This window comes from Pseudomonas sp. S60, from assembly GCF_016647865.1.
In the GTDB taxonomy this organism is placed as follows: domain Bacteria; phylum Pseudomonadota; class Gammaproteobacteria; order Pseudomonadales; family Pseudomonadaceae; genus Aquipseudomonas; species Aquipseudomonas parafulva.
Window position 1 is genome coordinate 56285 of sequence record NZ_JACVVH010000016.1, and the last position, 52433, is coordinate 108717.

Genomic DNA, 52433 nt, shown 5'->3' on the forward strand with positions numbered 1-52433 from the left:
CAGCAGCTCCACACCGACCTGGCCATCACGCATGCGGTTGTCCAGCAACAGGCTGTGCTCGGGGTCAAAGCGCCCGTACAACTGCACGCGGCGGAACGCATCGTCACCCGCCGGCGCCAGTTGCGCGACCGCCAGCGGCGTCTCGGTGCGCCGTTCGGCGTAGGTTGCCAGCAGCACCCGCTTCTGCTCGGCGCGCCCCAACTGCCAGCAGCCAAGCGCGACAAGGCAAGGCAGTAGCGCCAGCACCGCCAGCGTCGGCAGCCAGCCAGGGCGAAAGCGCCTCAGCGTGGCCGTACCCGGTGGCTCGCTATACTTGTCCACATTCCTGCACCTCTCCGGAGTAGCGCCATGCTCAAGGCTGCGATTGTGCTGATGCTGCTGGCCACGGTTGCCAGCCTGTTCAGTGGCCTGGTGTTTCTGGTCAAGGACGATGAAAACTCCACACGCCTGCTCAAGGCACTGACCGTGCGGGTCACCCTCGCAGCATTGACCATCGGCTTGGTGGCCTGGGGGTTCATCAGTGGTCAGCTGGTATCACATGCCCCGTTTTAAGTGCCGGCCTTCAAACCACATACACAAAGATGAACAGCCCTACCCACACCACGTCGACGAAGTGCCAATACCAACTGGCCGCCTCGAAACCAAAGTGTTTTTCCGGGCTGAAATGCCCACGCAGAATGCGCACGAACATCACCAGCAGAATGATCGTGCCCAGGGTCACGTGGGCGCCGTGAAAACCGGTGAGCATGAAAAACGTCGCGCCATAGATGCCGGAGCCCAAGGTCAGCCCCAGTTGCGTGTACGCCTCGTGGTACTCGTAGGCCTGCAGGGCAATGAAGCTGGTGCCTAGCACCAGGGTCAGTGCCAGCCACAGTTTCAGCGCAGTGCGGCGCCCCCAGCGCAGGGCATGGTGGGCCAGGGTGATGGTGATGCTGGAACTGACCAGCAGCACCGTATTGATCAACGGCAGGTGCCACGGGTCAATGACGCGCTTGGGGGGCGGGAACAGCTTGGGGTCCGGCGTGTGCAGCAACGGCCAGGTGAATTCGAAGCTTGGCCACAACATGTGCGCCACCCCCTTGGCGCCATCGCCGCCCAGCCAGGGCCCGGCCAGGACCCGCACGTAGAACAGCGCACCGAAGAAGGCCAAAAAGAACATCACCTCCGAAAAGATGAACCAGCTCATGCCCCAGCGGAACGAACGGTCCAGCTGCGGGCTGTACAGGCCGGCCCGGCTCTCGCGCACCACCGCCCCGAACCAGCCGAACAGCATGTAGGCCAGCAGCAATGCACCGATGAAGAAGATCAACGGCCCATGGGAGCCAGCATGCCCGGCCTTGATGTCATTGAACCAGGTACCCAGCCCGAACACCGTCACCAACAGCCCGAGCGAGGCGATGATCGGCCACTTGCTCTGCGCCGGAACGTAATAGTGCTGGTGGTTTGCCATGACGGTGCTCCTTCCCTCAGCGGCCGCGCCCTGGGTCAACCGCCACGGCCTGGGCGACGGGCGGGTGACGGGCGGTGATGTCAAACAAGGTGTAGGCCAGGGTCAGGTGCTTCACACCGGCAGGCAAGTCACGGTCGACGATGAAACGCACTGGCATCTCGATGCGCTCACCGGGCTGCAGTACCTGCTGGGTAAAGCAGAAGCACTCGGTCTTGTGGAAATACGCTGCAGCCTCGGCCGGGGTGATGCTGGGGATGGCCTGGGCGCTCATCGGCCGGTCGGTGGGGTTGTGGGCAATGAAGATCATCTGGTTCACCGCACCCGGGTTCACCTGCAACTGGTCGGCGCTGGCGTAGAAGTCCCAGACCATGTCACTGGCATTGGTGGACATGAACTGCACCCGCACCGACCGGGTTGTATCAGCCAGCTGGCTACCCTCGTACTGCCCGCCGGTCTTGCCATTGATACCAAAGGCCTTGCACATCACGTCGTAGAGCGGCACCAGGGCAAAGCCAAAGGCGAACATCACCACCGTCAGCATCAGCAGGCGCAGCACCAGGCGTTTGAGCGACAGGCCGTTCATGGCGGTGGGTTACTCCACGTCAGGTGGCGTCTGGAAGGTGTGATAGGGCGCAGGCGAGGGGATCGACCATTCAAGCCCCTCGGCCCCATCCCAGGGCTTGGCAGGGGCCGGCTCGCCGCCCCGTATGCACTTGATGACAATGAACAGGAAGAACACCTGCGTGGCGCCAAACAGAAACGCGCCAATCGAAGACACCATGTTGAAGTCGGCAAACTGCAGGTTGTAATCCGGAATACGCCGCGGCATGCCCGCCAGCCCGACAAAGTGCATGGGGAAGAAGGCCATGTTCATGCCGATGAACGACAGCCAGAAGTGCAGTTTGCCGAGGGTTTCGTCGTACATGTGGCCGGTCCACTTCGGCAGCCAGTAATACGCCGAGGCGAAGATGCCGAAAATGGCGCCGGGTACCAGTACATAGTGGAAGTGCGCCACCACGAAGTAGGTGTCGTGGTACTGGAAGTCGGCGGGGGCGATGGCCAGCATCAACCCCGAAAAACCGCCGATGGTGAACAGGATGACGAAGGCAATGGCAAACAGCATGGGCGTTTCGAACGTGAGCGAGCCTTCCCACATGGTACTGACCCAGTTGAACACCTTCACCCCGGTAGGCACCGCAATCAGCATGGTGGCGTACATGAAGAACAGCTCGCCCACCACCGGTATGCCCACCACGAACATATGGTGCGCCCATACGATGAAGGACAGGAAAGCAATGGCGCCGGTGGCATACACCATGGAGGTGTAGCCAAACAGCGGCTTGCGGGAAAACGCCGGGATGATCGAACTGACCGCGCCGAAGGCCGGCAGGATCATGATGTATACCTCGGGGTGGCCAAAAAACCAGAACACGTGCTGGAACAGCACCGGGTCACCGCCACCGGCAGCGCTGAAGAAGCTGGTGCCGAAGTGGATGTCCATCAGCATCATGGTCACCACGCCAGCCAGCACCGGCATCACCGCAATCAGCAAAAATGCGGTAATCAGCCAGGTCCACACGAACAGCGGCATCTTCATCAAGGTCATGCCCGGTGCACGCAGGTTGAGGATGGTGGCGATCACGTTGATTGCCCCCATGATCGAACTGATCCCCATCAGGTGGATGGCGAAGATGAAGAAGGTGACGCTGGCCGGTGCATAGGTGGTGGACAAGGGCGCATAGAAGGTCCAGCCAAAATTGGGCCCGCCGCCAGGGGTGAACAGGGTGGAGACCAGCAACAGGAACGCCGCCGGCAGCAGCCAGAAGCTGAAATTGTTCATGCGCGGCAGGGCCATGTCCGGGGCGCCGATCATCAGCGGGATCATCCAGTTGGCCAGCCCCACGAAGGCTGGCATCACCGCACCGAACACCATGATCAACCCGTGCATCGTGGTCATCTGGTTGAAGAAGGCCGGCTCCACGATCTGCAGGCCCGGCTGAAACAGCTCGGCGCGGATCACCATGGCGAACGAGCCACCCAGCAGGAACATGGTGAAGCTGAACCACAGGTACAGGGTGCCGATGTCCTTGTGGTTGGTGGTAAGCACCCAGCGCATCAGGCCCTTGGCCGGCCCATGCGCATGGCCCTGGGCGTGGTCATCGATCACTGCACTCATGTCCTGTCTCCTGCAACCTGTTGGTCGCCAAGGCCCCGGCGGTTCATTGCGCTTGCGCCTGCTTGATGGCCAGCACATCCTGCGGCGTGACCATGTCGCCCTGGTTGTTGCCCCAGGCGTTGCGCTCGTAGGTGACCACCGCCGCAATGTCCACTTCGGAGAGCTGCTTGCCAAACGCCGCCATGGCAGTGCCCGGCTTGCCGTTGAAGACGATGTTCAGGTGGCCCTCCTTGGGCCCGGTGGCAATTTTGGAGCCCTTCAGCGCCGGGAACATCGGCGGCAGGCCCTGGCCCTCGGCCTGGTGACAGGCCACGCAGGTGGTGTGGTAGACCTTGTCGCCGCGCGCCACCAGTTCGTCCAGCGTCCACTGCTTGCTGGTCAGTTCCTTGAGCTTGGCCGCGTCGGCCTTGCGCTCACTCAGCCAGGTGTCGTAATCGGCCTGGGACTTCACCTCCACCACGACCGGCATGAAGCCGTGGTCCTTGCCGCACAGTTCGGTGCACTGGCCACGGTAGATGCCGGGCTTGTCGATGCGGGTCCAGGCCTCGTTGACGAACCCGGGTATGGCGTCGCGCTTGACGGCAAAGGCGGGCACCCACCAGGAGTGGATGACATCGGCAGCCGTCACCAGAAAGCGCACCTTGGCACCCACCGGCAACACCAGGGGCTGGTCCACTTCCAGCAGGTAATGTTCGTCCTTGGGGGCGTTGTTGTGAATCTGCTCGGCAGGGGTGGCCAGGTTGCTGAAGAACTCCACGTCCTGGCCCAGGTATTTGTAGTGCCACTTCCACTGGTAGCCGGTGACCTGGATATCGATGTCCGAGTCGCTGGCGTCGTAGATATGCAGCAGGGTGCGCGTGGCCGGGATGGCCATCGCCACCAGAATCAGGAAGGGGATGACCGTCCACAGCATCTCGACCCGGGTGTGCTCATGGAACTGCGCCGGCTGCTGGCCGGTGGAACGGCGGTGCAGCACCATGGACCAGAACATCGCGCCGAACACCACCAGGCCGATGATCACGCAGATCCAGAAGATGGTCATGTGCAGGCTGAAGACGGCGTTGGACACTTCCGTCGCCCCAGGGTGCATGTTCACGGTCCAGGCCGCATTGGCCCGCCCCAGAACCGACCACAACAGCAGACCCATCCACGCAGATGGATGTCGCATCATTGCGGGTTCCCCTACTTGTTCTTGTTTTTCCGGAGGCAGGGCCTGCGGCAAGAGGGAACGGCGGTCAAGACTGCCTGGCTTCGACGACCGAGCCCCAGCTGAAAGCAGTCGGGCCTCATCAACGAATCACGTTCTACGGGAGTATAGACAGCAGCCGATGGGCCGCAACGAAGGCCGGCCCGCCGAGGGCCGCTTAGCCCGTATCACGTGTGCTTGAAGGCCTGAAGCCCCGTGGTTGGCCCTGTATATGCTGAGCAAAACACAGATTGGATCCCTTTATAACAAATGAATCTTAAGTATTTTGAATATCCAGCTAAGTTAGTGTCTTCCGTTTGAAACGTTTTGTCCCTGGAGTTGTCATGAACATCGCTGCTGTACGCGAGCAGGTGAGCCAAGCCCATCAACATGAAGGCCAGACCGGCCAGCTGAAACAGCGCCTGGCGCTGCAACTGCCGCACCTGCACCCCTCAATCCAGCTGCCGGAGCAGGACGCCCAAGGTACGTTGGCGCGCTTTGTCGGCGCCTACATCGACCAGGTGCCGGAGCTGCTGGAGGCCGCCCACGAAGTCGCCCGCGAGGCCGGCATCGAATCGCAGATCAAACCCGTATTGAAAATTGCAGAAGCCTATTTCCTGCAGCCACCCAGCGTGATGCAGGGGCATGTGGGCCTGGATTGCCTGCTGGACGAAGCCTACCTGGCGCACCGCCTGGTGGAAGAGGTCAATGACCTGTACATCCGCCACTTCCAGCAGCCGCTGATCCCGGTCGACACCACCGTGGCCAACCTGATCGCCCACCAACTGATCGGCGAGGCCTTCGCCAACCAGCTGGACGAAGTGGTGCACCACTCGGTAGACGAGATGCTGGATGACGAAAGCTTTGCCGCAGAGTCGGTGGAAAGCTACCGCGACAAACTCAGCAGCCCGGAAACCGGCGCCGCCTGGAAGCGCTGGCCGTGCCTGTCGCGCCAACTGGGCGTGGAACTGGGCCAGCCGGCCTGAGCCATCGCCCCCCTGCTGGCTGGCCCTTGGCGGTGTTACCCGCCAAGGGCCAGCCCACAGCTAGGCCCCAACACCTGCGGTAGTGCGCAAGCGCCCCTCCACCCGCCGCTTCAGGCGCCTGTGCTCGATGCGCAGCCGCGAGCCATTGGCTGCATTGCTGCGGCTCCAGTCTTCGAGCAGTTCCAAGCATGAGTGGTCGATGTAGCTGAGGTTGCCCAGGGGCACATGCAATGTTGTGCCTGCCGGTACGCTGTCCAGCACCTTGGTCAACGCCGGCACCTTCAGGAAGGTGGCCGCGCCGCTGAGCCGCAGCTCCATATGGCCGGCCTTGGGCAGGCTCACCAGGTTGATCTTCAGCCGCGCGGCCTTGAAGGCCAGCTTCAGCAAGGTCAGGGCAAAGCCCAGCAGCACGCCGGTGAGCAGGTCGGTGAAGATGATCGCCAGCGCGGTTGCCGCGTAGGTGAACATCGGCATGCGGCCATAACGCCCCAGGCCGCGGAACGCCTTGAAGTCCACCAGCTTGACCCCGGTGAACACCAGTACCCCAGCCAGGCTGGCGACGGGGATCTGTTGCAGCACACTGCTCAGCACCACCACGAAGGCCAACAGCCAGATGCCGTGCAGAATCGCCGAGGCCCGCGTTTGGGCACCTGCCTGCACATTCGCCGAGCTGCGCACGATCACCCCAGTCATCGGCAGCGCCCCCAGCACACCACACAGCATGTTGCCGATACCTTGGGCGGACAGCTCGCGGTCGAAGTCCGAACGCTGGCCGCTGTGCATGCGGTCCACGGCCGCAGCCGAAAGCAGCGTTTCAGCGCTGGCGATAAAGGCCAGGGCGAAAGCGGCCACCAGCAGGGCAGGGTCGGCCAGCTTCATCAGGTCATCGGGGCGTATCCAGTCGATCGCTTCCGACAGGTCGGCGGGCACCTGCACACGGTTGACTGGCAGCGCCAGCCACATGCTGATGGCAGTCATCGCCGCCACCCCCAACAACGCCCCGGGGATGAACCGCAAGCGCTGTGGCCGAAACCGCTCCCAGCCCCACATGATGAGGATGGTGCCCAGGCCCAGGGGACCGGCCTGCCAACCCATGCCGGCGCTTTCCAGCGGCAGGGCAGCGGCCACCGTTGCCGGGAACTCCAGCAGGTTCTGCAGGCCCGAAGGCTGGGGCGTGGTGTCGAACATCACATGCACCTGCGACAGCACGATCAGCACGCCGATGCCCGCCAGCATGCCGTACACCACAGCAGGCGCCGTAACCCGGAACCAGCAACCCAGGCGCAGCCGCCCAGCCAGCAATTGCAATACCCCCGCCAGCAGCAGGATCGGCCCGAGCATGGCCATGCCATGCTGGCGCACCAGCTCGAACACCAGAACCGCCAAGCCTGCCGCAGGCCCGCTCACCTGCAGCGGCGAGCCGGCCAGAAACCCAACGACGATGCCGCCGATGATGCCGGTGATCAGCCCCTTGGCTGGCGGCATGCCCGAGGCGATCGCGATGCCCATGCACAGCGGCAACGCCACCAGGAAGACCACCACCGAGGCCAGCAACTCACGCGGCAGGGCCGCTTTCAGCTGTGTAATGTTCACCGTATTTCTCCTTTCTCGATCACATGGCCATTCCGCTGGCCATGGGCACGTTTGGGCCCCGACATGCGCGCAGGCGCGGGCTGCCAGCAGACAATGCCGGCACGCCAGTCAGGGAATTCAAGGCAGCCGAAGGCCGCGCCGCACGCCCGCAGGGTGCAGCCGGCTATTCAAGGCTCAGGGGTGTCAGGGTCGCTTAGTAGCGGCCTCTCGGAGTAGCGCAGGGAACGGGCTCGCCGGCCGCCAGGGGCATGAAGCTGTCGCTGGCCGCGTCATAGGCTTCGATCTTGCTGGTTTCGATGTCGTAGACCCAGCCGTGGATATACAGCTGGCCTGCGGCAAGGCGCGATGCCACTGAGGGGTGCGTGCGCAGGTGATGCAGCTGGGCGATGACGTTTTCCCGGGTCAGCACCTGCATGCTTTCGTGCTCACTGCCACACGAGCAGTTGTTCTCGACAACCGTGCGGGCCACCTCGGCATGGCGCAGCCAGGCGCCAACGGTCGGCATCTTGGTCAGCGACTGGGGGTTGAGCACGGCGCGCATGGCGCCACAGTCGGAGTGGCCACAGATGATGATGTGGTGCACTTTCAACGCCATCACGGCGTATTCGATGGCGCTGGACACACCGCCGTTCATCTGGCCATAGGGCGGCACCACGTTACCGACGTTACGGGTAACGAACAGGTCGCCGGGCGAGCTCTGGGTGATCAGCTCGGGGACGATGCGCGAGTCGGCACAGGTGATGAACATGGCGCGCGGTGTTTGCGCCGTGGCGAGCTTTTTGAACAGCTCTTGCTGCTCGGGGAAGACATCATGGTGAAAGCGCAGGAAGCCGTCGACGATGTGCTTGAGGGCAGCATCGGCGCTTTCCGCGGGGACCTGCGGTACGGCCTTGGATGGGTCCTTTACGGGCATGATTCATCCTCTTGACGGTGAGTAGGTAAACCCAGTTTACCGGTGAAAGATTCTGGCTATGCAGGGATTTAGATGACAGGCATTTGCCATAAATCACAGTCGGTGTGGACTGATTTCCTACGCTAGCGGGGAAAACTTAACTGAAACTTAATTCGGAGGCTCTAGAACGGCTGTTCCAGACGGAAAGGCGGGATGTCGATGGTAGCAAAAAAGCATCAAGTGACAAGCATCATTACTGTAATTATTTACTGCAATGAGTGAGGCTGGGGTTAGCTAACCCCCAGCGTTCATTTCGGTGAGCGGTCCCACACCAGCCACGGCCTGACCACCTCATTCAGTTGCACCCGGGGTATCGTACCGAAATACCGGCCGTCGAAAGACAACCGGCTGTAGTCGGAGAGCATCAGCACTTCGCCGTCGGCCAGGCGAAAATGCGCCGATGCAGGGCGTGGCATGCTGCGCCCGCTTGGGTCCTTGGCCAACAGCTGGCTGCGCAGTTGCAGTTGGCCGTTGACGCTGACGCCAGCGTCGGCAATCAGCACCTCGTCGCCCGCCTCAGCGACCAGGCGCTTGATCATGTGCATGTAGCCGCCGGGGCATGAACCCCCGCCGAGGTAGCCGCGCGTATGCGCCAGGTCGAACAGGGGCAATTTGGGAGGGCAGAACATCACCAGGTCACCCTTCTCCGGTGCCTTGTCGACCACCCAGTAGATACCCGGTGGAAAGCTGCTGGTGACGTTGATGCGGGCCCCGCTGTGCATGGCCAGCGCAGACAGCAGCAAGGCCAGGATGCCCAGCAGCGCAGCCACGCTCAGCGGTCGCTTCATGCCGATGGTGCCGTCTCCCGCAGGTCGATGGTGCGGTCGCTGTCACGCGGCGCTGGTACCTTGGCGCGGGCGGTGAAGATAGGGTCCTGGAAGTACAACGGCTGCTTGCCGTAGAACGCCGGGAACCCTGCGCAGTACACCACCATGTCGCCGGCCTCCTGAATGTTACCGCTGCTGTCCTTGCGAGGGCCGGGCATGCGCAGGGCTTCGTCGGTGGTCAGCAGCGGCCGCTGCACTTCCTGGATGGTGCGCGAGACCTGCCCCAGCAGCGCGCTTGAGCGGCGCCCGCTGGTGGTGACCTGTTCCTTGACGATGGTCGTCTGGCCGGTGAGCTTGGACAGGTGCTCTGCGGTTTCCACCCGGTTTGGCGGGTAGGCGTTCTGGATATGGCAGTTGGAAGTGATGCTCTCGTTCTGCCCGTAGAATTCCTGCAGCTGCGACAAATCCTGAATGATCAGGTAGCACTTGATGCCATAACCGGCCACGAACGCCAGCGACTCCTGCATGATGTCCAGCTTGCCCAGGCTCGGGAACTCGTCGAGCATCATCAGCAAGCGGTGCTTGTAATGCGCTTTGGGGCGCCCGTCCTCGAAGTCCATCTTGTCGGCCAGCAGGCGCACGATCATGTTTACCAGGATGCGCACCAGCGGGCGCAGGCGGGCCTTGTCGTTGGGCTGGGTAATGATGAACAGGCTGACGGGGTCGTCGTGATTCATCAGGTCGCGGATCTTGAATTCCGAACGGGCGACGTTGCGGGCCACGATCGGGTCGCGGAACAGCGAGAGGTACGACTTGGCAGTGGACAGCACCGAGCCTGCCTCTTCGGCCGGGCGGTCGAGCATGTCCCGGGCTGCAGAGCCTACCAGCGGGTGGTTCTCGCCATCGAGGTGGCCGTAATGGGTCATCTCCTCCCACAGTTCGGCAATGGGCCGGCTGGGGTCGGCGAGCATGGCATCGAGCATCGGCAGGCTGGCGAAACCGCCTTCGTCCTGCGCTCGGTAGCATAGGTGCAAAATGCAACCAACCAGCATGGCCTGGGAAGTCTTCTGCCAGTGGTCGTTGAGGCCCTTGCCGTCCGGGTCGACAATCAGCGTGGCCAGGTTCTGTACGTCACCCACCTCGAACTCGGTGCCCAGGCGGATTTCCTCGAGCGGGTTCCAGCCAACGCAGCCGTTGGCCGTGGCGGGCTCGAAACGCAGCACCCGGTTGCCCGCGTGTTTCTGCCGCCAGCCGGCAGTCAATGCCCACAGTTCGCCCTTGAGGTCGGTGATCACGGCGCTGTGTTTCCACGACAGCAGCGTTGGGATCACCAACCCTACGCCCTTACCGCTACGGGTGGGTGCGAAGGTGAGGATATGTTCAGGGCCGTTGTGGCGCAGGTAGTGCAGCTTGTTGCGCTTGTCCAGCCAGGCGCCCACATATACGCCTTCGTCGGCCAGCAGGCCGGCGCTTTCGATGTCCTTGCGCTCGCCCCAGCGGGCCGAGCCGTGGAGGAAGGCGTTGGCCTGGGCGCTGTTGTTGGTGATCATGCGTATCACCACCACCGTGATCAGGCCAATACCCGTCACCAGTACCCCGATGGAGCCCGCGCGCATCAACGCTTCCTGCTGCTCAACCGACCAGCGGGCGGCCCACACCAGAATCATCCAGGGCGCATACACCCCGTTAAGGTTCGGCCCCAGAGCTGCGTGATAGCCGAACTGATAGGCGAAGAACTGGGTGGCCGTGGCCAGCCCTGCGATCAGAAACGCGATGGCCAGCAACGCTTGCCAGCGGCTGGCGCCATTGCGTTTTCCGCCACGGATCTGCGGCCCGACGGCATTGTTGTGTTTCATGGATGGGCTCCGTGAACGTAAGGGTGACTGTTAAGGGCGGTTGGGCTCACGGCGTGGTTGTCCGGCCGCGGCTCAGTTCTGGGCTCAGGCTGCGACGCTGAGCTTCGGTCAGGCTGCGCTCGGCCTGGCGCTGCAGGCTCCACTGCTCGACCAGCTCAGGCTGCTCGGCGCGCAACTGACGCGCGGCCATCTCTTCGATACGTGGCGTATACAGGCCCATGCCATGGTGCAGGTCTTGCACCCGCTCCAAACGCGCCTGTAATTGCTGCAGGCGTGCCTGGCAGCGCTGGTTCGCCTGCTCCCAGGCAGCGCGGGTGGACGGCAGGGCGATCATGCCAGGGCGCAACGCCAGGCTCTGCTGCAGTTGCGCCTGCTGGCGGTCGAGCATGTTTTCCAGGCGTTGTTCCAGCGCGCCCGCCTGGTCAGCTTTCTGCTCGACCAGTTCGCCGAGGGCCTGGTCATAGCGAGCCTGCACCGAACTGCCCTGCAGCAGCGCGGCCTGCTCGGCGGCCAATGCCTGGGCCTGGGCCTCAAGGCCTTGGCCGGCATCGTCTGCCGGCGGGTTGATGGGGGTCGGCATCTTCATCAGACACTCCTCATATCAGAAACAGATAACCGGCTTTTGCCATGGGTATGCGAATCAGCCACAGCGCCACGAGGTGCAGTGGGTAGTAGGCGTAGAACAGCCAGCGCCAGCGCGGCAGGTTCGTCCGAATGCCACGCGCCAGCAGCACGATGGGCAACGCAGCCATGGCCCAGGCATTGCCATTGATATAGGTAAGCGCTGCCAGCGACAGCACCGCACCCAGTGCGGCAAAAGCATTGGGCCGCCGAACGAACCACGTTGTGCACACGCCCAGCAACACGGCGGGCCACCAGAACTCGACCAGCGCGCCCCCTACCAGAAACACCAGCAGCGCCAGGCCCCAGGCCCAGCGCTGCCCGGCCAGCGCGCGCTCGCAGGCGGCCAGGGTGAGGGTGATGACCAGCAAGGCGAACAGGATGTTCAACGGGTAGTAGCCGTACCACAACCCGCCCAAGGCAATGAACGGGGGCGTAGCGAGCAGGCCAAAGATCAACAGACGCCATGCGGTACGTCGGTGCGCGCCGGCCTGCCAGCTGTTCGGCCGGCCCAGGTTGTAACCCAGGATGATCACGAACAGCGGCATGGCGATGCGCCCCGCCTCGAACAGGTAGGGGAGCGTTTCGTTGAACAGGTACTTGTTGATGTGATCGCCGGTCATCAGCAGCAGGGCGAGCCATTTCAGGGTTTGAAGGGTGCCCTCAGCCAGCAGCGGACGAGGGGCAAGCACAGTTTCATGCACCTGCCGCCCTGCAACTGTCCTGGCCAAATCTAGCTCGGTCACCGACGCATTGCCTGGCCCAGCCCCGTGTCCAACTCCAATTTCGGCGCTGCATTACGAGCGACCTCACCGATGCCTTTCTCATTTACGATGGCTGTACTCTTGCCCACCTGGAAGTTGCGGTTGGCATCGACGTCACGACGATCATGGATGACAAACTGGTCGGTTTGCCCAACTTTCTGCAAGATGTGATGTTCGTCCATCCCAACCACCATCCCGCTGGTAGCCTTGCGACCGGTTTGCGATGCTTCGCCAACACTGGCAGACGGGTTGAGGCTGCGAGCCTTTTCCTCCATTGCCTTGAATGAATCGCCGCGCTGTTGGGCAAGAGGGTCTTGTTGCTGCCCTTGTAAGGCGCCATTGGGTACGGGTACTGGCTGCAGCTTCATACCTTCGATGTAGCTGGCATTTGGCCTCGATGCCTTGAGGTCACCGGACAGGCCAGATACCTGGCCCTGTGCGACGGCGGCCCTTTCAGCCTTCAGCTGATCTATCTGGTCCATGCCTTCGTCAACGGCCTGCTTGCGCGTATCCATGCCTACGAAGCGTGCGGTGGCAGAAAGTGCATTCTGGCCCAATGTCTTGAGGTTGGCACCCAGGTCTTCAAAACCTCTGGACACGCTGCTACGGCTAAGCCGATCGTCGTTTTCGAAGACTACACCGCGGCCGTTGGTTTCATGCTCGAAAGGCCTGCTCTGACGATCAAAGATATTGACGGTGCCTCGCTCCAGCGGGAACGGAGTATTATTAATGGTTTCGTATACACCGTCCTTGCCTTGGGTGAATGCCTTTTCACCTTTCAGCAGCCGAGAGTCGATCAGCGCTGCTTCAACCTTTTGTGGGTCTTTGATCAATTGGTTGTACTGTTCGACTCGCTTGACGTCTTCCTGCTGCATGGGTTTCAGCTCGATGCCTGCCGACTGCAGACGCTCGTACATCACAGCCAGAGGGCCAGCAGCGAGCACGTCATTCTGATACCCACCGCCCACCTGCGAATGCGCACCCGCGAACTTGATCTCCTCGATCTTTGAGTTGTCATCGTTGCGCAGGGCACTGGTCAGCTTGAAGGTGTCACGGTATTCGTTCATCGCCACCAAGTGGGTGGTAGAGTCAACGTTCTTGCCGATTTCCAGGTTTTTACCCAAGTGTGTATCGGTGTTGGACAACCCGTCAGTGGCGACGGTGTCGAAGATACCCAGCTTGTTGACATGGGCTTGGCCAGGTGGAATCAGAAAGTCCCCGGTAGGCTTCCCTTGCCCGTCCAATTTCGGCACACCGCTGTCAATGAACTTGTTGGCCAGTGCGCGAGACTGGGAGGCGCCCCGGCTGAACCCGACAATATTCACATCAACCTGCTGGTCGGGGTATTTGTTGTGAAACGCCACAATTGCATCGTAGGCTTGGTCGACACGCTCTTGCGCGCCCCGTCCGGTAGCACCCTCGATTAGTGACCGCCCGGAGGTCTGCGACTGGCTGCCAACACCGTCGAAGTAGATTTTCTCTGACTGGCCGGAACGTGCCTGGGCATCGTACTGCTGCGGGGTATGCCCCGAGTTGCGCGCCAGGTTGGTCCCTTGGGCGGTATCCAGGTCGAATAGGCGCGCAACGTTGGTCTGCGTACCCTCAGGGGTGTTCAGGTCTTTGTTGTTGCCGGTGCCGTCGAAGTACACCGTGAAACGCTTGGCATCACTCATATCATGTCCCTATGGTTCTTGCCGATAGCGGTACTGGGTGCCCAGTACCGTTTCCAACAATCTTCAGGCGCCTGGTTTGTTCAGGGTTGCAATCAAGTCGTGAACGCCATCGCCGGCACTGCTGATGTAGTTACGAAGAAACGCTTTGTCCATGTCCAGCAGCGGTGAGCCTTTAAGAGATTCAGTTGTGGCGCGCACGGCCAGTGCCCCAAAACTTTCAGCCATGTCAGCGACACTCTTGCTACGGTCTGCAGGGTTTTCATAAGGCTTTTTGTACCACGTGGCAATCTGGTACTCGACGTTCTGGGCTTCCAGTGCCTGGTTCAGATGCTGGGCCAGCGCGAACAGTGATTCACGTGCCAGCGTCGGATCAACCCCCGCTTCTTTCAGTACCGCTTCAGCCCGTTTACCCGCCGCGCCCACCAAATCTTCATGGGTGTAGCCTTGCATGGGTGGGAAGACGCCCTCAGGCAGCTTCATACCTGGGGTGTAGGGTTGATACTGGCCTTGATTGTCTTGCATGGAAATCTCCTTGGCTTGAAGTAGAGATGAGGTGGCGGGCGAGAGCGCGCAGGCGCCCAGCGCCAGCGGGATGAGCAGGCTCATCCGCACTCGCGTCCAATGATGCTTGGTAAAGCGACAGGCAACGCCAACAATGGACGTACTGACGCCATGGGTTCTAATCATTCATCCTCCCTGCCACCGCCTATGGGCGGTTCCCTGGTTAAAAACGCTGCACGGTCGGGCCCGGCTAACGTGGAACAAAGAATATCGACAAAACTGTGGCCAGGGGCCACTAATCGACCGCACCTGATTTAGCCAGGTTCAACGTTACGATCAGGCCCATGCACGCCATTTCCGGCTGCCTGACTGATCCGCCCTCGGCATGCCTCCAGTACAAGAGGGTGGCCCGAGTGCATACTGCATGGGTACGATCAGGCGCCTTGATTGTTCAAGGTGATAATCACATCACGCACGGCTTCGCCTGCAGCACCGATATAGCCCTTGTAGAATTCCCGGCCTTCGTGAAGCAGTGGCGAACCCGCCAATGACTCAGACGCTGCCTCAACGGCGGCCGATCCATACTCTTCACTCATGGCCTTGACACTTCTAGCGCGCGCTTGAGGATCGTCATAAGGTTTCTGGTACCAGCTCGATACCTGATACTCCACCCCCTCACGCTCAAATTTTTCGTTCATATGAGTCGCCAATGCGATCAGAGATTCCCGCGCCAAAGTAGAATCGACAGCATGCGTCTTCAGGTAAGCCTCGACGCGTAACTGCGCAGCGGCGATCAGATCAGCATGGGTATAACCCTGCATGGGTGGGAACACGCCATCAGGCAGCTTCATGCCTGGGGTGTACGGTTGGTATTTGCTCTGGTTTTCTTGCACGGAAATCTCCTTGGCGTGAAGCGCAGATGACGTGAGAGGCAGGAGCAAACAGGCTCCAAGGATTAATGAGCCCAGCGCATTCAGGCGTAGCGGTGGCCGGCTTTTCTGGGCACCGCTCGAAGTAACCGCCAGGACGCGAATATTCGAACGGGCGATAGAGGGGTTTACGCTAGCGGGTGTCTGGAGCTGTTTCACAGTGATTCCCTGATTAGTCGAAGGCTGTTAGGCGATTCATGGCTTCTCTTCAACGGCGTGAGAGGCTAGGCCTTTCCGCGCCAAGATCAGTTTTCGGCGCTGAACTGAGGCTTGTTTCGCCAATACCTTTGTTATGAACGATCGCAGTGCTCTTATCGACTTCCAGCTTTCGGTCAGGGCTAACGCCGCGGTGATCATGTATGACGAGTTGGTCCGTCTTGCCAACCTTTTGTAAGATATGATGCTCATCGTTAGCCACGACCAGCACGCTGACTGACATGCGCTCAGAAAGCGCGGTCTCACGGACTTTGGCAGACGGTATCAGGCGACGTTCCCTGGACTTGAAAGACCTGGTCCGTTGATGGCCTGGCGGATCTCGATCAGCGCTTAGTTTGCCGTAGGATGGCAATTTTTCATGCATAGCATATCCCTATGACAGTACGCTCTTAAACCAGAGCGATGCCCAACACAGTCCTTGTTTAAAGTTAACTCGAAGGCGTATTCAACGTTTCGATCAAGTCCTGTACCGCGTTGCCTGCGCTTTCGAGGTAGCGGCGCTTGAAGTCTCTATTCAAGTTATTCAATGGCGAGTTTATCAACGCATCGCCGGCTGCCCGAATCGTAAAGGCGTTGAACTCTTTAGCCATGGCCTTTACGCTATCCGACCGGCCTGACGGATCATCATAAGGCTTCTGATACCACGTCGATATCTGGTAATCCACTGCAGCCTTCTTGTAGGCAGCCGTCAAATGATTGAAGAGGTCAAAAATTGACTCACGTGCAAGGGTTGGATCGATATCGCTCTCCTTGAGCATTTGATCGACATTCTGACAGGCTGCCGTAGCGATCTCCTCGCTCGTGAAACCCTTCATCGGCGGGAATACCCCCTTTGGTAGCTTGGGTTTCAGGAAACTTAACAGTCGATTACCTTTTTTCTCTGGCACTGTGAACTCCTAGCTTTGCATCGCTGATGTTGCTGCTGGTAGGAACGCGCAGGTTCCAAGAACGCCAATTATGAAAAATCCCAGGCAGAGTCGTACGCGCTTTCGGAGATGACGAGTGCCACAGGCGGCAATGGTTGCACTCGCATTGATGGTTTTGCCGTTCAATTTATCTCCTTAGCCTAAAACTGGGAGGGGCAACCAGGCGTAGGCGCCGTCGAAACGACGCCTGCTCACAGCGGCATACGTCGTAGGGAGTATCGGGCTTTCCAGCTACCGGCCCGGTAAAAGCAACGATGCTCGTCCTCTTCTCGGCGCCCGTACCAGTCCAAAGTCATCACCTGCCCCCCATGACAAGCCCGCGAGGCACATAAGCTGACGTTGCAGCAGGTTGTGTTGTAACAGCCCGCGGCTCTGCAGTGGCCTTTGCTACAGTCGTTGTCTCAACCGCCGAGGCCGGCGTTTCGCTGGGGGCGCCGGAGAACACTGCGCCTTGCGCCACCTGCTGTGTGGCAAAGCGCTCATCCAGCCAGTCAGCCCACCAGGCCGCGCGGCGCATCACCTGCTGGCGATAGCGGGCGTTGATGGTGGGCGTGCGCGAGTGATAGTTGGCCACCCGCGTCCACAAGTCGCCACGGTCGTTGCGCACATGGCCGCGCAAGCGCCAGGCGGCCAGCTCGTAAGCGTAGCAACCGCCTTGCTCGACGTCCTGCGGGGTGATGCCATAACGCGAGAGCTCGCGCAGGTAGCTGGTATTGAACTGCATGGGGCCCACGTCGTAGGTGCCGTTGGTGTTGCGCACCCACTGGCCCGGCTTACCGCCTTCCTGGGCCGCGACTGCCAGCACGATGTTCACGGGCAGCTCATATTTTACGGCTGCCATGATGGAACAGACGACTGGCTCATCCAGTGGCGGTAATACCGGGGGGACGTCGATCGGCATGACGGCAGGCCCTAGATCACTTTGCCGAATTTTTTGTTGATTTTCTTGGTCGCGTCGGGGTCAGCGTCAGGGCAACTGTCGAGGAACGACTGGCGGGCATCCGCCGTGCGGTCCAACCTGATCTTGCCTTTCTTCTTTTTGACGATGTTGAAATAGTCGGCAACTGGCCCATCGCAGTTTTCGACCACGCCAGCCCCTTTCAACTTGCCGAACATGCACAGCACTGTTTCGCACGGGTCGCCTGCCTGAGCAGGCCCTGCAAGCATGAAGGCAAGCGCGGCAGCCAAAAGAGCAGTAGATGAACGTTTGGTGTTAATCATGAATGGTACTCTGGCTCAGGTAAGGTCTTGTTTACGTTCGCTGAAGCTCTTCACTTCTGCGTCAGGGTTGAACTCCCGGCTGTTGGACCGAGTGTCCAGGTTTCCGCTGGGGGCCTTACCGCCATTGGAACCGCTGTTAGCGATTGAGTGGGCGAGCCGGCCACCTGCCGTTTGGTCGATACGGGCTTGCGCCGCGCGGCCCACACCAGACGCGAGGTTGGCTGCCGTTTGCAATGCCACGCGCCCGGCGGTGCCCAGCTTGCTCGATGAAGACGAGTCAGCGCTGCCGCCATCGCGATTTGATCCTTCCTTGGAGCTAGACCCACTTGCAGTGGATGCGCCCTGATCGGAGCCCGAGGTGCCGCCCCCCGTGCCGCCGGAGTCACCGCCTCCGGAGCCTGCGCCGCTATCACCTGATGAGTCCTGCGCACCACCACCTGATGAAGCACCAGCGTCATTGTCGCCGCCAGATGAAGACTGCTCACCACCGCCCGACGAGGCACTTTGTACGCTGCCTCCACCTGAGCCAGCGGACAACCCCATGACGGAACCTAATGGACTGGAGCTAGAGCCGCCAGACGCACCGCCTTGCCCCCCACTTTGACCTCCGCCCGAGCCGCCGCCTGAACCGCCACCCAACATCCCTGCCATACGGGAGCCGATATCTGAGCCCGAAGCGACGCTTGCCTGCGCACCTTTGAATGCAGAATGGACAGCCTGCGCGCCTCCAACCATGCTTGCGCCACCGCTGGCCATTGCCGAAGCAGCCTGGCCTGCCATTGAGACGGCAGTTGTTGCTGCCCCAACCATTGCGCCGGCACTGAAGTTGCCGATGCCCATGGATGCCCCACCCGCGCCGCCAACCAGCGACGCAATCATCGGCGGGATCTTGTTAACTAGTAACAGCAGGAGAACAGAAACTACGAGCATGACAGCCAGCTCTTGCACCGACATCTTCTCACTGATTCGACTCGAGAACTCTTCGATGAAATCTTTGCCGATGGCAATCAGAAGCACCATGGCAAATAGCTGAGCGGCTACGCCCAGCACAGCCCTGTAGTAGTTCAGCGCTATATCAGATGTCCAGCGCGACCCTCCAAACCCCAGAAAGAACACACCGGCATACAGCAAAAACCAACTGGACGCCAGTAAGACCAGCAGGTTAATCCCTACAACAGCGAGGACGAGCAATACAACGATCGCCATGAGCTCCATGGTTATCTGGCGCCCCATTTGATACCAGCTGAGTTTATCCGTCGCTTTTACAGTGCGATCATAGAGCTCAAAGCCTAAATCGACGATACTCGAAGGCTGAAGATCCGTCGTTCCGAGTTTGCCCGCCGTTGATCCTAACTGACTTAACGACTTTACCATCGTGTCAGCAAGTTGCAGGCCGCCCATTGCGTTCGTTAACAGCCACCAGAAGAACCCGAACACCACGAGAAAGCGGATGAACTCTGCGAAAAATTCACCAATGTCTGCTTTTCTCATCAGCATCAAGCCGAACGTCCAGACCATGGAGATGACGGCCAGTGCTAAAAATAGGCGCTCGGCAGCCGCCTGAATCGCGGGTAACCATTTGCTGGTTGCATTATTAAAACGATGAAGCACCTCATTCATGATCCCCGAGCTTTCCAGTTCGGCACTTGCTGCCTGAGCAAGCGTCGGGACTGACAAAATGGCGAAAATTACCAAGGCATTTATAATCAAATCCCGACGCTTACCAAGCATGTAGCCCATTCCTTACTAGAAATCGTCTTTCGGACTTTTCTTAAACGTCCAATCCGTCAATTTTTTGGACTCTAGCAAACTATGACAGTTTGTTTTGAACTCGTTCTTGCTCGACTCTTTAGACAGCCCAGCCAATACTTTTTCATACATGACGGGCGAGCAGTTTTCTGCGGTAGCTTGCGGGACGGTTTCGCTGAAGCACCCTGTCAACAAGGCCGCAGAGGCCATCAATGCACCTGCTCTACAGTTTAAAAATTTCATACATCCTCCGTTAAAAATCATCTTTAGGGCTCTTTTTAAACGTCCACTCTGTCAGCCGACGATTTTGAGCTTCACCGCGAGCCCGCTCATCAAGCTCAGCCGCATGACGGTTGGCTTCTGCTGTCTGTTGCGCCAGCATGAGCATACGCAGTTGCAGCAACTGGTTAGCTTGCTGACTGGAGAGCTGATTGGCATATTGAATCGCTTTGACCTGACCATCGGCCGTGGTCGCAGCCTGCTGGAGTCTCTCAAGTTGGCGCGCATCGGACTTCAGGTTATCTTGCTGCTGTTTGATGCTCTTAAACAGCCCATCATTGGCATTTTTTTGGGAGGTGGAGGCCAACTCCTGCTGTTTTTGCAGCGCCGCCTCATCGGCTGCTGTACACCCACCACTGCCAAAACAAGGCGAGCTTCTGTAGTAATTCGTATCCTGGAACTTATCCAGGTACGACTCGAAGCTGCCCGCCTGATTGGTGTAGTAGTCAAGCATGTCTTGCGCATGCATCAACTTGTTGATCGTGGAATTGGCCTCATCCCAGATGTAGGCAGCAGGGGCGACCGTATTCTTGACCATATTTTCATACTGGTCCAACTGTGTCCGGTACTGGTTCATCTGCGTGGCGTATTCCTCGATCTGCTTTGCCGTCTGCGCAATGCTCTCGATAGAAGTCACCTGATTGAGCGCGACATTCGCGCCGTCGATGACGGGAATCCCCGCGTAAGCCTGCAGGGTGAACCCGATACCTGCCAGCAACCCCACAGCCGGTTTTAAAAGGGTAGGCTTAGTCATATTCCTCTCCTTGTGCTTTTCATCAGTAGTCAAACGCTTGATACGGTTTGGAGAACGTCAGGTCCTTGGTCACCATCACGTTGAACCTGAACCCTGGGCGAATTTCCAAGGTCGGGGCGATATTCAGGTTTTTAGCAATCATCTGTGCCGTGACCTGGCCCAACTGTTGGCCCAAAGCCTCACTCATGGCACTGCTGGCACTCTCGCGCTGGTTGCCGCCACCAAAGCTGCTATTGGTATTACGGTCCTGGCTCAAGCTGATACCCGCCACCACGCCTGACATCAGCAATGCCGACCCGAACACCCGCACATAGTGATTGTTGACCTTGTCGTTGAGGCCGGAATAGCCGATCCCGTCGGCACCTGGCATAGCGCCAATATCCATTGCCTTGCCGTCTGGGAAGACAATGCGCTGCCAAGCCACGAGTACTCGTGCCTGCCCGTAGGCCACATCGCTGGAGTAGGAGCCGACCAGCCGAGCACCTTGCGGGACGAGCAGATGTTTACCCGTAGCCGTGTCGTAAACGCTTTGGGTGACCTGGCCAATGATCTGCCCCGGCAGGTCAGAGTTGATACCGGATACGAGCATGGCGGGGATCACAAAGCCGGCACGCAACTCATACGGGCTGCGTGGCGCCTGCAGCTTGGCATCCAGTGCCCAGCGGTCTTCACCGTCAGCGCCGTTGAACTGATCGAAGCCCTTCTCGCGCGATGCTGAAGCGGCAGCACGGAAAGGCGTGTCACCAAGGCCATCGGCGCCGCCTCCACCTGTACCCATACCGCCCTGGCGCAATTCAGCCAGTCGCGCTCGGAAGGCACTGTTGGGATCACTACGCGATTGCTCGTACAGACGTTGGCGTGCAGCTGCAATATTCGCGAGCGTGTCCTCTGGCCCGAGCGGCCCGTTTGCAGGGCGGGAGGACCCGACGCTGCGCGGCGCCTGAACCTGAACGGTACTCTTGGCTTGTACCGCCTCCTGGAACTGCTGCGCTTTCATGCGCCGAATACGCTCCAGCTCCTCGGCATTCATATCAGGTTGCCCGCCACGGGGTGGCAACGGTGGCGCATCAAGGTTGTCCGGGCGCACCACCTGCAAACGCTCTGGTTCCTGTACAGGCGCGTTATTCAGCGCCGGTACAACAGGCGGCTCGGCCTTGCTTGGGATGATGCCATCAGAATCCATACCGCTGATCTGATTGGCAAACAGGCTGCTGTTACCGGTTTTCTCCTTTTTCTTGTCTTCAGGCTCATGCTGCTGGTTGGCCCGATCCGATGCCACCATGATCATGATCAGCAAAAAAATGGCAGCCGCACCGCCGATGATGTACATCGGCCAGTTGTTCACCCGGCGCACACCGCTGCTGCGGTTCAGCTTGCCGGGGGAAGCGTCTGGGGACATGGCGTCGTTCGCTTTACTCATGCCGCGTTACTCCTTGCGAACCCAAGCACCCGCGGCCAGCAGACGGTCGTTCTGCACACCGTAGGCACGGCTCAGGGTTTCTGGGCCGACACGCAGAATCACCCGGATCAACTGGGTGTCCTTGGGGGTGTCGACTACATAGTTGACCGGCAATGGCGGCACCACGCCGCGTGCCACAGGCGCAGGCTGCGCCTTGGGATCGAACTCCTGCACGGAATAACCCGACGCACGCAGCGTGCTCAACAGCGCCACGCCATAGCCGTCGTTGGTTTCCTGGGCCAGGCGCAGGCGCGTGCTGGCCGGCGGATGCACCACCGCCAGCTGGCGCACGGTGGCCTGCGCCAGTTGCTGGTTGACTGCCGGCGAGGTGCGTTCGGCGAAGTTGCCGTACGGCCCATTGGCGCAGGCAGCCAGCCACAGGGTGGCGAACAGTGCTAGGCAAGCGCGCATGCTCATTTCCCCCGCTTGATGGTGATGCGGTCCTGGGACTTGCCGACACCGGCAATCAGGATGGCCTTGTCGAACACGGTGTCGACGATGTAGCGGTCACCCTGAACGCGGTAGTTGACCATCACCGTCTCGTCATCGCGGAACCAGCCGCCGTCCTTGCGCACCACCATCAACGACGGTGCTTCGGTCTGGGCAACGGTCTGCGGCATCTGGATGATGGTCTTGCTGCCGTCGTTATAAACCCGTACCGGCTTCCAGGACGTATCGCCCTCAACGGTGTAGTCGAAGCTTAGGTTGCCCAGGTACTCGCCAGTCTCGGGAATGGTGGAGCGCTTGCGTTCGGTGGTTTCGCGCTGCTTGATCAGGTTCCACTTGGCCAGTGCTTCCTCCGGGTAGGTGAAGGCCACTTGCGGCATGTACTGGGTACGGTGCGAGCGCAGCTTGAAGTGGTAGGTGCGGCGGTTGGTGGTCACCACCAGCGACGTTTCCAGGCCCACATCCATGGGCTTGATGATCAGGTGCTGCACTTCGCTCGGGCCGGCGCCAGTGATGGCAGGCTCGACGGTCCAGCGTGCGGTGTCGCCCAGGTTGATCGAGTTGACCTGTTCGCCGGCCTGCAGGGCGATGTCACACACCTGCAGTACTGCGCAGACGACGCTCGGCTGCTGTGCACCGAAGATAAAGCGCGCGGTACCGTCACCACCGTCCACCGGTTTGATGCCAGTGGCACTGGCCTGCTGCCAGCGCTGGGAAATGGCCAGGGCGGCCTTTTCCTGCGGGGTCAGGGTAGGGTTGGCGTCGGAGAAATACAGGTCAGCCTGACTGGTGCCGGGCGCGGCCTGAACGAACGCAGGCAGTGCGGCGGCGAGCAAAGCGCAAAGATAACGGTTCATGGTCGGTCCTTCAAAGTTGCTTGGACCAGGAGAAGTCGCGCACATAGGTCCCGATCGGGTTCATCCGTAGTTGCTCTTCGCTGGTTTGAGTGGTGGGTTCGGCGATGTAAGTGGTCACCAGGGCACGCCAGTTGGCCTTGCTCTTGACCAGGCCTTGGCGGTCACGGGTAATTTCTTCCCAGTCCACCTGCCAGGTCTCGGGCGTCTGCTGCATGACCGAGCGGATATCGACACTGACGGTTTCGTCCGCGGCGCGCACGAACGGGCTCGATTCCTTGGTGCCGTTCAGCCATTCGTTCATTTTTTGCGTGGCCGGGTCGTTCTGCCCGAGCAAGGCATAGATGCGGAAGATCGACTTGCGCAACAGGGCTACGTCGGGGGTAACGGTACGGGCATCGGCGATGAAGCCGGCCACCTGGGATTTCACCACACGCTGGTCGACCGCCTGCGCTACTTGCGCCGGCGCTACCGCCAGCGGCTGGCCCAACTTGTCCACTTCGACCACGTAGGGCACGAACTTGGACTGGCTGCCGATGTGGATCAGCCCACCGACGCAAGCCAGCGCAATCATCATCGACAGGATGGCGACCACCTGCCACATCAGGCGCGAGGTCACTACGCTGCCAACGTGATCGTTCCAGGTGCGTCGGGCGGTCAGGTACGGGTTATCAAGCGCCGCGCCTTTCGGCGACGGGGAGCTCATGCCAGGTTCTGCAGATTCGGCGGGGCGTTTTTGCACCATCGCCTTCAAGCGTTCAGCGAGGCTCATGCGGCCACTCCATAATCATTCAGTCTGAGGCCACGGGCGGCCAGCCATTCGTTCACCCAGCCATTGCCGTACTTGGCTTCCAGGCGCTTGATCGCAGCCACAGACTCTTTGTCGGATGCGCCGACAAAGGCCAGGGCCAGTGGGCCAAGGGCAAGGTCGTAGAGACGACGGCCGTTTTCCGATACGTAGTAGTACTGGCGCTTGGGCACGGCGGTGGCGAGGATCTCGATCTGGCGCGCGTTCAGCCCCATGCGCCGGTACAACAACGAGGTGTCTTCGTCACGGGCATACACGTTGGGCAGGAAGATCTTGGTGGCCGTCGACTCGACGATGACATCGAGGATGCCCGAGTTGGCGGCGTCCGAGAGGCTTTGGGTAGCCATCAGCACCAGGCAGTTGGCTTTACGCAGAACCTTGAGCCACTCGCGAATCTTCTCGCGGAAGGCCGGGTGGCCGAGCATCAGCCAGGCTTCGTCAAGAATGATTACCGCCGGCTGGCCCTTGAGGGCGCACTCGATGCGGCGGAACAGGTACAGCAGTACCGGCAGGGCGTACTTGTCGCCCAGGTTCATCAGCTCTTCGATCTCGAACACAGTGAAATCGGACAGGGCCAGGCCATCCTCATCCGCATCAAGCAGGTGACCCATGGTGCCGTCGACCGTGTACTGGCGCAGGGTTTCCCGCACGCTTTCGTCCTGTACCACCAGGCAGAATTCAGACAACGTGCGCGAACCGTCACGGTACATGCTCATTACTGCGTGGCCGATTTCGTTACGCTGCGCAGCGGTGGTTTCCAGGCCGTTGAGCGCCAGGATGGTGTCCATCCATTCCATGGCCCAGGCGCGGTCGCCCTTGGTCTCGAGGAACTGCAGCGGGCAGAAGGCCAGGCGCTCATCGTCTGCTGCCACGGTGAAGTGGCGACCGGACTCGCCGTTGCTCTCGGCACGAATACCGGCCGCCAGCGGGTACATGGACATACCCTTGTCGAAGGCGAAGATCGACATGCCCTTGTAACGACGCAACTGGGCGGCGATCAGCGCCAAGTGCGTGGACTTGCCCGCACCGGTCGGGCCGAACATGAAGGTGTGGCCCAGGTCACGCACGTGCAGGTTCAGGCGGAATGGTGTGGCCCCGCTGGTTACGCAGTGCATCAGCGCCGGTGACAATGGCGGGTAGAGCGGGCACGGCGCTTCGGCACTGCCTGTCCAAATGCTGCTGGTGGGCAGCATGTCAGCCAGGTTGAGCGTATTGATCAACGGCCGACGGACGTTTTCCACACCGTGACCGGGAAGGCTGCCGAAGAAGGCATCCAAGGTGTTGATAGTTTCGATGCGGGCGGCGAAGCCCAAGCGTTCGATGGCTTTTTCGACGCTGCGTGCAGCCTCTTCAAGCTGCTGACGGTCTTCGTCCATCAGCACTACCACGCTGGTGTAGTAACCCTGCGCGACCAAGCCACTATTGACCTCGGCAATCGCGTCAGCGGCATCCTGCACCATCGAGAGTGCATCCTGGTCGATGTTGCCATTGTTGGTGTTGAATACCTGGTCGAAGAAGCCGCGGACCTTCTGTTTCCATTTTTTGCGGTACTTTTCCAGGTGCTGCACTGCTTCGTGCGTATCCATGAAGATGAAGCGGCTGTTCCAGCGGTACTCGCACGGCAGTTCGGCCAACGCGGCCAGCACACCGGGCGCCGACTCCAGTGGGAACCCCTCGATTGCCACCACTTGAATAAAGTTGCGGCCGATTTTTGGCACCACACCGCCCCACAGTTCCTTGCCGCCAAGAATGGCATCCAGGTACATGGGGTTGCTGGGCAATTGCACCGGCTGGCTGATGCCCGTGATACAAAACTGCACCCAGCTCAGCAAGTCATCATGGGTGATCTGAGCACCCTCTTCGGTCACCAGCGCGTTGGCTTTCAGGCGGGTGAGCTTCAGCACCGAAGACAGGCTGCCTTCTACGCCCATGCAATCGCGCTTGAACTGCTCGATGAGGTTGCGCGTACGCGCCTTGTGGTCAGGCGGTGGCGTATCGTCGTCGAACATCAACTCGACGAATTTCTGCTGCGCCAACATCGGCGGGAAGAACGTCAAGGTCAGAACGAAATAACCTTCGTAGAGCGAGCCCAGGGACTCAAAGAAGCCACGGCGCTCTTCGTCCATCGCCTCGGTAAGCCGATCAGGGAAATGCGAAAAGCCTCGGCTGGAATAGTTGACCGCCGGGCGCCGCACTGCATCGACATGAATCATCCAGCCGCTGCCCAGCCCGGCCAGGGCCTGGTTGATGCGAAGCGATACCAGCTCGCGCTGGGCTTCGGTGCTGCTGGCGTTATCGTCGCCGCGGTACAGCCAGGACGCCATGAAGGCGCCGTTCTTGCCCACCATCACGCCGTCGTCGACCAGCGCCGCATGGTTCAGCAGGTCCGACAGGCCGGCATCTTTCGAGCGGTGCTTCTTCAGCTTGAGCTCGGCATCGACCTGCAGTAGACGCTGGACCAGCAGCAGGACCAGCAAGGCACCGAGGGCTGCGATGGCATACGCAATACCTTCGATCATTTGTATTGATTTCCCTGACTTGGAGGATTGTCCCTATACGGAGTGCTACGCGCCGGGTAGTACGACTTGTAGCGTCGATGACGCAGGTACACCGGGCGCATCTTCGGGTCGGCCTTGGCCATCACCCGCAGAATGAACAGCCCGGTAAACCACAGCACCAGCCCGACTATCGTGGCGCGCAGTTCCTGGGCGCTGAAGATCAGGGCGAAAGCCAGCAGGCCGGAGAACATCACCAGCTCGCGGTCACCGCCCATGAACAGGTTGTCGCGGTTGCCCGCACGACGGATGGGGATGGTGCGCAGCGCCATGATTCAGACCTGCCCTTGGGCCAGGCTGGAATCGATCACTGGCAGCCACTGGGCCAGCTCGGCACTGGTGCCGAAGAAGCTACTCATGATGTTGTTGGCGCCCACGATCAGTGCCATTACCAGCACCAGGAAGATCAGGGTGCGGAAGAAGCCGTTCAGGTCGCCACCAAAGATCAACACGCCGCCAGCGACAACGATGCCAATGATCGACAGCGCGAAGGCAACCGGCCCCGTTACCGACTTACGCAGCGATTCCAACCAGCTCTCATAGGGCAGCGTGCCGCTGCCTGCGGTGGATGCAAAAGCGTTTTCCGGGGTAACCATCACGTACAGCATCAGCAGGCAGAGGGCCAGATAGCCAAACGTTTGGGCGTTGAAACGGGGCAGCGAGATAGCTTGCATGAGCAGTGGTTTCCTTAAAGGTTACGTGTGATGTAACGGCCATCCTCATACCCGGAAACCTCGAGGATCTCCTGGATGCGGCGGCCTTCTGGGGTTCTGGCGATGGAAATGACGACGTGAACCGCTTCGCCAATCAGCGGCTCGATGTCGGCCGGGGCCGACTTGTTGCGGGAAACCAGGGATTTCAGACGGGTCAGCCCTTCGCTGGCGCTGTTGGCGTGCAAGGTCGCGGCGCCACCCGGGTGGCCGGTGTTCCAGGCATCGATCAGGTCGAGTGCCTCTTCACCGCGCACCTCGCCCACCAGGATGCGATCAGGGCGCATACGCAGCGAGGTCTTGAGCAGGTGGGTCATGCTGACGTCGACAGTGGTGTGGTACTGCACGAAATTCTTCGCCGCACACTGGATCTCGCCGGTGTCCTCGATGATGAACACGCGCTCGCTGGGGAACTCAATGACCATCTCGTTGATGACTGCGTTGACCAGGGTGGTCTTGCCGGTACCGGTACCACCGATCACCAGGATGTTGCGGTGCTCACGGATGGCGCGCTTGATGGAGTCGCACTGAGCGGGCGTCATGATCGCGGATTCGACGTACTGGTCCAGCGTATAGATAGCCACTGCCTTTTTGCGGATCGCAAACGTGGCGGCGCGGACGACGGGCGGAAGCTGGCCAGCGAAGCGCGAGCCATCCAACGGCCATTCACCTTCGAGCAAAGGCTTGGTGCGGGTGACTTCCTTGCCATGGAAGCCAGCCACGGTCTTGATGATGGACTCGGCCTGTGCCGGGCGCAGGTCACCGATGTGCTTCATCGGCTGGCCCAGCTTCTCAAGCCAGAGTTTGCCGTCGCCATTGCACATCAGTTCGACGGTCTGTGGATCGTTGAGGGCATCGATTATGAGCGGGCCGGCATCGCGCTCCAGCTTTTTCTTGGCGCGATCTTTCAGGCTGGCAGTTTCTGCAATTTCCACACTTATCGTCCATGAATTAACTATTACCTCCCCGGTTGGGCAGGCAATTAGAGCTCGCTGTTCGAGCAGGTCTTCAGACCGTCGATGAATCAAAGACCCTCGGCACTCGAAACAAGTCGCCTGCGCTGGGGATATTTGTTCGAGATATGAGAGGGGCTTCACAAAGGCGCGCAGGTTACCCGAGCAACAATTGCTAACGAAATGGTTAATCTCCTACAGCCATGTAAGCATTTTCCTACAAAACTGGCACGGTCGTGCCCTGACGCGAAAGCACCAGCATCGCTGAAACACGCGCCGCATATGGGATCCACGCCTGAGCGGGAAAAAAAAGACAGCTAATTGCCACCATCTTGTCTATTCAACAAATCAACAAAAATTAGAACCACTTCACAATTAAGCGTGGTTATTTCTTGCTGTTTGCATGACAAAAATGTTGCGAAGCGCTACCTCCTGGCGGCATTTCTGGGGAAACTTCGCGTGGTGACATCCATATGCCACTGCTTAGTGGCACTTAGATATCACTGCGCACTTTCGCGGCACATTGTGGTCTTTAAAAAGTTCAAAATAATATCAGCTGCTCTCCAGGCGGGCTGAAAAGTGAACAGTCAAGCACCTGCGCGTCCCGCCCCTCGAAGTTCAGCCTGCGCACGGTCTTGGCGAAGCGCTGCGCCAGCATTTCGGCAAAAATCCCCTCACCTCGCATCCGCGTGCCAAAGCGGCTGTCATACAGTTCACCCCCTCGGCTTTGCCGAATCAGGCTTAGTACATGGCTGGCACGCTGCGGGTAGTGGTCCTGCAACCACTGCTCGAACAACGGTGCCACCTCCAGTGGCAGGCGCAGCATCATGTAGGCAGCACTTTGCGCACCGGCCTGCCTGGCGGCCTCCAGCAGGTGCTCCAGTTCGCTGTCGTTGATCATCGGGATGATTGGCGAACACAGCACCCCCACGGGGATACCTGCCTCGCGCAGCACCCGTATCGCCCGCAACCGTGCATTCGGGGAGGCGGCCCTTGGCTCGAGTACCCGCTTGAGGTCGGCGTCCAGCGTGGTGAGGCTGATCATCACCCGTACCAACCGCAGGCTGGCCATTTCTGCCAGCAGGTCCAGGTCTCGCAGAATCAAAGCACCCTTGGTGACGATGGTGACCGGGTGGCGAAAGCGCAGCAGCACCTCCAGCAGCCGCCGGGTGAGCATCTGCTCCCGTTCGATGGGCTGGTAAGGGTCAGTGTTGGACCCCAGGTTGATGGGTGCGCAGACATACCCCGGCTTGCTCAACTGCTGCGCCAGCACCTCGGCGGCGTTGGTCTTGGCAATCAGCTTGGTTTCGAAGTCCAGCCCGGGGGAGAGGTCCCAATAGGCATGCGAGGGCCGGGCGTAGCAGTAGATACAGCCGTGCTCGCAGCCCCGGTAGGGGTTGATGGAGCGATCGAAAGGCAGGTCGGGGGAGGTATTGCGGCTGATCACCGTTTTGGCGATTTCTACCCGTACCTCCGTGCCTTGGGTTGGCGGCACTTCCTGGTGCCAGCCATCATCCTCCATCACCGACTGGTGGGAAGCGAAGCGGTTATGCGGGTTGCACGCGGTGCCCCGACCCTTTTGCGCTGATGGAGGAATCATGACAATAATCCTTACTGTATTTATATACAGTAATCGGATAAGTCGGCGGTGACCATCCCCTCTCGTCACTCCACGCCATGCCACCGAAGATACGGCTGCACACTTGGCTTGCGCCCCAGAAACACCTGCAATCCCTCATGCAAGGGGCGTGAGGCGCCGGGGGCGATCACTGCCTGGTGAAGTGCCTGACCGGTGGTGCGATCAAGCAGGCCCACCTGCTCGAAGCGGGCGAAGATGTCCATCGCACAGGCGTCAGCCCAGAGGTAGGCGTAGTAACCCGCATCATAGCCAGTGACCAGGTAATCGAAAGCGTGAGCCGGGTGTTCAAACGCGGCAAGTGGCCAGTAGCTACATTGCTCGCGGGCGAGCTCAAGCCGCTGGCGCACGGTTGTGCCGTCATTCGGGTTGGCATGCAGATCCAGGTCGAACAATGCCAGGCTCAGGTCGCGTGCTGTTTCGCCGACGGCTTCACGCTGGTAGCGCTCGATGCAGCGCTGCATCTGCCCGTGGCTGATGCGGCGGTCATCAAGGTGATGCGCCGAAATAGCCACCAGGTAATCCACGTTCCAGACCCAGCGCTCGAACAGCTTACCCAGCAATTCGGTGCCGTCGGTGCCCAGCTCGCTGACACTGGACAGCACCTGGTTGCCCGTACGCACCAGTAGGTGGTGCAGGGCATGGCCAAACTCATGGAACACTTTGCGCATGGCGCGGTGGTCCAGCAGGGGCTCGTCACCCTCGGGGACCGGTGGGATGTCGCTGTACATCATCACCACGGCCTGCTGGTAGATACCCTCGGCATCCACGCGGCGGTTATGTACATAGGTGGTGTACACGGCATCGGGTTGCTTGCCAGGGTGCTGAACGGCGTCGAGGTAGAACAGGCCGAGCAGCGCATGGTCCTGCCAGGCCTCGAACGTGAGCACGCTCGGATGCCAGGCAGGTAAGCGCACGGCGCGCAGTTCCAGGCCGAACAACTGCTGCGCCAATTGGAGCAAAGCCCGGACCACCGCGCTGAGCGGGAAGAACTCGCGCACGGCGTCATTGGACAGCACCCGGGCAGCGTTTCGGGCCTGCGCCTGCAGAAAATCCCTGTCCCAGGGCTGGGCTTGTTCAAGCCCCGCTGCCTGGGCCGCAGCCTCAAGCCCGGCACGCCAGCGCAACACGGCAGGTGCGATGCCGCCCGCCAACGCCTGTAGAAACTGGCGCACCTGTTGCTCCGAGCCTGCGCTCTTGCGCTGCAGGCTCAGCGCCATGTGGCTGCTGAAGCCGAGCAGTTGCGCCCGCTCATGACGCAAGGCTGCCAGACGCTGCAAAACGCTGGCGTTGTCTTTTTCAGGGTCGGTGTGCACACCGCGCTCATGGTAAGCGCGGTAGGCACGCTCGCGAACAGTCCGGTCGAGGGCTTCTTCCAGCACCTTGTCGGTGGCCCAGGCTTCACATGGGATCAACCAGCCTACGCTACCGTTTTGCTGGGCTTGCAGCGCCAGCTCGGCCAGGCCCCGTTCGGCAATGCCACGCAGTTGGTCGACGCTGTCGATCAGCAGCCCCGGCCTTGCCATGTTGCCCAGGAACGCTTCCTCCAGCGCCATAATCTGCTCTTGCAATTGTTGCAGCCGTTGCTTGTGCGGCGCCGACAGGGAAGCCCCGCTGATACGAAACTTTTCAAGGTGCCAGCGCAACGTAGCCCGTTGCTGAGCATCGAGGTTGCGCCCCACGTTGCTGGCAGCCAACCGGTCGTAAAGCGCGAACAGCCGGCCATTGCCATACCGGGTATTCAGGGCTGCATTCATGTTGAGGTAGAACTGCACAATAGCGTCGGCCCATGCCGCATCCTTGCCTATCAACGGCGAGGCTGCGTAGAACACGCCCAGTAGCTGTGCATCCAGGCCGTCGACCGCCAGGACCAGATCGTCCCAGGTGGGCAGGGCCTGCTGGTGTTCGATGACCCGCTCAACGCCCTGGCCATAGGTATGCAGCACATGGTCGAACGCGGCCTGCATGTTTTCGAGGGTGATAGCGTGATAGTCGACAGCGGAACCGCTGCCTTGCAGAAGGGGGTTGCTCATAGGCTCTGACTCGCTCGTTTTCAGGAACGTGCCAGCGTGCAGCGGGGCAAGCGGGGAAGGGCGCGATTAACTACTACCCGGGCGTTGCGCCCGGGCAGTACGGCGATCATTCAGCAGGCTTTTTCAGCTTGGGGTTGGGGAAGAACTGCACGGTCTGGACCTTCGCCGGCGCGGCCTTGGGCGCCTGGTGGTTCACCCGAGTGCCCAGTTCCCTGGGCACCGACAGGCCCTGCTCGTTGAGGGTGTCGGTAAAGCCACAGGCCACGCACTCACGGTGAGGTACGCCGTCTTCGTTCCACATCATCAGCTTGTCCGGCTCGCTGCAGGCCGGGCATACCGCCCCGGCAATGAAGCGCTTCTTGGTCTTGTTCACGGCATCCTCACTCATGCGGCCGCTTCTTCACTGAGGCCGCTGTGGCGCAGCAGTGCATCGATGGACGGCTCACGGCCACGGAAGTCGACGAACAGCACCATTGGCGCACGCGAGCCGCCCCGGGCCAGGATCGCCTCGCGGAACGCACGGCCGGTTTCGGCATTGAACACGCCTTCTTCCTCGAACCGCGAGAACGCATCGGCCGACAGCACTTCAGCCCATTTGTAGCTGTAATAGCCCGCCGCATAGCCGCCGGCAAATATATGGGCAAAGCTGTTGGGGAAGCGGTTGTACGCAGGCGGGCGCATCACCGTGACTTCGTCGCGCACACCTTCGAGCACCTGCAGCACCGTGCGGCCGTCGCCATGGCTGGCGTGCAGCTCAAAGTCGAACAGCGAGAACTCCAGCTGGCGCACCATCATCATGCCCGACTGGAAGTTCTTGGCCGCCAGCATCTTGGCCAGCAGGTCCTGGGGCAGGGCTTCGCCGGTTTCGTAATGGCCGGAGATCAACGCCAGGCCCTCAGGCTCCCAGCACCAGTTTTCCATGAACTGGCTGGGCAGCTCCACGGCATCCCAGGCCACACCGTTGATACCCGACACACCGGCATGCTCGATGCGGGTCAGCAGGTGGTGCAGGCCATGGCCGAATTCATGGAACAACGTGGTGACTTCGTCATGGGTAAGCAACGCCGGCTTGCCAGGCGCCGCGGGGGTGAAGTTGCACACCAGGTTGGCCACCGGGCTCTGCAACTGGCCACCTGCGGTGCGGCGGCGGTCGCGGGCACCGTCCATCCAGGCGCCCCCGCGCTTGTTGGCGCGGGCATACAGGTCGAAGAAGAAGCGGCCCACGTGCTGGCCGTTTTCCTTGATCTCGAACAGGCGAACATCCGAGTGCCAGGCATCGAAGCCCTTGAGCTCGGCGATTTCAATGCCGTACAGGCGCTGCACGATGCTGAACAGGCCACCCAGCACCTTGTCGATGGGGAAGTAGGCGCGCAGCGCTTCCTGGGACACGCTGTAGCGCTGCTCGCGCAGTTTCTCGCCAAAGTAACCGGCGTCCCAACTGGCCAGCTCGGGGCAACCCTGCTCGGCCGCGTAGGCCTTGAGCTGGGCGAGGTCCTGGGCGGCGAATGGCTTGGAGCGCTTGGCCAGGTCGCGCAGGAAGCTCAGCACCTGGTCGCTGGACTCGGCCATTTTGGTGGCCAGGCTCAGCTCTGCGTAGTTCTTGTAGCCCAGCAGCTCGGCCAGCTCCTGGCGCAGGTCAAGAATCTGCTGCATCACCGGGCCATTGTCGAACTGGCCGGCATTCGGGCCCTGGTCCGAGGCACGGGTGCAGTAGGCGGCATACAGTTCTTCGCGCAGTGCGCGGTCGCTGGCGTAGGTCATCACCGCGTAGTAGCTGGGGAACTCCAGGGTGATCAGCCAGCCATCGAGCCCCTTGGCCTGGGCAGCCGCAGCCATCTGCGCCTTGGCAGAGTCGGTCAGCCCGGCCAGGGCCGCTTCGTCGGTAACGTGCTTGCTCCACGCCTGGGTGGCATCGAGCAGCTGGTTGGAGAAGCGGCTGCCCAGCTCGCTGAGCTTGCTTTGCACCTGGGCGTAACGCTGCTGCTGGTCTGCAGGCAGGTCGATACCCGACAGGCGGAAGTCACGCAGCGCATGCTCAAGGATGGTTTTTTGCGCCACGTCGAAGCCGCTGGCCTCAGGGCTTGCAGCCAACGCCTGGTAGGCGTCGAACAGGGCACGGTTCTGCCCCAGCTCGGTGGCATAGGCGCTCAGCGCCGGCAGGCACGCCTCATAGGCCTCGCGCAGCTCCGGGCTGTTGCACACCGCATTCAGGTGGCTGACCGGGCTCCAGGCCGCACCCAGGCGGTCGTTGAGTTCGTCCATGGCCAGTACCAGGCCGGCCCAGGTGGGGTTGCTGCCCTGGGTTTCCAGGATCTGGGCAATAGCTGTACGGTTGTCGGCCAGGATCGCTTCGATCGCCGGCAACACGTGTTCGGCACGGATTTGCGAGAAGGGCGGCAGATCGTGGGATTGCAGAAGCGGGTTGTTCGCAGTCACGGTTTGGATACCTTGGCAGAAGAAACACTGCCCCATCTTAATTACAATCGACGCCGACCGCAGCAGGCAGCCAGCCTATCGGCACAGATGAGGGAGGCTATCATGGCCATTCGAAGTTTCCGGCAACATACGCCAAGGCTCGCCGCCAGGGCCTTCGTGGACCGCTCGGCGGTGGTGCTGGGGGACGTGGAGATCGGTGAGGACAGCTCGGTGTGGCCCATGACGGTGGTCAGGGGCGACATGCACCGCATCCGCATCGGCGCGCGCACCAGCGTGCAGGACGCCAGCGTGCTGCACATCACCCACGCCGGCCCGTTCAACCCGGATGGCTTCCCGCTGATCATCGGCGACGAAGTCACCATCGGCCACAAGGTCATGTTGCATGGCTGCACCCTGGGCAATCGCATTCTGGTGGGGATGGGCAGCACCATCATGGACGGTGCCATCGTCGAGGACGAAGTCATCATCGGTGCCGGTAGCCTGGTGCCACCGGGCAAGCGGCTGGTCAGCGGCTATCTGTACATGGGCAGCCCGGTGAAGCAGGCACGGCTGCTGAACGATCAGGAGCGCGCGTTCTTTTCCTACAGCGCGGGCAACTATGTGAAGCTCAAGGACCAGCACCTGGCCGAAGGCTACGACCAACCCGAATGACCGCTTCGCAGGTTTACCTGCGAAAAACGCCATAAAGTACACAAGCGGAACGGTATACATGCACCAACAAAACATCCTGTTCGACCTCGACGGCACCCTCACCGACCCGCGCCTGGGCATCACCCGCTCCATCCAGTACGCGTTGGCCAAGCTGGGTATCGATGAACCCGACCTGGTGCGCCTGGAGCACTTCATCGGCCCGCCGCTGCTGCAGGCATTCATGCAGTTCTATGAATTCGACGAAGCCAAGGCCTGGGAGGCGGTCAACTTTTACCGGGAACGCTTCCGCGTGACCGGGCTATACGAAAACCAGGTGTTCGAGGGCGTGCCCGAGTTGCTCGAGGCCCTGAATGCGCAGGGGCGAACCCTGTTCATCGCCACCTCCAAACCCTGGGAATTCGCCCGCGAAATTGCCCGGCACTTTGCGTTCGACCGCCATTTCAAAGTGATCTACGGCAGCGAGCTGGACGGCACCCGCACCAACAAGGTCGAGCTGATTCGCCATCTGTTGGACGAAGAAGGCCTGGACCCGGCACAAACGCTGATGATCGGCGACCGCAAGCATGACCTGATCGGGGCACGCAGCAACGGGGTGCAGGCCGTGGCGGTGGGGTATGGCTTTGGTAGCCAGCAGGAGCTGATGGCCGAGTCGCCTGCGTTCCACTTCGCCACGCTGGCCGAGATGCATCAGGCGTTCGTCAAGGCCTGAGCGGCGGGCATCAGCTGCTGTAGTGCGGCTGTTCTGGCCGCTGCAGGCAGGCGTGCCAGGTGCTCGACTTCCAGATAAAAACGGGCCCAGTCGCCGTTTACTTTCTGAAACAACGCGGTAAATGCGGGCACCCACTGGTCATACAGCCCAAACGGCAGGAGCTTGGCGTTGTTCAGCGGGGCGTATACCCAGGCGTCGTAGCGGGTGTCGCCTGACCACTGGCTGTCACGCAGTTGCCGGTATTCGCGCCTCAGGCGCTGGAATTCGGCCTGTTTGGCCAAGCGCTTGTGCACATCGTCCAGCGGGCCACTGTAAATGGCCTGCAGGCGCTTGCGGCTGGCCAGCACCAGGCGGATGAACTGCTCACGCTGCTGCCCCTGCTGTTCGCCATCGGCCGCAAGCCCCCTTGCCAGCCGCCATTGGCGCGTGCCTTGCTGCTCGACGAAGGTCGCAAATGACTCGTTGAACGCGGTGTCATCCTGCACGTAGACACGCTGGTGGGCCAGCTCGTGGAAAATCAGCGTGGCCAGCCGCTCATCGCTCCAACCCACCATGGAGGACAGGATCGGGTCGTCGAACCAGCCCAGTGTCGAATAAGCCTCGACGCCGCCGACATACACATCCAGACCCTGCTCGCGCATCAACGCCGCCGCTCCACGGGCGGCGCCCTGGCGATAGTAGCCCCGATAGGCCACGCAGCCCGCGATTGGAAAACAGTGGGTAACAGGTTGCAGCGAGAGCTCGGGGGTGGCGAACACATTCCATACCACGAACGGGCGGCCCAGGTTGGCGTACACCCGGTAACTGCGGTTGTCGGGCAGGTGCAACTGCTGGCTGGCGAAGTCCCGCGCTTGCTGCGCGTGCAGCAGGCGGGCGCGCAATGCTGCAGGTGTGGCGGGGTCAGCCACCACCTGTGCCACCGGCTGGCGCGCGCGCAACAGCGCCCACTGCCCCTCGGCCAGTTGGCCGTAATAGCGGGCACTGGTGCAGCCGTTCAGCAGAGCAGCTGCCAACAGCGGAACCAACAGGGCGAAAACGCGGTCGAGTGGCCCAGGGCCTGAGCGCTGCAAATATGAACGTTCAACCATCCTGATTCACTCACGGCCTGTTTGCCTGAAGACTATCTCGCCAAAGGGGAAATTCGCCATGCGTGCACTATGGGTTGCTGGGTCACTGCTGATGGTTTCGGCCTGCTCCACCTTGCCGGACCCTGACCCGAACCAGGCCTGGATCGACCTCGAACCCCGCAAGGATACGTCCCTTGATGCGCTCCAGGTAGATGAGCACGATTGGGCCGACAGCCGCTACTTCGAAGTGCAGCCTGGTAACCATGAGCTGACGGTGCGCTATCAGTTCCCGGTCACGCCCAGCAATATCGGGCCTGTGAAGGAGCCGCTGTGGCGGGATTGCCAGGTCAAGCTGGCATTCAACGACTTCAATGCCGGCCAGCGTTACCAGTTGCAGGCGGGCAGCATTGGCTTCAGGCCGTGGGTAAAACTGTATGACCACCAGCAAAAACTGGTAGGCCAAGGGCTGCCAGCGGGTTGCCAACGTACCTGAAGCGCGCAACGGCGCTATGCTTAGAGCCTGTACATTGCAAATGAGAAACCCGCCATGCGCCAGCCCATGATGCTGATCGCCCTCAGTGCACTGGGCGCTTGCGCCAGCCCACTGCCCCCGGTAGACCCCAAGCAAGCCTGGGTCGACTTGTACACCATGACCCCTGGTAGGGTCATCATGGCTGATCGGCTCGATGGCAAGCGCCTGGACGATGGCCGCTACTTCCAGGTAACCCCCGGCAAGCACGAACTGGTGGTGCGCTTCGATTACGAGATTTACGCAGGCGGCTTTACCACCGACCCCAGGGAGCGAACCTGCTACCTGACCGTGCGCTTCAACGACTTCAAGGCGGGGGAACGCTACCGGCTGGAAGCGCGGGCACCGGTGATGGAGCCGCAGGTACTGCTTTATGACGCCAGCCGCACAGTAGTGGTGAACAAGCCGAGCCAGGTCTTTTGTATCCCCTGACCCAGGGGCATGGCCGCCGCGATAACGTGTGCGGTTACTGATCGTTTTTTTGGTAGATGATCTTCTGGGTGCCGCCGTTACAGGTCCCGACCACCATGTTGGGGTCTTGCACCTCGCTGTTCGGCACGATTTCAAGCGTGTAGGACGCAACGCCCTGCGCCTGGATCTTCGCTTCGATCTCGGCTTTCAGCTCTTCGCAGGGCTTTACCGCTGCCAATGTGCAGGTTGCAGTTAAAGAGGCGAAAACAGCGACTGCGAGGCGAATCATGGGGGCGGCTCCTGTAGTGGCAGCGATGCTGCCGAGGGTTGCTAGATTACCGCAAACCGCCCCCGATTCATGCATCAGCCAACCAGGCTGGCATCCAGGGTAATTTTTGCGTTAAGTACTTTGGATACCGGGCAACCGGCCTTGGCCTTGTTGGCGATTTCCTCGAACTGCTCGGCACTTGCACCGGGCACCTTGGCCCTCAGGACCAAATGAACAGCAGTGATCGCAAAACCATCCGGCTGCTTGTCCAGCGTGACTTCCGCAGCGGTGTCGATACGCTCAGGCGTGAAACCTGCTTCGCCCAACATCATCGACAGGGCCATCGAGAAGCAGCCCGCGTGCGCAGCGCCGATCAACTCTTCAGGGTTGGTGCCCGGGGTCTTTTCAAAGCGGGTGTTGAAACCATAGGGGTTCTGCTTGAGGGCGCCGCTTTCGGTAGAAAGCAGGCCTTTACCGTCTTTCAGACCACCTTGCCAGATCGCCGATGCTGTCTTTTTCATGATGCCTCCTGGTCATTGGTTACATACCTAAGGGTTCAGAGGCACGCTGCTGCTTGAGAGTTCAGCGCAATCTGACCGCAGGCATTGAATCCAACGATTGCGCCCATACACAGTCAATAAGGCTTCTGGCCAACCACTTTTTGCGGAGGCTCCATGACGCAGTTGCGTGATCTGAACATTTCCACCCTCGACCTGGTACCGGTACGTGCCGACGCTGGCCCAGCCCAGTCGTTGCGCAACTCGCTGGACCTGGCGCAGCACGTCGAGCGTTTTGGCTACAACCGTTTCTGGGTAGCCGAACACCACAACATGGACGGCATTGCCAGTTCGGCCACCTCGGTGCTGATCGGTTACCTGGCGGGCGGTACTTCGCGCATCCGCGTGGGGTCTGGCGGCATCATGCTGCCCAACCATGCCCCATTGGTGGTGGCTGAGCAGTTCGGCACGCTGGCCAGCCTGTACCCGGGGCGCATCGACCTGGGCCTGGGCCGCGCGCCGGGGTCCGACCAGATGACCGCCTACGCGCTGCGCCGCGACCGGGCCGGCAGCGCGGACGACTTCCCGGAGGACGTAGAAGAACTGGCACGCTACCTGGGCCCGCGCACCGACGACCAGAAGGTCATCGCCGTGCCAGGGCATGACACCGAAGTGCCCATGTGGCTGCTCGGGTCCAGCCTGTTCAGTGCCCAACTGGCAGGCATGCGCGGCATGCCCTATGCGTTCGCCTCGCACTTTGCCCCGCGTTACATGCATGAGGCCATTCGTGTGTACCGCAACCACTTCAAGCCATCCACTGCGCTGGACAAGCCCTACGTGATGCTGGGTATCCCCATGGTGGTGGCGGAAACAGACGAAAAAGCCGAATACCTGGCGACCTCGGTGTACCAGCGCATCCTGTCACTGATCCGTGGGCAGAGCCTGATGCAAAAGCCCCCGGTCGAGAGCATGGACGGTTTGTGGCTACCCCATGAGCGCGATGCGGTGGGCAGCTTCCTGGGCCTGGCGATGATAGGCAGCCCGCAGAAAGTCCGAGCCAAGGTTGAGGTGCTGCTGGAGCAGACTGGGGCGGATGAGCTGATGTTCACGTGCGACCTGTATGAGCATGCGGATCGCATCAGGTCGTATGAGTTGCTGGCGCAGGCGTTGCAAGCGGGCCATTGACCCCTGCCAATCGCCGGCTTGCCGGCGATTGACGGCGACGTTAGCTGCGGCGGTACACGATTTCCTTGGTGCCGCCTTCACAGCTGCCTACAACCTTGCCTGCCGGCTCGCCTTTGTTGACGACTTCCAGGGAGTACCCCTGCACACCCTTGGCATCCAGCTTGGCCGCGATTTCAGCTTTGAGCTCCTCGCAAGGCTTGCCAGCTGCCAGCGCACCACCGGCCAGGCTCATCAGGCCCAGCGCCAGAATCAGTTTGTTCATTACTCGCTTTCCTTGTGCAATGAAATCGGAAAAGGCGCCCGGTCAGGCGCCTCCCGTATTGATACCCCATAGCGCCAGGCGCTTCCAGCCTGGAAATGTGTCAGCTGTTGGTGATGCGGAAACCGACTTTCATCGTGACCTGGAAGTGCTCGACCTTGTTGTCGCGAATATGCCCACGGGTGCTGACCACCTCGAACCATTCGAGCATCTTGATGCTCTTGGACGCCTCCGCCAGCGCATTCTGGATCGCGTCCTCGATGCTGCTGGTGGACGAACCTACCAACTCGACCATTTTGTACGTGTGGTGATCGGACATGTGCTCTCTCCTCGGATATTGACCTGGAGCCTGGCAGGCAGGCCTGGTTTACCTGCGAGCCGATAAACCAACAGAAAGTTCGATCGCACTTTCGCCCCGCGCAGCAGTCGCATTTTCTACAGCCCACAACGCGAAGGAGAGTCAACATGCCACGCAACTCGCTGCGAAAAACATCCCTGGAAAGCATGGAAGCCGAGATCGAGAGCCTTCTGAAAAGCCTGGAAAACCTCAAGAATGACGCCTCGGAAGAGTCGCAGAAATCCCTGAAGGCCATCCGCAGCAACGCCGAAACAGCACTGCGCCATTCCCGTAGCCTGGTAAGCGACGCCTACGAAGAAGTGAAACACCGCACCCGTCAAACCGGCATCGCCACCCGCGACTATGCCCAGGAACACCCCTACACCACCGCCGGCGTCGCCATTGGTGCGCTGGGCCTGCTGGCGGCCTACCTGCTGTGCAAGCGCAACTAAGCGCTCTGCCTGGCCAATTCGGCGCGTAGCCAACGCGCCAGCTGCTCGGCGCGCCCATCTGCGGCGCGCCGTGGCACCCACAGCGCCAATGCTGCGGGTGTACGCGTAAATCCCCAGGGCGCGCTCAAGCGGCCAGCTCGCAAGTCATCCGCCACCAATGCCTGCGGCGCAATCGCCACGCCAAGCCCCGCACAGGCAGCTTCCAGCAAGTAGTACAGGTGCTCGAACGCCTGGCCATAGTGGATACCCTTTGGGTCCAGCCCATGCTCCATCGCCCAGGTTGGCCACGCCTGTGGGCGCGACGTGGTGTGCAGCAGCGCTTCGTCCAGCAGGCGGTCAACGGGCGCCCCTTGCAGCCGTGAGAAGCCGGCAAAATGTGGGCTGAGCACCGGCCCGATACGCTCCTCGGCCAGTACATGCACGTGCATGTCGGCAGGCCATGGTGGCTCGGCGTACACCAACAGGGCATCCAGGCCGGGGCGACGCGGGTCCAGGTCACCCTCACCGGCTGACAAGTGCAGGCGTAACTCCGGCAAGTCAGCCTTCAAGCGCCCCAACCTGGGGATGAACCAGCGCGCCAGCAGGCTGCCTGAACAGCCAAGCACGAACGCCGCCTGGTCACCCTCGCGGCCAAGCTCACCGCACACGCTGCGCAGCCGGTCAAAGGCTTCGCCACTCACATCGCGCAGGCGAATGCCGGCATCTGTGAGTTTGATACCGCGCCCGTCCTTGACGAACAGGGCAACGCCCAGGTGCGTCTCCAGCACCTTGATCTGCCGGCTTACCGCACCATGTGTCACATGCAGCGCTTCGGCCGCCAGGCTTACGCTGTTAAGCCGGGCAGTGGCTTCAAATGCCCGCAGGGCATTGAGGGGAGGGAGATCCTGGGCCATGTTACCTGTGAGTTTTTCTGACAAGTTTGCGCAATCTTATCGGTTTTCAGCGGCGCCTGCCGTGGTTACAGTAAAGCCCATCATTCATTCGATATGCCTTGGAGCGCCCCATGACCCAGTCCCAGTACCGCCCCGGCCCAGATGCCAACGGCCTGTTCGGCTCGTTCGGTGGCCGCTACGTGGCCGAAACCCTCATGCCGCTGGTGCTGGACCTGGCCCGCGAGTACGAAGCTGCCAAGGCAGACCCTGCATTCCTCGAAGAGCTGGCGTACTTCCAGCGCGATTACATCGGCCGGCCAAACCCGCTGTATTTTGCCGAACGCCTGACCGAACACTGCGGCGGTGCAAAAATCTTCTTCAAGCGTGAAGAGCTGAACCACACCGGCGCCCACAAGGTGAACAACTGCATCGGCCAAGTGCTACTGGCCAAGCGCATGGGCAAGAAGCGCCTGATCGCCGAAACCGGCGCCGGCATGCACGGTGTGGCCACTGCCACCGTGGCGGCGCGCTTCGGCCTGCCTTGCGTGATCTACATGGGCGCCACCGACATCGAGCGCCAGCAGGCCAATGTGTTCCGCATGCGCCTGCTGGGCGCTGAAATCGTGCCGGTCACCGCCGGCACCGGCACCCTGAAAGACGCCATGAACGAGGCGCTGCGTGACTGGGTCACCAACGTGGAAGACACCTTCTACCTGATCGGCACCGTAGCCGGCCCGCACCCGTACCCAGCCATGGTCCGCGACTTCCAGTCGATCATCGGCAAGGAAACCCGCGCCCAGTTGCAGGAAAAGGAAGGCCGCCTGCCCGACAGCCTGGTCGCCTGCGTCGGCGGGGGCTCCAATGCCATGGGCCTGTTCCACGAGTTCCTCGAAGAACCAAGCGTGCAGATCATCGGCGTTGAAGCGGGTGGCCACGGCGTGCACACCGACAAGCACGCTGCCAGCCTGAACGGGGGCGTACCGGGCGTGCTGCACGGCAACCGCACTTACCTGTTGCAAGACGCCGACGGCCAGATTACCGATGCCCACTCCATTTCCGCAGGCCTGGACTACCCTGGCATCGGCCCGGAGCATGCCTACCTGCACGAAGTGAAACGGGTGGAGTACGTCAGCATCACCGATGACGAGGCGCTGGATGCATTCCATGCGTCCTGCCGCCTGGAGGGCATCATCCCGGCCCTGGAAAGCGCCCACGCCCTGGCCGAAGCCATCAAGCGCGCGCCCAGCCTGCCCAAGGATCACCTGATGGTCGTGTGCCTCTCGGGCCGCGGCGACAAAGACATGCAAACCGTCATGAGCCACATGGCCGCCCAGGAGAAACAGGCATGAGCCGTCTTGAACAACGCTTCGCCGAGCTGAAAGCCGAAGGGCGCTCGGCACTGGTCACCTTCATCACCGCCGGCGACCCGGGCTACGATGCATCGCTGCAAATTCTGAAGGGCCTGCCCGCAGCGGGCGCGGACGTAATCGAACTGGGCATGCCGTTCACCGACCCGATGGCTGACGGTGTGGCCATCCAGCTGGCAACCCTGCGCGCCCTGGAGGCCGGGCAGACCCTGGCCAAGACGCTGCAAATGGTGCGTGACTTCCGTACCGGCAACCAGACCACGCCCATCGTGCTGATGGGCTACTACAACCCGATCCACCGCTTTGGCGTCGAAGCCTTCGTCGCCCAGGCCAAGCAAGCCGGTGTCGATGGCCTGATCATCGTCGACCTGCCGCCGGAGCACGACGCCGAACTGGCAAGCCCCGCCCAGGCTGCCGGCATAGATTTCATCCGCCTGACCACCCCGACCACCGACGATCAGCGCCTGCCACGGGTACTGGAGCGCAGTTCCGGGTTTGTCTACTACGTGTCGGTAGCAGGTGTGACCGGCGCAGGCTCGGCCACAACCGAGCACGTCAGCGAAGCCATTGCGCGCCTGCGTCGGCACACCGACCTGCCGATCAGCGTTGGTTTCGGCATTCGTACTCCCGAGCAGGCCGCCGCCATCGCACGCCTGGCCGATGGCGTGGTGGTGGGGTCGGCACTGGTGGACAAGATCGCCCAGGCCGAGCGCCCGGAACAGGCCGTAGATGACGTGCTCAGCCTGTGTGCGGCGCTGGCAGAAGGCGTGCGCGGCGCGCGGCGCTAAGCTGGCTTGCCCTTACTGCCAGTAAGCTGGCAGTGAGGGCAAGCCCGGGCATTACCCAACGAATAGCGAAAGGTCCAGCGGGCGCACCGCCCCCATCCAGATCGCATGGTCGCGGTGGTCGGCCAGCTCATCCCCGGTCAGCGGGTGCATGAACACCACCAACCCCTTGCGGTTGAGCGCCAGCCACGGCAATACCACGCCGACGATTTCCGGCTCGAACGCCAGCTGGCAACTCCAGTCCGGGTGCGGCCCCACTCGCTTCTGGTGCAGGCGGCCCATGGTCACCGGGAACAGCCGCGCGGCTTCCTCGCAGAGCTCACGGGCCTGCTCCAGGGTGGCGGCATCGTAATAAACGTGGGCGTGGTAACCCTTGATTCTCTGCATGCTTACCTCCGCTGCTGCAATGGCCATGACTATACCCGGCCAAAACCGATGAGCGCCCTGGAAATCACCGCTCGCGCTCCTGCTCCAACCAGCTTACAAAGCGTTCTATCAGCGCACCACGGCGCTTGCGCGGCGGCAGCACGGCGTAATACCCGCGTGCCGACCGCAGGCTGCCTGGCAGTGGCCGGCAGAGCAGGCCTTGGTCCACCAGGCTGTCCACCAGGTGCCCCCAGCCGATCGCCACCCCTTGCCCGGCAATGGCAGCCTGAATCAGCAATGTGTAGTTGTCGAAGCGTAGCTGCCCCGGCGGCGGCGGGCTGGCCACACCCAACCCACGAAACACCCCCGCCCAGTCGAACCAGCGGCTGGACTGCTCGCCCTTCAGGTGCAACAGGGGCAAACGTTGCAAGGCCTCGGCTGACAAGGGTTTGCCACCGATCAGCCCAGGGCTGCACACGGGGAAAACCTCTTCATCGAACAGCCAGCGGCTTTCCCCTTGGCGGAAGCGGCCATCGCCGAACAGCACGGCCACATCGACGTCCGGGCGCAACATGCCTTGGCTGCGTTCCCCGGTCACCAGGCTCACATCCACCTGTGGATAAGCCTCATGAAAACGCTGCAGCCGGGGCATCAGCCAAAAGGCGGCGAAAGCAAAATCGGTCGCCACCTGCAACACCTCACGCTGATCACGCCCACTGGCCTGGGCGATCCCGCCATCCAGCGTGTGCATGGCCTGGCTCACGTGCTCGAACAGCAGTTGGCCAGCCTCGGTTAGCTGGATGCCGCGATAAATGCGGTCGAACAAGCGAGTGCCTAGCTGCGCTTCCAGGCGTTTTACCTGCTGGCTCACCGCTGGCTGAGTAGTGCCCAGCTCCAACGCGGCTGCGGTAAACCCGTTCAATCGCGCTGCCGCCTCGAACACGCGCAAGGTATCCAGCGACACGTCGGCCAAGTGCTCAAACATAAGCGCAGCTTATCCCAGTCATTGCCCGCCATGGGCTTTACCCATGTTATCCACAGTCGCATCTTGGTACGCAAGCGGTTCGCATAACCCTCGACGATGGAAGCTTCCCATGACGCGCCCCAATATCCTGTTCATCATGGCCGACCAGATGGCGGCGCCGCTGCTGCCCATCTACGGCCCATCCCCCATCCAGATGCCCCACCTCAGCCGCCTGGCCGAGCAGGCCGTGGTATTCGATTCGGCCTACTGCAACAGCCCACTGTGTGCCCCCTCGCGGTTCACCCTGGTGAGTGGCCAGCTGCCCAGCCGTATCGGCGCCTACGACAATGCGGCCGACTTCCCCGCTGACGTGCCCACGTATGCCCACTACCTGCGCCGCCTGGGCTACCGCACGGCGCTGTCGGGCAAGATGCATTTTTGCGGCCCGGACCAGTTGCACGGCTATGAAGAACGGTTGACCAGCGACATCTACCCGGCCGACTACGGGTGGGCAGTGAACTGGGACGAGCCCGACGTGCGCCCCAGCTGGTACCACAACATGTCGTCGGTGCTGCAAGCTGGGCCGTGCGTGCGCACCAACCAGCTGGATTTCGATGATGAGGTGGTGTTCAAAGCCCGCCAGTACCTGTACGACCATGTACGTGAAAGCGACGGCCGGCCGTTCTGCCTGACGGTGTCCATGACCCACCCGCACGATCCCTACACCATTCCCAAGCGCTACTGGGATCGCTACGAAGGTGTGGAGATCCCCATGCCCCGCGCCGAGTTCAGCCAGGCAGAGCTGGACCCCCATTCGCAGCGCCTGCTGAAGGTGTACGACCTCTGGTACAAGGCGTTGCCTGAAGAGAAGGTCCACGATGCCCGCCGAGCCTACTTCGGCGCCTGCAGCTACATCGACGACAACATCGGCCAGCTGCTGCAAACCCTCGAAGAATGCAACCTGGCCGATGACACGCTGATCGTGTTTTCCGGCGACCACGGCGACATGCTTGGCGAGCGCGGCCTCTGGTACAAGATGCACTGGTTCGAGATGTCCGCCAGGGTGCCCCTGCTGGTCCATGCACCAAAGCGCTTCAAGCCTGCCCATGTCGACGCGTCTGTATCAACCTGCGACTTGTTACCTACCCTGGTGGAGCTGGCCGGTGGTGCTGTGGATAAAAACCTGCACCTGGATGGCCGCTCCCTGCTTGGCCACCTGCAAGGGCACGGCGGCCACGATGAAGTGATTGGCGAATACATGGCCGAAGGCACCGTGGGCCCGCTGATGATGATCCGCCGTGGTGCCTACAAGTTCGTGTACAGCGAAGACGACCCTTGTTTACTCTATGACCTGAGCCACGACCCGCACGAGCGGGAGAACCTCACCGGCAGCCCGGACCATCAGGCGCTGCTGCAGGCATTTGTCGAGGAAGCCCGCCAGCGCTGGGACATACCCGCCCTGCGCCAGCAGGTGCTGGCCAGCCAGCGCCGCCGTCGCCTGGTCGCCCAGGCACTGGCCATCGGCAAACTGAAAAGCTGGGACCACCAACCCATGGTGGACGCCAGCCAACAGTACATGCGTAACCACATCGATCTCGATGACCTCGAGCGCAAGGCACGTTACCCACAGCCCGCACCCATGGATTGAGAAGAGAGGCCGCCATGCACAAGTTCTCCGCTACCGTGTTGACCCTGGCCATCGGCCTGGGCACCGTCACCGCTCACGCCGCTGACAGCAGCGACCAATGCACCACCGTGAAAATGGCCGACCCCGGCTGGAGTGATATCGCCACCACCAATGCCGTCGCACGCCTGCTGTTGGAAAGCCTGGGCTACAAGGTCAAAATCGACAGCCTGGCCGTACCGATCATCTACGGCGGCCTGAAGGATGGGCAAGTCGACGCCTTCCTCGGCAACTGGATGCCAGCGCATCAAGGTTTTCATGACAAGTTCGTCGCCAACGGCGATGTTCTACAGCTTTCGCGCAACCTTGAAGGCACCGAGTTCACCCTGGCAGTGCCGGACTACGTGTGGAATGCCGGGGTGAAGGACTTCGCCGACCTGCAAAAGCACGCCGACAAGTTCGACAAAAAGCTGTATGGCATTGGCTCCGGGGCGCCGGCCAACCTGTCGCTGAAAGAGATCATCGACAAGAACGCGTTCAACCTGGGGCAATGGAAGCTCGTGGAATCCAGTGAACAGGGCATGCTGGCGCAGGTTGATCGCGCGGTGAAAAAGCAGCAGTTCATCACCTTCCTGGGCTGGACACCGCACCCCATGAACGTAAAGCTGAACATGCATTACCTCACAGGGGGCGAGCAATGGTTTGGCAGCAAAGGCGATGTCTACACGCTAACGCGCAAAGGGTATCCACAGGCGTGCCCCAATGCTGCCAAGCTGTTGGGTAACCTGAAGTTCACACTGGACATGGAAAACAGCATCATGGCCAATGTGCTGGACCAGAAGATCAGCTTCGATGAAGCCGCCAAGGCCTGGGTCAAAGCGCACCCCGAGTTGCTGGACGGGTGGTTGGCCGGGGTTACAACCAAAGCTGATGGCAATGCCGTGGAGGCTGTCAAAGCCAAGCTGTAATACCCCGTAGTGCGGGGTATCTGTGGGGGCCAGGTTTTTTCTAACATTGTGGATAACTCATGCATCGCATTCTGCACCTGCTGCCGTTCCTGAGCTGGCTACCCCGTCAATCGGGTCGCAGCCTGCGCCAGGACCTGCTGGTGGGGCTGAGCGGTGCAATCCTGGCCCTGCCACAATCCATTGCCTATGCATTGATCGCCGGCTTGCCCGCCGAGTACGGCTTGTACGCCGCCATCGTCCCCGTGCTGGTGGCCTGCCTGTGGGGCTCGTCCTGGCACCTGATCTGCGGGCCTACCGCTGCCATTTCCGTGGTGCTCTACGCCAGCATCAGCCCACTGGCCGTGGCTGGCAGCGCCGACTACGTTACCTTGGTGCTGCTGCTGACGTTCCTTGGCGGCGTTTTTCAGTGGCTGCTGGGGCTGCTGCGGTTCGGGGCAGTGGTCAACTTCGTTTCCCATTCCGTGGTACTGGGTTTCACCCTCGGCGCAGCCATCGTGATTGCCTTGGGGCAATTGCCCAACCTGCTGGGCATGGACCTGGCCAGCCAGGCCACGGCATTGAAGACCGTTCAGGAACTGGCCCACCATGCCGGGGAGGTAGACCTGCCATCCTTGCTTCTGGGTTTGGCCACAGTGGTGCTGGGCGTCACCCTCAAGCTCTGGCGCCCGCGCTGGCCCAGCCTGTTGATCAGCCTGGTGGTGGCGAGCGTGCTGGCCTGGGTGCTACCAGGGTACTTCGGCCATGTGCCACGTGTGGCAGCGTTCACCGGGCAACTGCCTCCGTTCAGCCCACTGCCTCTGCTTGATGTGGAACTGATCTTGCGGCTACTGCCCAGTGCTGTGGCGGTGGGCATGTTGGGGCTGGTGACCAGCCTGTCGATTGCCCGTTCGCTGTCGGCACGCTCGGAGCAGATGATCGACCCCGACCAGGAAATCCGCGCACAGGGCCTGTCGAACATCGCTGGCGCCTTTTGCTCGGGCTACCTGTCTGCAGGCTCGTTCACCCGCTCGGGCCTGAGTTACGAGGCCGGCGCTCGCTCGCCCATGGCAGGCGTGTTTTCGGCGCTGTGGGTGGCGGTGTTCGCCGTGACGGGGGCAGGGTTGATCGCGCAGCTGCCCATCCCGGCCATGGCCGGTAGCATCCTGTTGATTTGCTGGGGGCTGGTGGACCACAAGGCAATACGCGCACTGCTGCGCGTCAGCCGCTCGGAGTTCCTGGTGATGGCACTGACCGCCGCCGCCACCTTGTTGCTCGAACTGCAGACAGCCATCTACGCCGGGGTACTGGCGTCGCTGTTCTTCTACCTCAAGCGCACCTCCCGGCCCCGGGTGCAGCAGAGCCGGGAAGGGGACGCGGATGTGCTGCGCGTGGGCGGGTCGATCTTCTTTGGCGCGGCGCATTATCTGCAGGTGAGGTTGCAACGCTGCCAGGGGCCGCATGTGGTGATCGATGCCCGGCAGGTGAACTTCATCGACTACTCGGGTGTGGATATGCTGCACCGGGAGGCGCGGCGCTTGCAGCGGCTAGGTGGCAGCTTGACCCTGCATCACGCCAAGACGCACGTAGTCGAAGATTTGCAGAAGCTGGAAGGCGCCGACCGGTGCCCCATACGTTTCGCAGAATGAGCGCCTCAGCCCGAAGGGGCAGCAAAGCAGCCCCGGGCACCCTCAACCCCGCGCCAGCTGCCGGCGCAACTCCGCCAGCACCGGTGCAGTATCAGGCCGCACCCCACGCCAGATGAAGAACGCCTCAGCCGCCTGCTCGGCCAGCATGCCCAAGCCGTCCAGCACCTTCGCCGCGCCCAGGTTGGCTGCCCACTGGCAAAACGGCGTGGGCGCCTTGGCGTACATCATGTCGTAGCAGACCGTACGCCCCGCCTCGACAAGGCTGTCGGCAATCGGTGGCAGCTCACCTGCCAGGCTCGCCGAGGTGGCGTTGATGATCAGGTCCACCGGCTCATGCAGCCAGGCAAAACCGCTGGCCACCACCGGCCCAAGTTCATCGAACTCATGCGCCAGTTGCTCGGCCTTTTCCACCGTGCGGTTGGCGACTACCACCGACTGCGGCTTGTGCGCCAGGAGCGGCTCCAGTACACCCCGCACGGCGCCGCCGGCACCGAGGATAAGAATGCGCTTGCCGGCCAGCTCTACACCCGCATTTACCGTCAGGTCACGCACCAGGCCAGCGCCATCGGTGTTATCGCCCTGCAACGTGCCGTCTGCCAGCTTGCTGAGGGTGTTCACCGCACCGGCGCGCTGGGCACGGGGTGTGAGGCTGTCGCACAGGCGGTAGGCCTCTTCCTTGAACGGTACCGTGACGTTGGCACCGCTGCCTTGTTTGAAGAAACCCCAGGCGCAATCACTGAACGCGTCCAGCGGTGCCAGCAAGGTGGCGTACTCCAGGTATTCGCCAGTCTGCTCGGCAAACAGGCGGTGGATAAGTGGCGACTTGCTGTGGCCAATGGGGTTGCCAAACACAACGTACTGGTCCATGACGGCTCCTTGGGTTGCCACGGGCTTACTGGCCAAGCCAGTCACGGTCTTGCAGGAAGTATTCGGTCAGGCGCGCTTCCTCGGTACCCGGTTCGGCCTTCCAGTCGTAACCCCAGCGGACCTGGGGCGGCAGCGACATCAGGATCGATTCGGTACGCCCACCCGATTGCAGGCCAAACAGCGTGCCACGGTCATACACCAGGTTGAATTCCACGTAACGGCCACGGCGGAACTCCTGGAACTCACGCTGCTGCGCGGTGTAGGCCATAGCCTTGCGACGTTGCACGATTGGCACATACGCCTGGATGTAGGCATCACCGATGGCGCGGATAAAGGCGAAGCAGGTGTCGAAGTCCCATTCGTTGAGGTCATCGAAGAACAGGCCGCCGATGCCCCGTGGCTCGCCGCGGTGCTTGAGGTGGAAGTAGCGGTCGCACCAGGCCTTGTAGCGGGGGTAAACGTCGGCACCGAACGGCGCGCAGGCCTGCTCTGCCACGCGGTGCCAGTGGATGCAGTCTTCTTCGATGCCGTAGAAGGGCGTGAGGTCGAAGCCACCGCCGAACCACCACACCGGCTCTTCACCTTCTTTCTCGGCAATGAAAAAGCGTACGTTGGCGTGGGAGGTGGGCACATGCGGGTTGTGCGGGTGGATCACCAACGATACGCCCAGCGCCTGGAAGCCACGGCCGGCCAGCTCAGGGCGGTGGGCACTGGCCGACGGCGGCAGGCCGGTGCCGAACACATGGGAAAAGTTGACCCCGCCTTTTTCAATCACCTGACCGTCCCCAATCACCCGCGTACGGCCCCCGCCACCGGCTTCGCGCACCCAGGCGTCCTCGACGAAGCGGGCGCCGCCGTCTTCGGTTTCGAGGGCAGAGCAAATGCGGTCTTGCAGGTCGAGCAGGTAGGCTTTCACGGCCTCGGTGCGGCTAATCATCGGGTCACCAGGAACGGGCAGGGAAGAATTCGCGCGTAGCATACCATCGCCGGCCGGCACACCGCAGTTGACGGCAGTCAAGCAAAGGCGTCCGATAGAAGGCCTTTCCCGATCCCGAAACCAGGAGTAGCAGATGGCCAAGCGTATCCAGTTCAGCCAGCACGGCGGCCCTGAAGTGCTACAGTGGGTGGAGTTCGAGCCCGCCGCGCCCGGCCCGCAGCAAGTGCGCGTGCGCAACCATGCAGTCGGCCTGAACTTCATCGATACCTATTTCCGCAGCGGGCTGTACGCGCCACCATCACTGCCATCGGGCCTGGGTACCGAGGCAGCGGGTGTGGTGGAAGCCGTGGGCGAGGGCGTTACCCGCCTCAAGGTGGGCGACCGCGTGGCCCATGCTGGTGGCCCATTGGGGGCGTACAGCGAGGTGCACACGCTGCCAGAGGCCAACCTGGTCAAGCTGCCGGACGCTATCAGCTTCGAGCAGGCCGCAGCGGTAATGCTGAAGGGTTTGACCGTGCAGTACCTGCTCAAGCAAACCTACGCCGTACAGCCTGGCGACGTGATCCTGTTCCATGCGGCGGCGGGCGGTGTAGGCTCATTGGCCTGCCAGTGGGCAAAGGCGCTGGGTGCCAAGTTGATCGGCACCGTCAGCTCCGCGCAAAAAGCTGAACGGGCCAAGGCCCTGGGTGCATGGGCGACCATCGATTACAGCCACGAAGACGTCGCCGAGCGCGTGCTGGAGCTGACCGACGGCAAGAAGTGCCAGGTGGTGTATGACGGCGTGGGTGCCGACACCTGGCTGACCTCGCTGGACTGCCTGCAGCCACGGGGTTTGATGGTGAGCTTCGGCAATGCCTCGGGTGCGGTGAGCGGGGTCAACCTGGGGATTCTGTCGCAGAAAGGCTCGCTGTACGTGACCCGGCCAACCTTGGCGACCTACGCCAACAACGCGCAGAACACCCAGGCCATGGCCGATGACCTGTTTGCGATGATTGCCAGCGGCAAGCTGGTGGTGGATATCCAGCAGCGGTATCCGCTGAGCGAGGCGGCCAAGGCGCAGGCGGAGCTGTCGGCGCGCAGGACGGTGGGGTCGACTGTGTTGCTGCCTTGATGGGGGGATGTTGAGGCGGCTAGGTGTCCGCCTTGACGATTGTTTCGCCTGTAAGACCGAGCGCCGCCCGCGCGGCGCATCGCGAGCTGCGC

At 61.4% G+C, this 52433-nt stretch carries 57 protein-coding genes (1 of these 57 cut by a window edge); 14 read left to right on the forward strand and 43 right to left on the reverse strand.

What is annotated here, in order from left to right; genetic code table 11:
- A protein-coding gene (locus tag IAE33_RS10225) for an SURF1 family protein (protein WP_201163448.1) crosses the window boundary here: on the reverse strand, positions 1 to 285 show its beginning. It extends 453 nt beyond the left edge of the window; the window shows 285 of its 738 coding nt (coding positions 1-285); the start codon lies at positions 283 to 285; its stop codon lies beyond the left edge, outside the window.
- A gap of 63 nt (positions 286 to 348) precedes the next feature.
- On the opposite strand from IAE33_RS10225, the gene IAE33_RS10230 reads away from it, so the two are divergent.
- Positions 349 to 552, forward strand: coding sequence for a twin transmembrane helix small protein (locus IAE33_RS10230; protein WP_054902213.1), 204 nt, complete (start codon positions 349 to 351; stop codon positions 550 to 552).
- Between the two features lie 10 nt (positions 553 to 562).
- Here the strand turns inward: IAE33_RS10230 and IAE33_RS10235 are convergent, their stop codons facing one another.
- The 4 genes from IAE33_RS10235 to coxB are packed head-to-tail and all read right to left on the reverse strand — an operon-like array spanning position 563 to position 4797.
- Entirely contained in the window at positions 563 to 1450 is an 888-nt protein-coding gene (locus IAE33_RS10235; protein WP_201163414.1) for a cytochrome c oxidase subunit 3, read from the reverse strand.
- A gap of 16 nt (positions 1451 to 1466) precedes the next feature.
- Positions 1467 to 2033 (reverse strand): cytochrome c oxidase assembly protein, encoded by a 567-nt coding sequence (locus IAE33_RS10240; RefSeq protein WP_201163415.1) that lies wholly within the window; start codon positions 2031 to 2033, stop codon positions 1467 to 1469.
- Positions 2034 to 2042: 9 nt separating this feature from the next.
- Entirely contained in the window at positions 2043 to 3626 is a 1584-nt protein-coding gene (ctaD, locus tag IAE33_RS10245; RefSeq protein WP_201163416.1) for a cytochrome c oxidase subunit I, read from the reverse strand.
- A gap of 43 nt (positions 3627 to 3669) precedes the next feature.
- Positions 3670 to 4797 carry a cytochrome c oxidase subunit II gene (gene coxB, locus IAE33_RS10250; protein ID WP_201163417.1) on the reverse strand — a complete coding sequence of 376 codons (1128 nt, stop codon included), beginning with the start codon at positions 4795 to 4797 and terminating at the stop codon, positions 3670 to 3672.
- 359 nt (positions 4798 to 5156) lie between these two features.
- Here coxB and IAE33_RS10255 point away from each other — a divergent pair, with 359 nt between their 5' ends.
- Entirely contained in the window at positions 5157 to 5798 is a 642-nt protein-coding gene (locus IAE33_RS10255) for a hypothetical protein (RefSeq protein ID WP_060482600.1), read from the forward strand.
- 60 nt (positions 5799 to 5858) lie between these two features.
- Here the strand turns inward: IAE33_RS10255 and IAE33_RS10260 are convergent, their stop codons facing one another.
- From IAE33_RS10260 to prlC, 28 genes are all read right to left on the reverse strand, one after another.
- Positions 5859 to 7391: a SulP family inorganic anion transporter gene (locus IAE33_RS10260; RefSeq protein ID WP_201163418.1), complete on the reverse strand. Its 1533-nt coding sequence runs from the start codon at positions 7389 to 7391 to the stop codon at positions 5859 to 5861.
- Between the two features lie 193 nt (positions 7392 to 7584).
- A complete protein-coding gene (locus tag IAE33_RS10265; RefSeq protein WP_028633145.1) occupies positions 7585 to 8304 on the reverse strand; it encodes a carbonic anhydrase in 720 nt (239 codons plus the stop codon).
- Between the two features lie 287 nt (positions 8305 to 8591).
- Positions 8592 to 9131, reverse strand: coding sequence for a conjugative transfer signal peptidase TraF (traF, locus tag IAE33_RS10270; protein ID WP_201163419.1), 540 nt, complete (start codon positions 9129 to 9131; stop codon positions 8592 to 8594).
- Positions 9128 to 10966 carry a type IV secretory system conjugative DNA transfer family protein gene (locus IAE33_RS10275; RefSeq protein ID WP_201163420.1) on the reverse strand — a complete coding sequence of 613 codons (1839 nt, stop codon included), beginning with the start codon at positions 10964 to 10966 and terminating at the stop codon, positions 9128 to 9130. The genes traF and IAE33_RS10275 overlap by 4 nt, the downstream gene beginning before the upstream one ends.
- Positions 10967 to 11012: 46 nt before the next feature.
- A complete protein-coding gene (locus tag IAE33_RS10280) occupies positions 11013 to 11552 on the reverse strand; it encodes an IncP plasmid survival protein KfrC family protein (protein WP_201163421.1) in 540 nt (179 codons plus the stop codon).
- A 10-nt stretch (positions 11553 to 11562) separates the two neighbouring features.
- Entirely contained in the window at positions 11563 to 12279 is a 717-nt protein-coding gene (locus IAE33_RS10285) for a TraX family protein (RefSeq protein WP_328804844.1), read from the reverse strand.
- 50 nt (positions 12280 to 12329) lie between these two features.
- Positions 12330 to 14024, reverse strand: coding sequence for a phospholipase effector Tle1 domain-containing protein (locus IAE33_RS10290; protein WP_201163422.1), 1695 nt, complete (start codon positions 14022 to 14024; stop codon positions 12330 to 12332).
- 63 nt (positions 14025 to 14087) lie between these two features.
- The gene (locus IAE33_RS10295) at positions 14088 to 14630 is read right to left on the reverse strand and encodes a hypothetical protein (protein WP_236403914.1); all 543 of its coding nucleotides are present in this window, start codon (positions 14628 to 14630) and stop codon (positions 14088 to 14090) included.
- A gap of 329 nt (positions 14631 to 14959) precedes the next feature.
- Positions 14960 to 15418, reverse strand: coding sequence for a hypothetical protein (locus tag IAE33_RS10300; RefSeq protein WP_328804845.1), 459 nt, complete (start codon positions 15416 to 15418; stop codon positions 14960 to 14962).
- 244 nt (positions 15419 to 15662) lie between these two features.
- The gene (locus IAE33_RS24920) at positions 15663 to 16034 is read right to left on the reverse strand and encodes a KfrB domain-containing protein (RefSeq protein WP_442967365.1); all 372 of its coding nucleotides are present in this window, start codon (positions 16032 to 16034) and stop codon (positions 15663 to 15665) included.
- 64 nt (positions 16035 to 16098) lie between these two features.
- Complete coding sequence (locus IAE33_RS10305) at positions 16099 to 16557, reverse strand: hypothetical protein (RefSeq protein ID WP_201163423.1); 459 nt, start codon at positions 16555 to 16557, stop codon at positions 16099 to 16101.
- Positions 16558 to 16891: 334 nt separating this feature from the next.
- A complete protein-coding gene (locus IAE33_RS10310; RefSeq protein WP_201163424.1) occupies positions 16892 to 17497 on the reverse strand; it encodes a transglycosylase SLT domain-containing protein in 606 nt (201 codons plus the stop codon).
- A gap of 11 nt (positions 17498 to 17508) precedes the next feature.
- Complete coding sequence (locus IAE33_RS10315; RefSeq protein ID WP_236406347.1) at positions 17509 to 17817, reverse strand: TrbM/KikA/MpfK family conjugal transfer protein; 309 nt, start codon at positions 17815 to 17817, stop codon at positions 17509 to 17511.
- 15 nt (positions 17818 to 17832) lie between these two features.
- Positions 17833 to 19548 (reverse strand): P-type conjugative transfer protein TrbL, encoded by a 1716-nt coding sequence (gene trbL / locus IAE33_RS10320; protein ID WP_201163425.1) that lies wholly within the window; start codon positions 19546 to 19548, stop codon positions 17833 to 17835.
- A gap of 15 nt (positions 19549 to 19563) precedes the next feature.
- Positions 19564 to 19809, reverse strand: a complete 246-nt coding sequence (gene trbK / locus IAE33_RS10325) for an entry exclusion lipoprotein TrbK (protein WP_236406350.1) — start codon at positions 19807 to 19809, stop codon at positions 19564 to 19566.
- A 10-nt stretch (positions 19810 to 19819) separates the two neighbouring features.
- Positions 19820 to 20599 carry a P-type conjugative transfer protein TrbJ gene (gene trbJ / locus IAE33_RS10330; RefSeq protein WP_201163426.1) on the reverse strand — a complete coding sequence of 260 codons (780 nt, stop codon included), beginning with the start codon at positions 20597 to 20599 and terminating at the stop codon, positions 19820 to 19822.
- A 22-nt stretch (positions 20600 to 20621) separates the two neighbouring features.
- On the reverse strand, positions 20622 to 21944 hold the full coding sequence (locus IAE33_RS10335; RefSeq protein ID WP_328804846.1) for a TrbI/VirB10 family protein: 1323 nt from the start codon (positions 21942 to 21944) through the stop codon (positions 20622 to 20624).
- 81 nt (positions 21945 to 22025) lie between these two features.
- Positions 22026 to 22469 (reverse strand): conjugal transfer protein TrbH, encoded by a 444-nt coding sequence (locus IAE33_RS10340; RefSeq protein ID WP_236403921.1) that lies wholly within the window; start codon positions 22467 to 22469, stop codon positions 22026 to 22028.
- Positions 22470 to 22471: 2 nt separating this feature from the next.
- The gene (gene trbG, locus IAE33_RS10345; RefSeq protein ID WP_201163428.1) at positions 22472 to 23362 is read right to left on the reverse strand and encodes a P-type conjugative transfer protein TrbG; all 891 of its coding nucleotides are present in this window, start codon (positions 23360 to 23362) and stop codon (positions 22472 to 22474) included.
- A gap of 10 nt (positions 23363 to 23372) precedes the next feature.
- Positions 23373 to 24131 (reverse strand): VirB8/TrbF family protein, encoded by a 759-nt coding sequence (locus IAE33_RS10350; protein ID WP_201163429.1) that lies wholly within the window; start codon positions 24129 to 24131, stop codon positions 23373 to 23375.
- Positions 24128 to 26686, reverse strand: a complete 2559-nt coding sequence (locus IAE33_RS10355; RefSeq protein ID WP_201163430.1) for a VirB4 family type IV secretion/conjugal transfer ATPase — start codon at positions 26684 to 26686, stop codon at positions 24128 to 24130. The genes IAE33_RS10350 and IAE33_RS10355 overlap by 4 nt, the downstream gene beginning before the upstream one ends.
- Positions 26683 to 26994: a conjugal transfer protein TrbD gene (locus IAE33_RS10360; protein WP_201163431.1), complete on the reverse strand. Its 312-nt coding sequence runs from the start codon at positions 26992 to 26994 to the stop codon at positions 26683 to 26685. The genes IAE33_RS10355 and IAE33_RS10360 overlap by 4 nt, the downstream gene beginning before the upstream one ends.
- A gap of 3 nt (positions 26995 to 26997) precedes the next feature.
- Positions 26998 to 27396, reverse strand: coding sequence for a conjugal transfer system pilin TrbC (gene trbC / locus IAE33_RS10365; RefSeq protein ID WP_201163432.1), 399 nt, complete (start codon positions 27394 to 27396; stop codon positions 26998 to 27000).
- Between the two features lie 14 nt (positions 27397 to 27410).
- On the reverse strand, positions 27411 to 28367 hold the full coding sequence (gene trbB, locus IAE33_RS10370; RefSeq protein ID WP_156333194.1) for a P-type conjugative transfer ATPase TrbB: 957 nt from the start codon (positions 28365 to 28367) through the stop codon (positions 27411 to 27413).
- Positions 28368 to 28926: 559 nt separating this feature from the next.
- Entirely contained in the window at positions 28927 to 29985 is a 1059-nt protein-coding gene (locus IAE33_RS10375; protein WP_201163433.1) for a PA0069 family radical SAM protein, read from the reverse strand.
- Positions 29986 to 30050: 65 nt separating this feature from the next.
- Positions 30051 to 32054 (reverse strand): M3 family metallopeptidase, encoded by a 2004-nt coding sequence (locus IAE33_RS10380; RefSeq protein ID WP_201163434.1) that lies wholly within the window; start codon positions 32052 to 32054, stop codon positions 30051 to 30053.
- Positions 32055 to 32160: 106 nt separating this feature from the next.
- Positions 32161 to 32442 (reverse strand): YheV family putative zinc ribbon protein, encoded by a 282-nt coding sequence (locus IAE33_RS10385; RefSeq protein ID WP_028633148.1) that lies wholly within the window; start codon positions 32440 to 32442, stop codon positions 32161 to 32163.
- A complete protein-coding gene (gene prlC / locus IAE33_RS10390; protein WP_328804848.1) occupies positions 32439 to 34490 on the reverse strand; it encodes an oligopeptidase A in 2052 nt (683 codons plus the stop codon). The genes IAE33_RS10385 and prlC overlap by 4 nt, the downstream gene beginning before the upstream one ends.
- A 102-nt stretch (positions 34491 to 34592) precedes the next feature.
- Between prlC and IAE33_RS10395 the strand changes: the two genes are divergently transcribed.
- Positions 34593 to 35141, forward strand: a complete 549-nt coding sequence (locus IAE33_RS10395) for a gamma carbonic anhydrase family protein (RefSeq protein ID WP_028633150.1) — start codon at positions 34593 to 34595, stop codon at positions 35139 to 35141.
- Between the two features lie 58 nt (positions 35142 to 35199).
- Entirely contained in the window at positions 35200 to 35850 is a 651-nt protein-coding gene (locus IAE33_RS10400) for an HAD family hydrolase (RefSeq protein ID WP_028633151.1), read from the forward strand.
- Here IAE33_RS10400 and IAE33_RS10405 read toward each other — a convergent pair.
- On the reverse strand, positions 35829 to 36920 hold the full coding sequence (locus tag IAE33_RS10405) for an aminopeptidase (RefSeq protein WP_201163454.1): 1092 nt from the start codon (positions 36918 to 36920) through the stop codon (positions 35829 to 35831). The two genes, IAE33_RS10400 and IAE33_RS10405, sit on opposite strands and share 22 nt — an antisense overlap.
- Positions 36921 to 36996: 76 nt before the next feature.
- Between IAE33_RS10405 and IAE33_RS10410 the strand changes: the two genes are divergently transcribed.
- Both IAE33_RS10410 and IAE33_RS10415 read left to right on the forward strand, forming a co-directional pair.
- On the forward strand, positions 36997 to 37410 hold the full coding sequence (locus IAE33_RS10410) for a PA0061/PA0062 family lipoprotein (RefSeq protein WP_201163436.1): 414 nt from the start codon (positions 36997 to 36999) through the stop codon (positions 37408 to 37410).
- Positions 37411 to 37464: 54 nt separating this feature from the next.
- Positions 37465 to 37878, forward strand: a complete 414-nt coding sequence (locus tag IAE33_RS10415) for a PA0061/PA0062 family lipoprotein (protein ID WP_028633154.1) — start codon at positions 37465 to 37467, stop codon at positions 37876 to 37878.
- 34 nt (positions 37879 to 37912) lie between these two features.
- On the opposite strand, the gene IAE33_RS10420 is transcribed toward IAE33_RS10415, so the two are convergent.
- A complete protein-coding gene (locus IAE33_RS10420) occupies positions 37913 to 38146 on the reverse strand; it encodes a DUF1161 domain-containing protein (RefSeq protein ID WP_201163437.1) in 234 nt (77 codons plus the stop codon).
- A gap of 74 nt (positions 38147 to 38220) precedes the next feature.
- On the reverse strand, positions 38221 to 38646 hold the full coding sequence (locus IAE33_RS10425) for an OsmC family protein (RefSeq protein ID WP_201163438.1): 426 nt from the start codon (positions 38644 to 38646) through the stop codon (positions 38221 to 38223).
- Between the two features lie 153 nt (positions 38647 to 38799).
- Between IAE33_RS10425 and IAE33_RS10430 the strand changes: the two genes are divergently transcribed.
- The gene (locus IAE33_RS10430) at positions 38800 to 39807 is read left to right on the forward strand and encodes an LLM class flavin-dependent oxidoreductase (protein ID WP_060482576.1); all 1008 of its coding nucleotides are present in this window, start codon (positions 38800 to 38802) and stop codon (positions 39805 to 39807) included.
- Between the two features lie 40 nt (positions 39808 to 39847).
- On the opposite strand, the gene IAE33_RS10435 is transcribed toward IAE33_RS10430, so the two are convergent.
- On the reverse strand, positions 39848 to 40069 hold the full coding sequence (locus IAE33_RS10435; protein ID WP_028633158.1) for a DUF1161 domain-containing protein: 222 nt from the start codon (positions 40067 to 40069) through the stop codon (positions 39848 to 39850).
- Positions 40070 to 40169: 100 nt separating this feature from the next.
- Positions 40170 to 40385: a dodecin gene (locus IAE33_RS10440; protein ID WP_028633159.1), complete on the reverse strand. Its 216-nt coding sequence runs from the start codon at positions 40383 to 40385 to the stop codon at positions 40170 to 40172.
- A gap of 146 nt (positions 40386 to 40531) precedes the next feature.
- Here IAE33_RS10440 and IAE33_RS10445 point away from each other — a divergent pair, with 146 nt between their 5' ends.
- Positions 40532 to 40855 (forward strand): DUF883 family protein, encoded by a 324-nt coding sequence (locus IAE33_RS10445; protein ID WP_028633160.1) that lies wholly within the window; start codon positions 40532 to 40534, stop codon positions 40853 to 40855.
- Here IAE33_RS10445 and IAE33_RS10450 read toward each other — a convergent pair.
- Entirely contained in the window at positions 40852 to 41748 is an 897-nt protein-coding gene (locus IAE33_RS10450; RefSeq protein ID WP_028633161.1) for a LysR family transcriptional regulator, read from the reverse strand. The two genes, IAE33_RS10445 and IAE33_RS10450, sit on opposite strands and share 4 nt — an antisense overlap.
- A gap of 110 nt (positions 41749 to 41858) precedes the next feature.
- Here IAE33_RS10450 and trpB point away from each other — a divergent pair, with 110 nt between their 5' ends.
- On the forward strand, positions 41859 to 43076 hold the full coding sequence (gene trpB / locus IAE33_RS10455; protein WP_028633162.1) for a tryptophan synthase subunit beta: 1218 nt from the start codon (positions 41859 to 41861) through the stop codon (positions 43074 to 43076).
- Positions 43073 to 43882, forward strand: a complete 810-nt coding sequence (gene trpA / locus IAE33_RS10460; protein ID WP_201163439.1) for a tryptophan synthase subunit alpha — start codon at positions 43073 to 43075, stop codon at positions 43880 to 43882. The genes trpB and trpA overlap by 4 nt, the downstream gene beginning before the upstream one ends.
- A 51-nt stretch (positions 43883 to 43933) precedes the next feature.
- Here trpA and IAE33_RS10465 read toward each other — a convergent pair whose 3' ends face one another.
- A complete protein-coding gene (locus IAE33_RS10465; protein ID WP_201163440.1) occupies positions 43934 to 44266 on the reverse strand; it encodes a DOPA 4,5-dioxygenase family protein in 333 nt (110 codons plus the stop codon).
- Between the two features lie 64 nt (positions 44267 to 44330).
- The gene (locus IAE33_RS10470) at positions 44331 to 45230 is read right to left on the reverse strand and encodes a choline sulfate utilization transcriptional regulator (protein WP_201163441.1); all 900 of its coding nucleotides are present in this window, start codon (positions 45228 to 45230) and stop codon (positions 44331 to 44333) included.
- Between the two features lie 109 nt (positions 45231 to 45339).
- Between IAE33_RS10470 and betC the strand changes: the two genes are divergently transcribed.
- The 3 genes from betC to IAE33_RS10485 are packed head-to-tail and all read left to right on the forward strand — an operon-like array spanning position 45340 to position 49426.
- Positions 45340 to 46857 carry a choline-sulfatase gene (gene betC, locus IAE33_RS10475; protein ID WP_201163442.1) on the forward strand — a complete coding sequence of 506 codons (1518 nt, stop codon included), beginning with the start codon at positions 45340 to 45342 and terminating at the stop codon, positions 46855 to 46857.
- A 14-nt stretch (positions 46858 to 46871) separates the two neighbouring features.
- On the forward strand, positions 46872 to 47801 hold the full coding sequence (gene choX / locus IAE33_RS10480; RefSeq protein WP_201163443.1) for a choline ABC transporter substrate-binding protein: 930 nt from the start codon (positions 46872 to 46874) through the stop codon (positions 47799 to 47801).
- A 59-nt stretch (positions 47802 to 47860) separates the two neighbouring features.
- Positions 47861 to 49426, forward strand: coding sequence for a SulP family inorganic anion transporter (locus IAE33_RS10485; protein WP_201163444.1), 1566 nt, complete (start codon positions 47861 to 47863; stop codon positions 49424 to 49426).
- A gap of 42 nt (positions 49427 to 49468) precedes the next feature.
- Here the strand turns inward: IAE33_RS10485 and aroE are convergent, their stop codons facing one another.
- Together aroE and hemF are read right to left on the reverse strand one after the other, a co-directional pair.
- Entirely contained in the window at positions 49469 to 50293 is an 825-nt protein-coding gene (aroE, locus tag IAE33_RS10490; RefSeq protein WP_201163445.1) for a shikimate dehydrogenase, read from the reverse strand.
- Between the two features lie 25 nt (positions 50294 to 50318).
- On the reverse strand, positions 50319 to 51230 hold the full coding sequence (gene hemF, locus IAE33_RS10495; RefSeq protein ID WP_028633170.1) for an oxygen-dependent coproporphyrinogen oxidase: 912 nt from the start codon (positions 51228 to 51230) through the stop codon (positions 50319 to 50321).
- A gap of 133 nt (positions 51231 to 51363) precedes the next feature.
- Here hemF and IAE33_RS10500 point away from each other — a divergent pair, with 133 nt between their 5' ends.
- Entirely contained in the window at positions 51364 to 52341 is a 978-nt protein-coding gene (locus tag IAE33_RS10500; RefSeq protein ID WP_201163446.1) for an NADPH:quinone reductase, read from the forward strand.
- The last annotated feature ends 92 nt before the right edge of the window (positions 52342 to 52433 follow it).

What these genes read in the sequence shown, in the direction of transcription:
- ctaD (WP_201163416.1), bottom strand. Translation starts at nt 3,626, where the DNA reads ATGAGTGCAGTGATCGATGACCACGCCCAGGGCCATGCGCATGGGCCG.
- trpB (WP_028633162.1), top strand. Translation starts at nt 41,859, where the DNA reads ATGACCCAGTCCCAGTACCGCCCCGGCCCAGATGCCAACGGCCTGTTC.
- IAE33_RS10230 (WP_054902213.1), top strand. Translation starts at nt 349, where the DNA reads ATGCTCAAGGCTGCGATTGTGCTGATGCTGCTGGCCACGGTTGCCAGC.
- IAE33_RS24920 (WP_442967365.1), bottom strand. Translation starts at nt 16,034, where the DNA reads ATGCATGAAAAATTGCCATCCTACGGCAAACTAAGCGCTGATCGAGAT.
- trbG (WP_201163428.1), bottom strand. Translation starts at nt 23,362, where the DNA reads ATGAACCGTTATCTTTGCGCTTTGCTCGCCGCCGCACTGCCTGCGTTC.
- betC (WP_201163442.1), top strand. Translation starts at nt 45,340, where the DNA reads ATGACGCGCCCCAATATCCTGTTCATCATGGCCGACCAGATGGCGGCG.
- IAE33_RS10395 (WP_028633150.1), top strand. Translation starts at nt 34,593, where the DNA reads ATGGCCATTCGAAGTTTCCGGCAACATACGCCAAGGCTCGCCGCCAGG.
- IAE33_RS10425 (WP_201163438.1), bottom strand. Translation starts at nt 38,646, where the DNA reads ATGAAAAAGACAGCATCGGCGATCTGGCAAGGTGGTCTGAAAGACGGT.
- IAE33_RS10470 (WP_201163441.1), bottom strand. Translation starts at nt 45,230, where the DNA reads ATGTTTGAGCACTTGGCCGACGTGTCGCTGGATACCTTGCGCGTGTTC.
- IAE33_RS10445 (WP_028633160.1), top strand. Translation starts at nt 40,532, where the DNA reads ATGCCACGCAACTCGCTGCGAAAAACATCCCTGGAAAGCATGGAAGCC.
- IAE33_RS10450 (WP_028633161.1), bottom strand. Translation starts at nt 41,748, where the DNA reads ATGGCCCAGGATCTCCCTCCCCTCAATGCCCTGCGGGCATTTGAAGCC.
- IAE33_RS10360 (WP_201163431.1), bottom strand. Translation starts at nt 26,994, where the DNA reads ATGGCGCTGCGCACCATCCCCATCCGTCGTGCGGGCAACCGCGACAAC.
- traF (WP_201163419.1), bottom strand. Translation starts at nt 9,131, where the DNA reads ATGAAGCGACCGCTGAGCGTGGCTGCGCTGCTGGGCATCCTGGCCTTG.
- IAE33_RS10375 (WP_201163433.1), bottom strand. Translation starts at nt 29,985, where the DNA reads ATGATTCCTCCATCAGCGCAAAAGGGTCGGGGCACCGCGTGCAACCCG.
- coxB (WP_201163417.1), bottom strand. Translation starts at nt 4,797, where the DNA reads ATGATGCGACATCCATCTGCGTGGATGGGTCTGCTGTTGTGGTCGGTT.
- trbJ (WP_201163426.1), bottom strand. Translation starts at nt 20,599, where the DNA reads ATGACTAAGCCTACCCTTTTAAAACCGGCTGTGGGGTTGCTGGCAGGT.
- IAE33_RS10275 (WP_201163420.1), bottom strand. Translation starts at nt 10,966, where the DNA reads ATGAAACACAACAATGCCGTCGGGCCGCAGATCCGTGGCGGAAAACGC.
- choX (WP_201163443.1), top strand. Translation starts at nt 46,872, where the DNA reads ATGCACAAGTTCTCCGCTACCGTGTTGACCCTGGCCATCGGCCTGGGC.
- hemF (WP_028633170.1), bottom strand. Translation starts at nt 51,230, where the DNA reads ATGATTAGCCGCACCGAGGCCGTGAAAGCCTACCTGCTCGACCTGCAA.
- trbL (WP_201163425.1), bottom strand. Translation starts at nt 19,548, where the DNA reads ATGCTTGGTAAGCGTCGGGATTTGATTATAAATGCCTTGGTAATTTTC.
- IAE33_RS10420 (WP_201163437.1), bottom strand. Translation starts at nt 38,146, where the DNA reads ATGATTCGCCTCGCAGTCGCTGTTTTCGCCTCTTTAACTGCAACCTGC.
- IAE33_RS10290 (WP_201163422.1), bottom strand. Translation starts at nt 14,024, where the DNA reads ATGAGTGATGCCAAGCGTTTCACGGTGTACTTCGACGGCACCGGCAAC.
- IAE33_RS10310 (WP_201163424.1), bottom strand. Translation starts at nt 17,497, where the DNA reads ATGCCGATCGACGTCCCCCCGGTATTACCGCCACTGGATGAGCCAGTC.
- IAE33_RS10235 (WP_201163414.1), bottom strand. Translation starts at nt 1,450, where the DNA reads ATGGCAAACCACCAGCACTATTACGTTCCGGCGCAGAGCAAGTGGCCG.
- IAE33_RS10380 (WP_201163434.1), bottom strand. Translation starts at nt 32,054, where the DNA reads ATGAGCAACCCCCTTCTGCAAGGCAGCGGTTCCGCTGTCGACTATCAC.
- IAE33_RS10430 (WP_060482576.1), top strand. Translation starts at nt 38,800, where the DNA reads ATGACGCAGTTGCGTGATCTGAACATTTCCACCCTCGACCTGGTACCG.
- IAE33_RS10400 (WP_028633151.1), top strand. Translation starts at nt 35,200, where the DNA reads ATGCACCAACAAAACATCCTGTTCGACCTCGACGGCACCCTCACCGAC.
- IAE33_RS10240 (WP_201163415.1), bottom strand. Translation starts at nt 2,033, where the DNA reads ATGAACGGCCTGTCGCTCAAACGCCTGGTGCTGCGCCTGCTGATGCTG.
- trpA (WP_201163439.1), top strand. Translation starts at nt 43,073, where the DNA reads ATGAGCCGTCTTGAACAACGCTTCGCCGAGCTGAAAGCCGAAGGGCGC.
- IAE33_RS10485 (WP_201163444.1), top strand. Translation starts at nt 47,861, where the DNA reads ATGCATCGCATTCTGCACCTGCTGCCGTTCCTGAGCTGGCTACCCCGT.
- IAE33_RS10295 (WP_236403914.1), bottom strand. Translation starts at nt 14,630, where the DNA reads ATGAGCCTGCTCATCCCGCTGGCGCTGGGCGCCTGCGCGCTCTCGCCC.
- IAE33_RS10280 (WP_201163421.1), bottom strand. Translation starts at nt 11,552, where the DNA reads ATGAAGATGCCGACCCCCATCAACCCGCCGGCAGACGATGCCGGCCAA.
- IAE33_RS10315 (WP_236406347.1), bottom strand. Translation starts at nt 17,817, where the DNA reads ATGATTAACACCAAACGTTCATCTACTGCTCTTTTGGCTGCCGCGCTT.
- trbK (WP_236406350.1), bottom strand. Translation starts at nt 19,809, where the DNA reads ATGAAATTTTTAAACTGTAGAGCAGGTGCATTGATGGCCTCTGCGGCC.
- IAE33_RS10440 (WP_028633159.1), bottom strand. Translation starts at nt 40,385, where the DNA reads ATGTCCGATCACCACACGTACAAAATGGTCGAGTTGGTAGGTTCGTCC.
- IAE33_RS10350 (WP_201163429.1), bottom strand. Translation starts at nt 24,131, where the DNA reads ATGAGCCTCGCTGAACGCTTGAAGGCGATGGTGCAAAAACGCCCCGCC.
- IAE33_RS10255 (WP_060482600.1), top strand. Translation starts at nt 5,157, where the DNA reads ATGAACATCGCTGCTGTACGCGAGCAGGTGAGCCAAGCCCATCAACAT.
- trbC (WP_201163432.1), bottom strand. Translation starts at nt 27,396, where the DNA reads ATGCAAGCTATCTCGCTGCCCCGTTTCAACGCCCAAACGTTTGGCTAT.
- IAE33_RS10500 (WP_201163446.1), top strand. Translation starts at nt 51,364, where the DNA reads ATGGCCAAGCGTATCCAGTTCAGCCAGCACGGCGGCCCTGAAGTGCTA.
- aroE (WP_201163445.1), bottom strand. Translation starts at nt 50,293, where the DNA reads ATGGACCAGTACGTTGTGTTTGGCAACCCCATTGGCCACAGCAAGTCG.
- IAE33_RS10435 (WP_028633158.1), bottom strand. Translation starts at nt 40,069, where the DNA reads ATGAACAAACTGATTCTGGCGCTGGGCCTGATGAGCCTGGCCGGTGGT.
- IAE33_RS10465 (WP_201163440.1), bottom strand. Translation starts at nt 44,266, where the DNA reads ATGCAGAGAATCAAGGGTTACCACGCCCACGTTTATTACGATGCCGCC.
- IAE33_RS10385 (WP_028633148.1), bottom strand. Translation starts at nt 32,442, where the DNA reads ATGAGTGAGGATGCCGTGAACAAGACCAAGAAGCGCTTCATTGCCGGG.
- IAE33_RS10265 (WP_028633145.1), bottom strand. Translation starts at nt 8,304, where the DNA reads ATGCCCGTAAAGGACCCATCCAAGGCCGTACCGCAGGTCCCCGCGGAA.
- IAE33_RS10355 (WP_201163430.1), bottom strand. Translation starts at nt 26,686, where the DNA reads ATGATCGAAGGTATTGCGTATGCCATCGCAGCCCTCGGTGCCTTGCTG.
- IAE33_RS10415 (WP_028633154.1), top strand. Translation starts at nt 37,465, where the DNA reads ATGCGCCAGCCCATGATGCTGATCGCCCTCAGTGCACTGGGCGCTTGC.
- IAE33_RS10340 (WP_236403921.1), bottom strand. Translation starts at nt 22,469, where the DNA reads ATGCGCGCTTGCCTAGCACTGTTCGCCACCCTGTGGCTGGCTGCCTGC.
- IAE33_RS10410 (WP_201163436.1), top strand. Translation starts at nt 36,997, where the DNA reads ATGCGTGCACTATGGGTTGCTGGGTCACTGCTGATGGTTTCGGCCTGC.